The organism is Marinomonas sp. NPDC078689 (assembly GCF_044542435.1).
Classification (GTDB): domain Bacteria; phylum Pseudomonadota; class Gammaproteobacteria; order Pseudomonadales; family Marinomonadaceae; genus Marinomonas; species Marinomonas arenicola.
On the sequence record NZ_JBITUJ010000002.1, the window covers coordinates 461372 to 519042 of the forward strand.

Annotated in this window: 46 protein-coding genes, 1 tRNA gene and 1 riboswitch (2 of these 48 running past the window's edge); of the genes, 13 read left to right on the forward strand and 34 right to left on the reverse strand. The window is 46.6% G+C overall.

All coding sequences use genetic code 11. The features are described from left to right. The 12 genes from ACIGBN_RS05255 to ACIGBN_RS05310 all read right to left on the reverse strand — a co-directional run. A protein-coding gene (locus tag ACIGBN_RS05255; RefSeq protein WP_396664036.1) for a haloacid dehalogenase type II crosses the window boundary here: on the reverse strand, window positions 1-56 show its start. 637 nt of this gene lie to the left of the window's left edge; the window shows 56 of its 693 coding nt (coding positions 1-56); the start codon lies at window positions 54-56; its stop codon lies beyond the left edge, outside the window. A gap of 280 nt (window positions 57-336) precedes the next feature. After that, window positions 337-2175 (reverse strand): allophanate hydrolase, encoded by a 1839-nt coding sequence (gene atzF / locus ACIGBN_RS05260; protein ID WP_396664038.1) that lies wholly within the window; start codon window positions 2173-2175, stop codon window positions 337-339. Continuing rightward, window positions 2172-5816, reverse strand: a complete 3645-nt coding sequence (gene uca, locus ACIGBN_RS05265; protein ID WP_396664040.1) for an urea carboxylase — start codon at window positions 5814-5816, stop codon at window positions 2172-2174. Before uca ends, atzF begins: the two co-directional genes overlap by 4 nt. A 116-nt stretch (window positions 5817-5932) precedes the next feature. Continuing rightward, the gene (locus ACIGBN_RS05270; RefSeq protein WP_396664042.1) at window positions 5933-6574 is read right to left on the reverse strand and encodes an urea amidolyase associated protein UAAP2; all 642 of its coding nucleotides are present in this window, start codon (window positions 6572-6574) and stop codon (window positions 5933-5935) included. Between the two features lie 3 nt (window positions 6575-6577). After that, on the reverse strand, window positions 6578-7318 hold the full coding sequence (locus ACIGBN_RS05275) for an urea amidolyase associated protein UAAP1 (RefSeq protein ID WP_396664044.1): 741 nt from the start codon (window positions 7316-7318) through the stop codon (window positions 6578-6580). Beyond that, window positions 7315-8160 (reverse strand): ABC transporter ATP-binding protein, encoded by an 846-nt coding sequence (locus ACIGBN_RS05280; RefSeq protein WP_396664046.1) that lies wholly within the window; start codon window positions 8158-8160, stop codon window positions 7315-7317. The genes ACIGBN_RS05275 and ACIGBN_RS05280 overlap by 4 nt, the downstream gene beginning before the upstream one ends. Next, a complete protein-coding gene (locus ACIGBN_RS05285; protein WP_115897254.1) occupies window positions 8157-8975 on the reverse strand; it encodes an ABC transporter permease in 819 nt (272 codons plus the stop codon). The genes ACIGBN_RS05280 and ACIGBN_RS05285 overlap by 4 nt, the downstream gene beginning before the upstream one ends. 89 nt (window positions 8976-9064) lie before the next feature. Then, window positions 9065-10117 (reverse strand): putative urea ABC transporter substrate-binding protein, encoded by a 1053-nt coding sequence (locus tag ACIGBN_RS05290; protein WP_396664048.1) that lies wholly within the window; start codon window positions 10115-10117, stop codon window positions 9065-9067. Window positions 10118-10179: 62 nt separating this feature from the next. Then, a riboswitch (guanidine-I (ykkC/yxkD leader) is annotated at window positions 10180-10287 on the reverse strand. Window positions 10288-10671: 384 nt separating this feature from the next. Further along, window positions 10672-11853 carry a 3-phosphoserine/phosphohydroxythreonine transaminase gene (gene serC / locus ACIGBN_RS05295; protein WP_396664050.1) on the reverse strand — a complete coding sequence of 394 codons (1182 nt, stop codon included), beginning with the start codon at window positions 11851-11853 and terminating at the stop codon, window positions 10672-10674. Window positions 11854-12125: 272 nt separating this feature from the next. Further along, window positions 12126-13193 (reverse strand): N-acetylmuramoyl-L-alanine amidase-like domain-containing protein, encoded by a 1068-nt coding sequence (locus ACIGBN_RS05300; RefSeq protein WP_396664052.1) that lies wholly within the window; start codon window positions 13191-13193, stop codon window positions 12126-12128. Window positions 13194-13431: 238 nt separating this feature from the next. Then, window positions 13432-14259, reverse strand: coding sequence for a 5'-nucleotidase, lipoprotein e(P4) family (locus ACIGBN_RS05305; protein WP_396664054.1), 828 nt, complete (start codon window positions 14257-14259; stop codon window positions 13432-13434). A 233-nt stretch (window positions 14260-14492) separates the two neighbouring features. Continuing rightward, a complete protein-coding gene (locus ACIGBN_RS05310; RefSeq protein ID WP_396664056.1) occupies window positions 14493-14849 on the reverse strand; it encodes a Fis family transcriptional regulator in 357 nt (118 codons plus the stop codon). A gap of 333 nt (window positions 14850-15182) precedes the next feature. Here ACIGBN_RS05310 and ACIGBN_RS05315 point away from each other — a divergent pair, with 333 nt between their 5' ends. Further along, window positions 15183-16790, forward strand: coding sequence for an NAD(P)/FAD-dependent oxidoreductase (locus ACIGBN_RS05315; RefSeq protein ID WP_133002930.1), 1608 nt, complete (start codon window positions 15183-15185; stop codon window positions 16788-16790). Between the two features lie 203 nt (window positions 16791-16993). Here ACIGBN_RS05315 and ACIGBN_RS05320 read toward each other — a convergent pair whose 3' ends face one another. Together ACIGBN_RS05320 and ACIGBN_RS05325 are read right to left on the reverse strand one after the other, a co-directional pair. Then, window positions 16994-17677, reverse strand: a complete 684-nt coding sequence (locus tag ACIGBN_RS05320) for an SPOR domain-containing protein (protein WP_133002929.1) — start codon at window positions 17675-17677, stop codon at window positions 16994-16996. A gap of 40 nt (window positions 17678-17717) precedes the next feature. Further along, window positions 17718-18149, reverse strand: a complete 432-nt coding sequence (locus ACIGBN_RS05325; RefSeq protein WP_243711998.1) for a YqaA family protein — start codon at window positions 18147-18149, stop codon at window positions 17718-17720. Window positions 18150-18398: 249 nt separating this feature from the next. Here ACIGBN_RS05325 and ACIGBN_RS05330 point away from each other — a divergent pair, with 249 nt between their 5' ends. The 4 genes from ACIGBN_RS05330 to glgX all read left to right on the forward strand — a co-directional run bounded on the left by ACIGBN_RS05330 (window position 18399) and on the right by glgX (window position 27833). Beyond that, a complete protein-coding gene (locus tag ACIGBN_RS05330) occupies window positions 18399-20018 on the forward strand; it encodes a methyl-accepting chemotaxis protein (protein WP_396664058.1) in 1620 nt (539 codons plus the stop codon). Between the two features lie 327 nt (window positions 20019-20345). Then, window positions 20346-23483: a glycoside hydrolase family 15 protein gene (locus ACIGBN_RS05335; RefSeq protein ID WP_396664060.1), complete on the forward strand. Its 3138-nt coding sequence runs from the start codon at window positions 20346-20348 to the stop codon at window positions 23481-23483. 19 nt (window positions 23484-23502) lie between these two features. Further along, window positions 23503-25710, forward strand: a complete 2208-nt coding sequence (gene glgB / locus ACIGBN_RS05340; RefSeq protein WP_396664062.1) for a 1,4-alpha-glucan branching protein GlgB — start codon at window positions 23503-23505, stop codon at window positions 25708-25710. 98 nt (window positions 25711-25808) lie between these two features. After that, window positions 25809-27833: a glycogen debranching protein GlgX gene (gene glgX, locus ACIGBN_RS05345; RefSeq protein ID WP_396664064.1), complete on the forward strand. Its 2025-nt coding sequence runs from the start codon at window positions 25809-25811 to the stop codon at window positions 27831-27833. Between the two features lie 36 nt (window positions 27834-27869). Here the strand turns inward: glgX and ACIGBN_RS05350 are convergent, their stop codons facing one another. Continuing rightward, window positions 27870-29429 (reverse strand): methyl-accepting chemotaxis protein, encoded by a 1560-nt coding sequence (locus ACIGBN_RS05350; RefSeq protein WP_396664066.1) that lies wholly within the window; start codon window positions 29427-29429, stop codon window positions 27870-27872. A gap of 400 nt (window positions 29430-29829) precedes the next feature. On the opposite strand from ACIGBN_RS05350, the gene ACIGBN_RS05355 reads away from it, so the two are divergent. Together ACIGBN_RS05355 and ACIGBN_RS05360 are read left to right on the forward strand one after the other, a co-directional pair. Further along, window positions 29830-30480, forward strand: coding sequence for a 2OG-Fe dioxygenase family protein (locus ACIGBN_RS05355; protein ID WP_133002922.1), 651 nt, complete (start codon window positions 29830-29832; stop codon window positions 30478-30480). A 41-nt stretch (window positions 30481-30521) separates the two neighbouring features. Then, a complete protein-coding gene (locus tag ACIGBN_RS05360; RefSeq protein ID WP_396664068.1) occupies window positions 30522-31757 on the forward strand; it encodes a cysteine desulfurase-like protein in 1236 nt (411 codons plus the stop codon). 58 nt (window positions 31758-31815) lie between these two features. Here ACIGBN_RS05360 and ACIGBN_RS05365 read toward each other — a convergent pair whose 3' ends face one another. Both ACIGBN_RS05365 and ACIGBN_RS05370 read right to left on the reverse strand, forming a co-directional pair. Further along, window positions 31816-32319: a GNAT family N-acetyltransferase gene (locus ACIGBN_RS05365; protein ID WP_396664070.1), complete on the reverse strand. Its 504-nt coding sequence runs from the start codon at window positions 32317-32319 to the stop codon at window positions 31816-31818. A 47-nt stretch (window positions 32320-32366) separates the two neighbouring features. Beyond that, entirely contained in the window at window positions 32367-34100 is a 1734-nt protein-coding gene (locus ACIGBN_RS05370; protein WP_396664072.1) for an aconitase X, read from the reverse strand. Between the two features lie 307 nt (window positions 34101-34407). Here ACIGBN_RS05370 and pssA point away from each other — a divergent pair, with 307 nt between their 5' ends. The 4 genes from pssA to ACIGBN_RS05390 all read left to right on the forward strand — a co-directional run bounded on the left by pssA (window position 34408) and on the right by ACIGBN_RS05390 (window position 39056). Next, entirely contained in the window at window positions 34408-35745 is a 1338-nt protein-coding gene (gene pssA / locus ACIGBN_RS05375) for a CDP-diacylglycerol--serine O-phosphatidyltransferase (RefSeq protein WP_396664074.1), read from the forward strand. Window positions 35746-36022: 277 nt separating this feature from the next. Next, window positions 36023-37198: an ABC transporter substrate-binding protein gene (locus tag ACIGBN_RS05380; protein WP_396664076.1), complete on the forward strand. Its 1176-nt coding sequence runs from the start codon at window positions 36023-36025 to the stop codon at window positions 37196-37198. After that, complete coding sequence (locus ACIGBN_RS05385) at window positions 37198-38310, forward strand: iron chelate uptake ABC transporter family permease subunit (protein WP_396664078.1); 1113 nt, start codon at window positions 37198-37200, stop codon at window positions 38308-38310. The genes ACIGBN_RS05380 and ACIGBN_RS05385 overlap by 1 nt, the downstream gene beginning before the upstream one ends. Then, the gene (locus ACIGBN_RS05390) at window positions 38310-39056 is read left to right on the forward strand and encodes an ABC transporter ATP-binding protein (protein WP_341564064.1); all 747 of its coding nucleotides are present in this window, start codon (window positions 38310-38312) and stop codon (window positions 39054-39056) included. The genes ACIGBN_RS05385 and ACIGBN_RS05390 overlap by 1 nt, the downstream gene beginning before the upstream one ends. Window positions 39057-39498: 442 nt before the next feature. Here the strand turns inward: ACIGBN_RS05390 and ACIGBN_RS05395 are convergent, their stop codons facing one another. From ACIGBN_RS05395 to ihfB, 10 genes are all read right to left on the reverse strand, one after another. After that, entirely contained in the window at window positions 39499-40002 is a 504-nt protein-coding gene (locus ACIGBN_RS05395; protein WP_396664080.1) for a GNAT family N-acetyltransferase, read from the reverse strand. Beyond that, the gene (locus ACIGBN_RS05400; protein WP_396664082.1) at window positions 39956-40276 is read right to left on the reverse strand and encodes a DUF1778 domain-containing protein; all 321 of its coding nucleotides are present in this window, start codon (window positions 40274-40276) and stop codon (window positions 39956-39958) included. Before ACIGBN_RS05400 ends, ACIGBN_RS05395 begins: the two co-directional genes overlap by 47 nt. A gap of 1378 nt (window positions 40277-41654) precedes the next feature. Next, window positions 41655-41731 (reverse strand) — tRNA-Val (locus ACIGBN_RS05405). Window positions 41732-41831: 100 nt separating this feature from the next. Next, window positions 41832-42014: a hypothetical protein gene (locus ACIGBN_RS05410; RefSeq protein WP_133002912.1), complete on the reverse strand. Its 183-nt coding sequence runs from the start codon at window positions 42012-42014 to the stop codon at window positions 41832-41834. A 50-nt stretch (window positions 42015-42064) separates the two neighbouring features. Then, complete coding sequence (gene uvrB, locus ACIGBN_RS05415) at window positions 42065-44095, reverse strand: excinuclease ABC subunit UvrB (RefSeq protein ID WP_133002911.1); 2031 nt, start codon at window positions 44093-44095, stop codon at window positions 42065-42067. A 252-nt stretch (window positions 44096-44347) separates the two neighbouring features. Continuing rightward, window positions 44348-44659, reverse strand: a complete 312-nt coding sequence (locus ACIGBN_RS05420; RefSeq protein WP_133002910.1) for a helix-hairpin-helix domain-containing protein — start codon at window positions 44657-44659, stop codon at window positions 44348-44350. Between the two features lie 196 nt (window positions 44660-44855). Continuing rightward, complete coding sequence (gene pyrF / locus ACIGBN_RS05425; RefSeq protein ID WP_133002909.1) at window positions 44856-45563, reverse strand: orotidine-5'-phosphate decarboxylase; 708 nt, start codon at window positions 45561-45563, stop codon at window positions 44856-44858. Between the two features lie 111 nt (window positions 45564-45674). After that, a complete protein-coding gene (lapB, locus tag ACIGBN_RS05430) occupies window positions 45675-46853 on the reverse strand; it encodes a lipopolysaccharide assembly protein LapB (RefSeq protein ID WP_133002908.1) in 1179 nt (392 codons plus the stop codon). A 5-nt stretch (window positions 46854-46858) separates the two neighbouring features. Further along, window positions 46859-47182, reverse strand: a complete 324-nt coding sequence (locus ACIGBN_RS05435; RefSeq protein ID WP_133002907.1) for a lipopolysaccharide assembly LapA domain-containing protein — start codon at window positions 47180-47182, stop codon at window positions 46859-46861. A gap of 73 nt (window positions 47183-47255) precedes the next feature. Further along, on the reverse strand, window positions 47256-47579 hold the full coding sequence (gene ihfB / locus ACIGBN_RS05440) for an integration host factor subunit beta (protein WP_279433443.1): 324 nt from the start codon (window positions 47577-47579) through the stop codon (window positions 47256-47258). Window positions 47580-47770: 191 nt separating this feature from the next. On the opposite strand from ihfB, the gene ppa reads away from it, so the two are divergent. After that, window positions 47771-48301: an inorganic diphosphatase gene (gene ppa, locus ACIGBN_RS05445; RefSeq protein ID WP_133002905.1), complete on the forward strand. Its 531-nt coding sequence runs from the start codon at window positions 47771-47773 to the stop codon at window positions 48299-48301. A gap of 123 nt (window positions 48302-48424) precedes the next feature. Here ppa and trxB read toward each other — a convergent pair whose 3' ends face one another. Beyond that, window positions 48425-49378 carry a thioredoxin-disulfide reductase gene (trxB, locus tag ACIGBN_RS05450; protein WP_133002904.1) on the reverse strand — a complete coding sequence of 318 codons (954 nt, stop codon included), beginning with the start codon at window positions 49376-49378 and terminating at the stop codon, window positions 48425-48427. Window positions 49379-49535: 157 nt separating this feature from the next. Next, window positions 49536-50288, reverse strand: a complete 753-nt coding sequence (locus ACIGBN_RS05455; RefSeq protein ID WP_396664087.1) for a HesA/MoeB/ThiF family protein — start codon at window positions 50286-50288, stop codon at window positions 49536-49538. An 86-nt stretch (window positions 50289-50374) separates the two neighbouring features. On the opposite strand from ACIGBN_RS05455, the gene ACIGBN_RS05460 reads away from it, so the two are divergent. Further along, complete coding sequence (locus tag ACIGBN_RS05460; RefSeq protein WP_396664089.1) at window positions 50375-51673, forward strand: inosine/guanosine kinase; 1299 nt, start codon at window positions 50375-50377, stop codon at window positions 51671-51673. 82 nt (window positions 51674-51755) lie between these two features. Here the strand turns inward: ACIGBN_RS05460 and ACIGBN_RS05465 are convergent, their stop codons facing one another. The 5 genes from ACIGBN_RS05465 to recB form a co-directional block, all read right to left on the reverse strand. Beyond that, complete coding sequence (locus ACIGBN_RS05465; RefSeq protein ID WP_396664091.1) at window positions 51756-52262, reverse strand: chemotaxis protein CheW; 507 nt, start codon at window positions 52260-52262, stop codon at window positions 51756-51758. Window positions 52263-52355: 93 nt separating this feature from the next. Next, complete coding sequence (locus ACIGBN_RS05470) at window positions 52356-53222, reverse strand: Tim44 domain-containing protein (RefSeq protein WP_133002901.1); 867 nt, start codon at window positions 53220-53222, stop codon at window positions 52356-52358. Between the two features lie 13 nt (window positions 53223-53235). Further along, window positions 53236-54243, reverse strand: a complete 1008-nt coding sequence (locus ACIGBN_RS05475) for a tryptophan--tRNA ligase (RefSeq protein ID WP_133002900.1) — start codon at window positions 54241-54243, stop codon at window positions 53236-53238. A gap of 156 nt (window positions 54244-54399) precedes the next feature. Beyond that, window positions 54400-56298: an exodeoxyribonuclease V subunit alpha gene (gene recD / locus ACIGBN_RS05480; RefSeq protein WP_396664094.1), complete on the reverse strand. Its 1899-nt coding sequence runs from the start codon at window positions 56296-56298 to the stop codon at window positions 54400-54402. After that, window positions 56285-57671, reverse strand: the end of a protein-coding gene (recB, locus tag ACIGBN_RS05485) for an exodeoxyribonuclease V subunit beta (protein WP_396664096.1). 2303 nt of this gene lie beyond the right edge of the window; the window shows 1387 of its 3690 coding nt (coding positions 2304-3690); its start codon lies off the right edge, out of view; the stop codon is at window positions 56285-56287. Before recB ends, recD begins: the two co-directional genes overlap by 14 nt.

Here is a 57671-nt window from a genome sequence, read left to right on the forward strand (position 1 = left end):
GCCGTTAGGTTGAGCACAGTTTCATTGATATCGAACAATATTGTCTTTTGTTTCATAGCAGTGTCTCGTTTTTCATTGTAATAAAAACAGCCAATTCAGAATGTAACACCACCTTAACGTGGATGGCTTAGCCGTCCGTTTAAAGTACGAAACATACCATTTATCAAGACTGAATATGTGCTAACACAGTGCTAAAAAACGTCAAACATTGCCACAATACTCATCTCTAGGAGCCTATTAGCGAATTTCTATAAAAAAAAGCCCCTTTTCAAAAAGGGGCTCTGGAAACCTTATTTCCTAAACGATTTTCAACTCTGAAAGAGAAGCATACTTTTTCTAATTCAATGACGCTAAATAGCCACACCAACCGTTAAATTGAGTAATATCCTCAGCATCATCAAGACCATAAGGTTCGCAAATAAACCCCGACACTTGGCGGCCATCCATTAAGGTGACTTTACCGATACCAAGCGGCGCTGGGATACCCGCCACAAAGCTGCCAAAGTTTTCGCTGGGAACGGACCAGACTTCCACTTCTATGGCTTGCCCGTTGTGTTTATCTAATACCAACCCCGGTCGTAGGGGCGGCCCACCAGCCAATAAATGCATACGATACATGGCCGCCGTGGTGGTTTTTTCAACCAAACTGGCACCGCGTTCCGTCAATTGCCAATTCAGTGGCTGACCGGACAAATGCGCCCCACACACCATCACCTCCACCCTAGTCGTACTCTTTACAGGAAACGCATTAGTTGGCGTTGCCATGCTTTCCAAGGCCCCTTTTTTCAAAGACATGGCTTGCTGTATCCGATTGGCAATCGACATCAGCATACGATCACTAAAGGTGGGTCCAACCAATGTGATACCAAATGGCATGCCGGCTTCTGTCAAGGTGGTGGGCACCGCTATAGAAGCCAAATCAATCAAGTTCATGAAGTTGGTGTAATACCCCAATTCACTGTTGTGCTTGATTGGCTCGGCCAACATTTCTGCTACCGTAAAATGGCGGCCTGCAGTGGGGGTCAGTAAACAATCTAGGTTCGCCATTTGCGCTAAACAGCTTTGTTTCAACGCATTAATACGATATTGCGCTTTGAATAAATTCGTCGCGGGCGGCTTGCCTCCTGGGGCAATGATGTCACGCACCACAGGAAAAATAGCGTCCGGGTTGTCATCGATCAGCGGCTGTGTGGCAATATAACGCTCCGCTACCCAAGGCCCTTCATAGAGCAATTGGGCTATTTCATCAAACGGCGCATAGTCTATTTCTTGGAATACAAAGCCTTCCGCACTGAGCTTCTCTAAGGTCGCCATATAGGCTTTTTCATAGCCTTTATCGCCAAAGAACTTCAGCTGATGCTGGGCAATCACCCCAACGGTTAAGGCACCTGTACGCAACCCATATTGGCGCGCCTGATTATCATATGGGTTCTCTCGACTGTATCCGTCGTGAATATCAAAACCTTCACTCGCCGCTAAGGCAATATTCGCATCGTCTGTGTTGTAGGCAAATATCGTGATGCAATCCAGACTACGACAAGCTGGCACTAACCCCGTGGCTGACAACAAACCAATCGTGGGTTTCACCCCAACTAAATTATTAAAGCAAGCGGGTACTCGCCCCGACCCTGCGGTGTCTGTGCCCAAACTAAAGCTGGCCAATCCCAACGCAACAGACACGGCTGAGCCTGAGCTTGAACCACCACTGATATAGTCATAATCAAACGCATTATGACAGGCTCCAAATGGCGACCGAGTGCCATTGAGCCCTGTAGCAAACTGGTCCAAGTTGGTTTTCCCCACCGGAATGGCACCGGCATCGATCAACTGCTGTACAACCTTCGCAGAAGACTCAGGAACATAACGAAAAGCGTCACACCCAGCCGTTGTCGGAATGCCTGCTAGATCAATATTGTCTTTGATGGCAAACGGAATCCCCCATAAAGGGTGAGTCGCCAAATCCTTGTCTTTTAATCCATCAAGCCATCTTGATTGCTCGGATTGCGTTAATAAATGAATCCAAATATTGTGATCCGCATACTCGGCCGCGCGTTCACGAATACCCGCCATCACACTTTCAGGTGTCGTGGTACCCGCCTGATAAGCAGCACGTAAAGCCGAAAATCCCATATCAAGAGGCTCGCTTGCCGTGCTCGTCGTCATATTAATACTCATGCTTCTTCCTCCAAAACAACAATAGCTTGTCCAGCATTAACACGGCTGCCGTCTGTTAATAACAAATCAGACACCACGCCAGCACTGGATGCATAGATAGGGATTTCCATTTTCATCGATTCAAGAATAACCAATAAGTGGCCAGCTTCTACCTTTTGCCCTACTTCAACTTGAGTCTGCCAAACACTGCCTGAAACTGGGCTATCGATCACAATGGCGTCTTCACTCCAAGTCACCTCTGTTTCAATGGCTTGCGCTTCATCGGTGTCATAATGGAATTGTCCATTGGCGTGCCAATTGGCCAGCTCTTCTTCAAACGCCTGATTTCGGCCTTCTTTAAAGGCATCAATGCTCTGTTCATTCTCACCAATAAAGGCTTCGTACTCAGATAAAGAAAAGGTACTTTCTTCAATACGCAGCGGGTAATTGTCATGGGGGAAATCTTTACGGATTTGCTCCAACTCCTCATGGCTGACTTCGTAAAAACGAATCTGATCAAAGAACCTCAGTAGCCAAGGTTTAGTAAAGGCGCTGGTCAAACGATAGCGGTTCCACATCTGCAAGGTACGACCAACAAACTGATACCCCCCCGGCCCTTCCATGCCATACACACACAAGTAAGAACCACCGATACCGACTGAGTTCTCTGCGGTCCAGGTACGAGCTGGGTTGTATTTTGTCGTTACCAATCGATGGCGAGGGTCTACTGGTGTGGCAACCGGCGCCCCTAGGTAGACATCGCCTAATCCCATGACCAAATAACTGGCGCTAAACAGAATCTCTTTAACATCGGCAATGCTTTCAAGGCCGTTAATACGACGAATAAACTCTAAATTACTCGGACACCAAGGCGCATTAGAACGCACCGATTGAGCGTATTTATCAATGGCTTCTTGGCAAGCTCTGTCATCCCAAGACAAGGGTAAATAGATCGTTCTAGAAGGCACCGTCAGTTCCGCTAAATTCTCACTTAACGCCAATTCTGCGGCTTCTAGATGATCCAGTAACGGCTGATGATGTAACACTTGACTGTCATAATGAATTTGCAAAGAACGAATACCCGGAGTTAATTCGCGTATCCCAGCAAGGCTGTTTTTCTCTAGCCACTGCATCAGCGCATGAGCCCGAAAGCGCAAACGGATATCCAATATTTGCTCACCGTACTCGACCAATAAAAAGTGATCGCCCGCGGCACGGTAAACAATTTCATCTTTGAAGCGATCCGCAGATAATGTTTTTAAGATCGGCGATCCCTCTAGATGTGGTGCAGCACATGGCGCAATAGACTGTTCGTATGAGGTGAGCTCCGCCAAACTGGTATTTTGCGCACGCTCTAATGCACTTGCATCGTCTAAGCTAACGCTAACAAAACGTATTTTATCGCCGGCGCGCAGCTGACCAAGCTTCCATAAGTCAGCACTAATCACGGTCGCAGGACAAACAAAACCACCAAGAGATGGCCCATCTGGGCCTAAAATAACCGGCATATCCCCAGTAAAATCAACACTACCAAAGGCATAGGCATTGTCATGGATATTGGATGGATGAAGACCCGCTTCACCGCCATTATCACGCGCCCATTTAGGCTTAGGGCCGATCAAACGAACGCCGGTTCGGCTGGAGTTATAATGCACTTCCCAGGCCGTTCCAAAAAACATTTCTATGTCTTCTGGGGTGAAAAAGTCCGGCGAACCATGGGGGCCATAAATGACGCGCAACTCATGCTCATTGGTTAGCTCTGGTAGTAAGCCTGCTGGCAGTAATGGGGTCGGCTCTGCTGCCTCTGTTTTTTCAGTTAACGGCTTAGCTAAGGTGTGAAGTACATCTCCGGTTTGCAGTGCCCGACCATTGTGACCACCAAATTGACCGAGCGTGAAAGTGGATTTTGAGCCCAAATAATCAGGGCAATCAAAGCCACCTGAAACCGCAAGGTAAGCGCGGGCACCGGCTTCTTTAATACGTCCAAAGGTCAGTGTCTGACCTTTCTTGATGGCTAAAACCTGATTATTTAGAACCGCTTCACCGTCCAGTTTTACCTCAATATTGGCGCCTGAAATCACCACCAAGGTCGCGAAGCTAAACAGCAAACTCGGCCCTTGAAGCGTTATCTCCATCGCCGCGGCGTCCAGTGGATTCCCCAATAAGCGATTGGCCAAACGAAAGTGATAATTATCAAACGGGCCAGAAGGAGGAACGCCCACATTCCAATGGTGCTGACGACCAGGGAAATCTTGTAAGGTGGTTTGCGTACCGCCACTTAAGACATCAATTCGTGCCGGTTGATAGACAAATTCATTCAGGTAGCGGGTGCTTACTTCACCGCGCAATAAGACCGGGTCCGTCACTAAAATTTTAAGGTAATCCAAATTGGTTTCTGTGCCATACAAAACACATTCTTCTAACGTGCTATGGAGCTTTGCAAACGCCTTATCACGCGTCTCTTGATGCACAATCACCTTGGCTAACATAGGATCAAAATACGGCGAGACTTGTATTCCTGTCTCTATCCAGTGGTCAATTCGAACCTCTGAACTGGTCGCCTGCTCGACCACTGGCCAGCTCACTTGGCTTAATAGGCCAGCACATGGTTGAAAGTCTTTATAAGGGTCTTCGGCATAGATACGCACTTGCACCGCATGGCCATTGGCTTGTAGCTTGTTACGCTTGTCTTCAAGCGCCAATGGTTCGCCGGCGGCCAGTCGCACCATCCATTCCACCAGATCAACGCCATACACCATTTCTGTGACGCCGTGCTCTACTTGTAGCCGAGTGTTCACTTCTAAAAAGTAAAACTGATCCGTGTCCATGTCATAAATAAATTCAACCGTTCCGGCATTACGGTACTTCACAGAAGACAGCAACAACTCTGCGGTTTTGTGCAACTGACTGCGCACTTCATCCGTCAAGTTCGGGGCCGGACATTCCTCTACTACCTTTTGATTACGACGCTGACTAGAGCAATCACGTTCGCCCAACGCCAAAGCACCGCCCTTGCCATCAGCAAAAACCTGCACCTCAATATGACGCGCTCGGGCAATAAATTTCTCGATAAACACACTGTCGTCGGCAAAATTATTTGCTCCTAGACGACGTACTGACTCGAAATTATCTCGTAAACTGTTTTCATCATGGCACAGGTGCATGCCGATACCACCGCCACCAGCGGTACTTTTTAACATCACAGGGTAGCCAATTTGGTTGGCCGTCTGACAGGCAGTATCAAGGTCAGCCAGTAAATCAGAACCTGGAGAAAGCGGAACATTGGCTTGCTTGGCCAGTTCGCGAGCACGGTGTTTTAAGCCAAATTCAATCATTTGCTCTGCTGTAGGTCCAATAAACGCAATGCCTTCGGCTTCGCAGCGGCGCACAAAATTGGCGTTCTCACTAAGAAACCCATAGCCTGGGTGAATCGCTTTGGCGCCGCTTTGTTTGGCTATATGAAGAATTTTCTCCATATCTAAATAGGTGTCAGCGGCACTGCCTTCGCCCAATGAAAAGGCTTCATCGGCACGTTTTACATGAAGACTTTTCGCATCCGACTCAGCGTACACAGCCACAGACTGGATGCCCATTTTTTGTAAGGTACGAATAATGCGTGTCGCAATGGCGCCACGGTTGGCGATTAATACTTTGTTAAACATGGTTCAACCTTGCCGGGCCGTCCCGGAATGAACTACATCAGTGGTCGTCCACTGAGCGGTTAAAGTTATCTAGCGTGTTCTTTTGTAGAATGAATTTTTATATCCATTAGCAATCGCTAGGGATGCCATACCAGCAAATCAACTGGGGTTGGGTTATAACCGTTACAAGGATTATTCAGCTGAGGACAATTCGAAATTAAAATAATAAGGTCCATTTTAGCCACCATCTCTACGTATTTACCGGGCGCTGAAATACCGTCTTCGAAGGTTAGGCCACCTTCTTGGGTGACAGGAACATTCATGAAAAAGTTAATATTGTGGCTGATGTCACGTTTCGACAGACCGTATTCAGGGTGTTCAGCAATGGCTAACATCCAACTGTCACGACACGCATGCATGCAACGCTTTTCTAGGTCATAACGCACGGTATTACTTTCTGTAGCACAAGCACCGCCGAGTGTGTCATGGCGTCCACAGGTGTCTGCCACTATGTCTAACATGACATTATTTTCATTCGACCGAATCGCCGAACCCGCGGTTAAATAGACATTGCCTTGTTCACGAATGGTATCTGTTGCGCTATAGCGTTCAGCTGGTTTGTTGGCGTTATAAAACAAAGTATCCGCCGCCTGATTGCCTTCTAAATCCACAATTCGAAACTTACTGCCCGCCTTTACTGTGCCAATAAAGTAGTCACCCGCATCAATATGAAACGCCTCATCTGCACTGTCTGTCGTGAATACACTTTCTTTAATCATGGGTTACGCCTCCATAGCGTCTGTTGTATTGGCTGGGGCTCCCAGGTAATACAGTTCATTATTGGCAAAGCCGCGTTGGTTTTCAGGTCGAGACATCTTGCAGAAATCATCGTCGGCAACAGGCTGGGCTTTTTCTAGCAGGATTGAGATAGGCTTTTTCGGGTAACTGGCAGCATTGCTTAGCGGGTGTGGACAGGTATGCAGTATCACCAGAGTGTCCATTTCGAAGCGTAAAGTGACACTTGAACCAGCCGGACTGTTTCCTTCCACTAACGACATACTGCCTTCAGCATCTGTACTTACCCGACTAAATAAATTCAAGTTTGCCGCATGATCAGCCTGAGTCAGACCGTATTTGGCCATTTCAACCAGCATGGCATCATGGCCATTTTGCATCCATTCATTGTGATCGCTCTGGTAATCTCGAACGCCCCATTTGCTGGCAATATGGGAAGCATGACTGTTACCACATACGGTTTCATGCCAACCAACTGAGTCCTCAATAATTGAGGCGAAAATACGCCCCATATCAGAATACAAACAGTGGCCTTTGGTCAGTCTGAACGTATGCTGACCTTTTAATGTATCTGGCGCGTTATAACGCTCTAATAGGTTTTCAGGGTTATAAAACACCATTCCAAGATTCCCATCACCGGCGATATCCGTCAGGGTCATTTGCATACCCCGACGTACTTTTAGTGACCAATGGCTTGCAGCAGGAATAAGGGTTTCATACTTGTTCATAATGTGTTCTCCGTGGTGTCATCAGTCGTACCCATTGAAGGATCAAAAATAGGTCGAATACGCTGATCAATTTCTTCATACAGTGGGGCGGGAGCATGACCTACGGGTAAGTCATAGGTGATTGAAGCGCCATAAGCATTGGGCGCATGTGGGTCATGGCGTAATTTATCGAATACCCATAGACGAGTGCCTAAATGAAAGCCTTCTTTCAAATCATGGGTAACCATAAAAATGGTCAACTTATGCTTTTGCCATAGGTCCAACACTAGGGCATGCATGTCGGCACGAATGCCTGGATCAAGCGCACCAAAAGGCTCATCTAAAAGCAAAATTCGGGGTTTACAGATAATGGCTTGCGCTATCGCTAAACGCTGTTTCATGCCACCTGACAATTCATGAGGATAGCGATTCAGGGCGTGGCTTAAGCCCACCTGCTGCAAGATATCGCTGGCTTCTTGCTTCGCTAAGGCTTTCTCCTTACCAAATAAGTAACCGCTGATGGAGCGCTTCTCAAAACCTTTTGCCGCAACCACATTTTCCAGTACCGTCATATGCGGGAAGACAGAATATTGCTGAAACACTATGCCACGATCTGAGCCAGGCTCATTCGGTACCGGTTTACCATCCAGCAAGAGCTCACCGTCAGTGGCGGTTTCAATGCCCAATAGCATTTTCAAAAAGGTGCTTTTTCCGCACCCAGAAGCGCCAACCAAGGTTACAAACTCACCTTCTTTTACGTCGATGTCGATACGCTCTAGGATCACATCTTGGCCATAGCGCTTACCCAGTTTTTTCGCTTGTATCATGGTTTTTGCAGCTTGCTTTGCTTCTAATTGACTCATGAGCGCGCCTCCAAACTCCAAGGAAAGAGTCGTCGGTTTAAACGACCCAATAAGTAATCCACCAAGAAAGCCAGCAAGGTGATCCAAGCCACATAGGGCAAAATCACATCCATAGAGAGGTAGCGACGCACTAGGAAGATTCGATACCCTAAGCCATCGGTAGAGGAAATCGCTTCAGCGGCAATCAAGAACAACCACCCAGCTCCCAAAGACAAACGCACAGCATCAATCAATTTCGGCAGTATCTGAGGCAACAACACACGGATGAGTATTTGACTGGTACTGGCCCCTAATGTTTGTGCTTTCACCAATTGCTCAGAGGGTATTTCTTGTACTCTGCGCTGAATATCGCGGGCAATAAAAGGGGTTATACCGATAGCAATAAGGGTTATTTTTGAGGTTTCACCCAAGCCTACGGCGATGAACAAGATTGGCAATAACGCCAATGGCGGCACCAGGGAGATGACCGTCAGTAACGGCGATAAACTCGCAGTTAACAAAGGCAAAGCGCCTGTCATCAGGCCTAGAAATAGACCTATCGAAGCGGCGATAAGCACACCTGATCCTAACCGCATTAGACTGCTTAAAGTGTCTTGCCAGAAGACATAGTCTCCAGTGCGACGACTTGGGGTAAATGCCATGCGATACATGGCCTCCCCCATGCTACTAAAAGAGGGCAATATCTTATCGCTTGGGTTAATTGCCAAGCGCGCATCAGAGCTGATCATGTAAAGCACGATCAGCAAAGCAAAAGGCAGTAAACCTAATAAGATTGCGTTGCTTCGGCTTGGGGTATAGTTGATAAGTTTCTTCATAATTTGATCCCAGGACGACGTTTCACCGCTGTGGGCTTACTTCCTTGTAAGCCCATTAACCGCATATATGTCGTTGGTTTTTAGATGCGTTACAGAGTGCCGTCTGCCGCCATTTGCATATAGGTAGGATCAAAACGAAGTTTGATATTGTTCTCGTCTCCGTAAACACCCGATGGCATTTGAATACCCACAACCCCTGCATCTGGGGCGCCATCGCCAAGTAGACCGTGTTCAAATGAGAACTCGGCCACATGCTTCATAGTGGCAAACAATTCTTTACTATTGGTTAACTCGAGGGCACTTTGAGGGGTATAAAACATGTGCGTTTTGGCTAATTGAGCATCGTAGCCGGCAAGATCGGTTTCGGCCGCATTCGCCATATCAGTACGAATGCTTTTGGCGTTCGCGCTGTCACCTTGCATTAATCCCATAATCTCATACCAAGCACCCACTAGGGCTTTACCAAAATCAGGGTTCTCTTTTAAGGTCTCGGTATTGACTATCATGGTGTCTAAAATCTCACCTGGGATTTTAGAAGAATCAAAGACGTTGTGAGTATTAGGCATGTTCAGTATTTCACTGACAATCGGATTCCAAGTCACCACAGAGGTCACATCTTTGGTGCTGGCAATAGAGGCCATATCGGCATCTGAGGTATTGATCACGCTGACGTCTTTTTCACTCATATCAACCGAGTCTAAAGCCCGTGCTAACAAGTAATGAGACACACTAAATTGCACTAGGTTAACATTCTGTCCCTTGATGTCTTTTAGGTCCGTTTTGTTCTTTAGGATAACGGCGTCGTTGCCATCTGAATAATCGCCGACGATCAAGACCGTGCTGTCAACACCACTAGCGGCAGGAATGGTAAGCGCATCCATTTGCGCCATGGTACAGCCATCAAATTGACCTGCTGTGTATTGGTTCATAGATTCGACATAGTCATTCATTTGCACAACGTCGATATCAATACCGTATTTATCACCCCATTTTTTGATGATGTCAGATTGTTGAGCGTACGCCCAAGGCATCCAACCAGCATAAATAGACCAACACACCTTAAAGTGATCTTGTGCTAATGCATTAGCGGATAATAGGAGGGAGCAAAGCAGAATGGTTACTTTTTTCGCAGAGTGTTTCATTGAATTCACCTTTTCAGTTTGTTTAGTTACACATGGAGTACCCTTGGCAATATCGCCATGTGGTCTCCCGGGCTTTTATCCCTCCGTGTAACCTTGAAACATTCAAGGTCGAAAGCTCTCGGACCAGTCATTTCGATAAAACCGAAACCGGAACCCTAGCTCTCTATTTAATCAAATTGTGATGCTCGACTTTCCAAGGGTACGAACATAACCAATGTAAAAGCACACACTGTGCCAAAAAATTTAATGTAATGTTTTAAATGGTTTTTTTATCAAAATTCAGGCGAAAACCTTACTAAACAGAAAGCAGCAGATGATCATTCGCACCAAATAAAACCACCCAGTGCATTGCATGGCATAGAAACGGTGCGTAAAAAAAGGAAGTCTAATACAGGCTGACACACTCGATTGTATCGGCTGCTATTCAACGCTTCCCCCGAAGGCATAAAGCATCAAGGCGCCTCTTCCCCCACTTCTTTCTATTGGTATAGAAAGCAAGAGTGAAGAAAGAAGCGCCTCCATCAGACGATTAACCTGAAAAACATACTTTGTACTTAACCGTAATTACGAGCAAATTTACGCATAAAGTCAGCCAGTTTTTGGGCCTCTTCAACGGTCACGCCGTTGTATAAGCTGGCTCTTAGGTAGTCGCCCACCCCAAACGGCGTTAAGGTGCGTAATCCAACCATGCCCTTTTCCCAACTGGCGATCAGAAAAGCATTGGTTGCCTCTTCATCACCGCCTTTAATATTAAAAGGCACATTCATTCGACTGCGTAACGCTTTGTTTTCTATCGGTGTGCCATAGAAGCCGTTTGAACTGTCAATCACATCATAAATCGCTGCCGCTTTGGCGATAGAGCGTAATTCTATTTCATACACACCACCTTGGGCTTCGATCCAATCCATAACAAAGCCGACCACTTCAATGTTAAAGGTCGCTGGGGTATTCCATAAGTTTCCAGCCTCGCTGTTGGTGGTGTAATTAAACACGCCAGGACAAAGTGGCGAGGCTTTACCCTCCCCTAGCAAGTCTTTGCGAATCACCGTCATGGTTAACCCTGGATGACCTATGTTCTTGGAAGCACAGGCAAACAACACGCCCACACCGCAACCATGCCAATCAATTGGCTTGGTAGAAAAATCTGAACTGGCGTCCACCACCAAAGGAATGTGTTTGCGTGAAGCTGGCAATGTAGGCAAACGATGCAACTCAATACCGTTAACCGTTTCATTGGAGCACAGGTAAACATATTTACTGTTAGGGTCGATGTTTTCCTCAGTCAATTCAGGAAAGCCAATATAGGCACCCGTTTTAGGGTCTCGCCCATCAATGGACTGAACATGACAATAGCGCTTGGCCTCTTCAGCACCCCGTGCAGACCAAGTACCGTTCACCACATAAGTCGCCACATCGGTTGGCTGATAACAAAGGTTTAATGGCAGGGCTGCAAACTGCCCATGGCCACCACCATGAGTAAAAAGCACTTCATAATCATCCGGTATTTCCATCACTTCTCTGGCTTTCGTCACCGCGTGATCCAGTATCTCTAAAAACTCAGGAGCACGGTGCGACAAGGCCAGCGAGGTCAATCCAGGTTGATTAAATAAACCGGCAATCCTCTCTTCCACAGCCTTTGGCAAAGACGTAGGACCTGGACTAAAGTTAATCACTTCGCTGTGAGGCGCCGTCGAGTTAAGCGAACCAAGAAGCGCTGGATGGCTATCTGTATTCATGCAATTTCACCTTTCACAAACAAGTCATAATCGACGTCTTAGCAAGGCGTCAATCCTAGATATGGCAGCATCGCCGAAATAAAAGCAGCAGGCTTTCAGAAAAGAAGCAAGGAAACAGTGACGCTTCACTTCCCTCTATCGGCAATCAGAGTACGACCATGCCTATTGATTGCTTAGTACCAACATCAACTTTCGTTGGCACCAAAAAGAAGAAGATTTAGAGCGCCGTTAACAGGCTCAAAGAAGGCAAAAAAGAACACATAAAGAAGCGACTAAAACGTCGGGAACTGGACGTTAAAGCCTTTTAGGGAAGAGCTTTCTAAGTAGCGAGAGAAGTAATCGACAAAATCCTGATCAACCACTTCTTTCTTTATTAAGCTGGCGTTTCGAATGTACAAGCGGCCATTTTTTTGGATGGCGATGGCCTGATGAGTGATGTTCATATTGGTGCCGATCCACTGTTTTACCGAATAGTCAGGTCGCACCATGCTAATGACACTGCCAGTGGGGATACGATTTAATAAATCGTAATTGATCGTTGAATTAGCCAAATGTTGCTGGATCATCAACTCACGCAAGGCGGATTTTTTGGCTTTCGCGCTAAGCGCTGTGTTTGCTTGTAATTGCTCCCGTTGATGCGCTTGCTGGGCTAACTCATCACTCGACAATTGTTTTTTCTGAAACACCGCCGTCAGAGGAACATAAGGGGTCGTTACTGCTTCAGGCGCAAACTTTTCACCCTCTTTTCGTAACGCCGAAAGACGCTTTTGTTTCGCCTCGGGAGACAATTCAAGCCCTTGGATTCGGCTCATCGACATGCGCTGATACCAGGCTTTCTTATCAATAACCGTGTGCGCAAACTTAGTCGTCGCGCCGCCAATTTCCTGTGTCAGATCGGTTAACATCCAGCGGTTATTAGGCAGCCAATCGGCGCTTGGGAAATGATTACGAGTAACAAATGAGACTTGCCCATTTTTATAGCGGATTTTTTCTAGATTGGGCAAAAACTCATCCACAGATTGAGACAGTGCGCCAGCCAATACCGCTTCTACATAGGTTGTGCAATCAAACACATCAAAACGGCTTAACGGGTCTTGATCGTAACGCCCTTGCGCACCTTCCCCTAAATTGCCATCCACATAGGGCGCGCCAAGCAACACCTGACTGAGGCGCGCAATTTTTTGTGCCGTCGGTATGGCCGCTGCCGCATTACTTTCTATGACATGGTTAAACTCAGTCTGACGGTTTTGAGGCGTCAAACCAGCATGACTTTGCGCGCTCACCGAGGCCGCTACCAAAAGTAGCCAGCCACAACCGATGTTAATACTTCGCTTTTTCAACAAACTCTCACCAACATAGAATGGAATCCATTAAGCCTATCGTAAAACGCAGCCGATGAAAGCAGGCTTTACATTTTTCTGGCAATCGGAAGCCTCAATTGACGCCCCCTATCTTGACCATAAAACTCGCCCACAAGAGGGGGCATCTGTCATGGTTTAGGCAATAAAAAAGCCGATCAAATGATCCGCTTTTTGGTGTTCTTCTCTTTTGGCTTCTGATTACAAAACGCCTAGTGGTTTATTGCTTTGGCTGCCAAGGATCAAGATGTGCTTTGCGCATTTTGTCTTTCTCGGCGGCCGATGCCCCCCAGTTGCCATCGTAAACCTTTCCTTCCCAGTCACCATAGGTCGGGTTAGGAAGCATAATAAATTTCGTACCAAACAAGGCTTTATTTTTTTCTACTGCCGCGTAACTTTCCGTTAAGCTTTTGGTTTTAAAGGCGCTAGAAAAATCATTAAGATTATCGCCCATAAACAAAGCAATGTCGTATTTCTCTGCCACTTTAAGACGACGTGCTTCTTTATCACTGGTGGTGGTTCTAAGCATCAAATGGGCATCGTCCACATCCGGAAAACCCAATTCCGCGAGGTTTTTACGCGTACCTTCCAAACCCACCATTTTACGGTTGGTAATATAGAAAACCTCCGCGCCCTTGTTCGCCGCATAGTTCAAAAACTCAACCGCACCAGGTAGCGCCTTGGCTTCAGCGGCGTTCATCCATTCGCCCCATGTTTTGCCTGAATAACCTTCATTTCTGCCCACCAACCAAGCTTCATACGGGCTGTTATCTATAATGGTTTCATCGGCATCCACCACAATGGCGATTTTTTTATCGCCGTTGTGGGTACTCGCGAAATGATCAAAACGCATTTGCGCTAAATTAAAAGCCTGATAAGACAAAGCCTTAAATTCAGCAGAGGCCTGCATCCATAAGTTGGCCATGACCAACTGTTCATTTAAATTCTGGGTAGTATAAGGCGTCTCATCGGCCCAAGCCGGTAAGGACACACTCCCCGCCAACAAAGCCGTCGACACCACCAATGTACGTAATTTAGCAGAAAACATCTTCTCACTCCCTTAAGTGAATAGCCTAAAAAAAGATTTATACAGTAAACCAACAGAGCCTTTCTAACGCGTCATTAGCCGTTATCATTACAAGATTTTAACCAGAAGGTCAAAAAAAACATCTCCTGCTATTGGCCTTGCCCAAACATGTGTCGCATCCGCAGACGAAGCACGATTAAGTGCCTGATGGTTAACATCAACAGAGGCCCCTTGTGGTGAAATACAGCAAGGAATTAATGAAGTTCAAGCCCTTTCAAACGTAGGTTCCAGCGCCCTTTATGGCTTCTTTCACAAGCCTCTTCCGAGTCAAAACTCACAGACTGACGGCTGTTTTTAATGACGAGATTCGCCCCTTTTAATTCATCTTCAATACACTGATAAAAGAGCACGTCACCCTGTGTCGATAATAACTCAGCCACGTCGGCTTCTTTCTCAAACACACAAACAATCTTAAGCGACTGTGGGTAGCGATTAAAATCCACCACATGCGTCAGCCACACAAAGCCCTCTACCTCACCGAGTAGATGATCACAAACCTTGGTGAGCGCTTCTCTTAGTGCCTTGTCTAGTTTCTTATCCGACTTTTTCATTTACCACCCAATCAAGGCATTTGCCGACTTGAAAATATGCATTTAAATCAACTAATTAATTTTATATCTTAGCCACTATTCTATTACTCACCTCTCCGAAAGAACAGTTACGCTCGCGAGGAAAACCCTCTTTATGCGCCTGTTTGGTGCCTCTTTCAGTCAATGCTTAAGCGGCGACACAGCCATCAATGAAAGACAAAGAGGTGTGTTTTGTTGATCGACGTTATAATGACATTCTATTGCGTTATTCGGACCAGATTTTTCTCTTAAAATGGCTTATTATTCGCACTCCGGCTCACCATGGCCTCACTCATTCAAGACCTATTTTTTTCTATGATTAGACTTTCGAATATCCAGCTACCTTTGGATCATAATGACACCGCTATAGAACAAGCCATCTTGTCCACATTGGGCATCACAGCAGATCAACTTGTTCGCTTCTCTATTTTTCGCCGCGGCTATGACGCCAGAAAGAAAGCTTCTATTCTTTTGATCTATACCCTAGATGTGGAAACTCGGATTGACCAAGCCTTGCTGACTCAATTTGCAGACCATCAACAAATCAAAGAGACACCAGACCTTAATTACCATCCAGTTGCTCAAGCGCCTGCCACCCTCACTGAACGTCCTATCGTGATTGGCTTTGGCCCTTGTGGATTACTAGCAGGCTTAGTGCTCGCTCAAATGGGTTATAAACCTATTATCTTAGAGCGCGGTAAAGAAGTTCGCGAGCGCACCAAAGACACCTTTGGTTTTTGGCGCAAAAAAATCCTTAACACCGAATCCAACGTGCAATTTGGTGAAGGCGGCGCAGGCACCTTTTCAGACGGTAAGCTTTATAGCCAAGTAAAAGACCCAAAACAGTACAGCCGAAAAGTACTCAATGAATTTGTCGCCGCTGGCGCCCCAGACGAGATCCTTTATGTCAGTAAACCGCATATTGGTACCTTTAAACTGGTCGCCATGGTTGAGAAAATGCGCGCTCAAATTATTGAGTTAGGCGGCGAAATTCGCTTCAGCGCTCGAGTCGATGACATTCATATCGAAGACAACCAAATCACTGGTGTCACACTCGCCGATGGCGAACGCCTCAATGCCAAACACATTGCGCTGGCAATTGGTCACAGTGCTCGTGACACCTTTGAAATGCTTCATGAAAAAGGTGTTTACATTGAAGCCAAACCTTTCTCTGTTGGGTTTCGAATCGAGCATGAACAAAGTGCCATCGATAAAGCCCGTTTTGGCCCTAATGCGGGCAACGAAATTCTGGGTGCGGCGGATTACAAGTTGGTTCATCACTGTAAAAATGGCCGTTCTGTTTACAGTTTTTGTATGTGTCCAGGCGGCACTGTCGTTGCGGCCACGTCAGAAGAGAACCGCGTTGTTACCAATGGTATGAGTCAGTACTCGCGTAATGAACGTAACGCCAACAGCGCTGTGGTTGTGGGTATTGACCCATCTGATTACCCAGGTGGGCCACTGGCTGGCATAGAGTTCCAACGCAAATTAGAAAGCCATGCGTTTGTCATGGGCGGCAGCAACTACGATGCCCCCGCTCAAACCGTCGGAGCGTTTTTGAAAAACCAAACACCAGAGGAACTGGGCACTGTCGAGCCTTCGTTTAAACCTGGCATCAAGCTTACCAACCTAGCCGACGCCTTGCCTGATTTTTGCATCGAAGCCATTCGCGAAGCGATTCCTGCCTTCAATAAAAAAATCAACGGCTTTGCCTTTGAAGATGCTTTATTAACCGGGGTAGAAACCCGTACTTCTGCACCGATCAACATCAAGCGAGATGACAGTTTCCAAAGCATTAGTACCAAAGGTCTGTATCCAGCCGGAGAAGGCGCAGGGTACGCCGGTGGCATTATGTCTGCCGCCATTGATGGCATTAAAATCGCCGAAGCGATGGCGTTGAGCATCAATCAAGCGGAAAAATAATCGCGTTTCACGTCACTCCAGAAGCGCCCGCTTCTGGAGATCGTTTTGCTGCTATCCATCTGTATCCAACACATAAGCCTAATTGATAGACATAAAAAAACGCGCTTTAGAAACCATCCAAGAAAGTTGGATTTATTTCTAAACAGCGCGTTTTTTATACGACAACGATTATTTCAACAGGTTATCGATACTGTACTAAGTCATTACAAAGGCTGCCCATCGTATTTACTAACCAAACAATCTTGGCCTTTTTGCTTCAGCATATTACAAAAATCGACACTATAAGCACGGTCCAAGAATGGCCCTACTTTTAGCTGATACATGGTGCGTCCATTGATGGATTTCTCATTCACATGAGGCACTAAATTAACATAAGTATCAGGAGATCCGTTGCTCAATACCTGCCAACCACGAGCGGCTTCACCACGACTGCCATAAGCGGCCAACTGAACACCGTAGCTTTTATCTTGGGAATGAGAGGCTGATTGAACCGCAACCGGTGTCACGACATTTTGTTGCGTGTTGTTGTAGTTTGGCTGAACCGGAGCTGGCGCCGTGTTCACCGCAGGTGCGGCCGTAACAGCAGGTGCAACGTTGGCAACCGCCATTGGCGCGCCATCCGCAGTATCCATATCATTTGATGCCGCTGGCGAAACAATAGACTGACCAGTATTGCCTGCGTTAGATTTCTTAAGTTCGGCAATTTCCGCTTCTAATTGATCAACACGATCAAGCTTCGTTTGCATGTCTTGCAACTCAGTATCGTGTGTCTTCACTTTGTCTTGAAGGTCTTGATAAGTCATAAAGGTATTTTTACCTTCAAACACAGAACAAGCACTGAGCGACAAAGCCACAGACACCAACAAGAGTTTTTTTATTATACCCATTTATCCAATCCTCCGTGTACAGCAATAAAATAGAGCTCAGCTAACCGTTAAGTAACCAGCTTTGTCCCCATAACAGTAATGCGTATCTTGACGCCTTACCAACAAAAACGAAAGGTAAAAAATACCTTATTGGCGTATGAAATACACCTGCAATCAAGGAAATAGCATCACCAATGATGGGTAACCACGTAAATAACAGGGTCCAGCTTCCATATCGATTAAAAAAACGCTCTGCTCTTACGCGATTTTTAACGCTCACCGGAAACCACTTGCTGCCCTCATAACGAACAAGGTAACGCCCTAAATACCAATTTGTCAGTGCCCCTAATGTATTTCCCGTACTGGCCCAAAACCATAACCAAACCACCGCTAAGCTAGCGTCACTGGCGTAATAGAGCAACAGCCCTTCGGAGCCTAGCGGCAACACAGTCGCGGATAAGAATGACACTGTAAAAACAATAAGATAATTCAACAAAGACTCTAAATGCCATCATCAAGGAAAGTCGTTAAGTCTACCTTGTTTCTCGCTAAAAAAGAGCCTTCTTAAAATGCGGTATTACAAAACCAGCAAAGCGGTTTTCTAAATCTCTGTTTTGAAAAGCTCAAAAAGATGCGCAAAGCCCGACTGATTCCTTTTTCTGTGATCTAGATCAATGTTTTAGATTCGAGTTATGCGCATCGCGACCGTAGAATAAGGAAGATATTTTCTAGGGAAAAGCCTATGTTAAACCGGATTAATAACATCAAAATACGTTATAAGCTATGGGCAATTATCGGTCTTATGTCGATCGGCACAACGGCCTTGATTCTCGTGTCATTAGGCACTCTTTTCCAAAGTAGCATTCACGATAGAGAAAGCCATACACAAGATGTACTGAGTATTGCGCACTCTATTATTTTGCCGATTTATCAGGCTCAACAAGCCGAAAAAATAACCGCACAGCAAGCCAGAGAACGGGCAATGCTCGCCCTATCTCACATTCGCTACGGGGATCAACAAGGCCTCTGGGTTCTCGACCACAACCATGCACAGCTGATCGCCGCCGATAATTATGCCGGTAAATCTGCGCCTAGCTCCCTTATCTCTGCCTTTTCGAATGCTCAGCCGACCCTAAGCAAAGACAAGCGTTCTGTGCGAACTTTTCGCTTTGACTATCAAGGAAGTGATAAGCAAACCCACCGAGTGATCGCCAGCGCCTATGTTTATGCCCCATGGCAACTCACCTTGGTGGCGACTGAGTCAATGGACACCGTATGGGAAATGTTCCTCAACGCCATTATCAATTACGCCATTTTAGTGGGCGTGCTTACCGTGGTCGTCGGCGGCACAGCGCTCTACATCATTCACTTAGTGACGGCGCGCATCACCAGCCTGTGTAACACCATGAGCGCGGTGAAAAAATCGGGCGATTTAACACGCCGTGTGGAATTTAATGGTCATGATGAAATGGGCGAAATGGCCGCCGCCTTCAACAGCATGATGGGCGACTTTCAATCCATTGTCGGCAAGGTCAGCAACTCCAGTGAAACGCTAGATAACATTGTCGGCCAAACCAATCATTCCACACAAAAAACCGTTTCCAGCGTAACGGTACAGCTCAATGATACCGAGCAAGCAGCGTCACTTATGCAAGATGTTCTCATGGCGGTAGAAGCCACCTTAGCCATGGCAGAACAAGCCAGCCAAACAGCCCAACAACTAGGCCAGCACTCAAAACAAGGCTTAGGGGTCATGGACAAAGCACAGCAAGAGATCCAACAGCTTTCTTCAGAAGTGGGCAATGCGACTAAGCAAGTGCATCAACTAAGAGCCGATGTGACCAACATCAATGAACGCTTAAGTATTATTTCGGAAGTCGCCGATCAAACCAATTTATTGGCGCTCAATGCGGCGATAGAAGCGGCAAGAGCGGGCGAGCAAGGTCGTGGCTTTGCCGTGGTCGCAGACGAAGTGCGACAATTGGCACAGCGCTCTCAATTGGCCGCCACCGAAATCGGCACACTCATCGACGAGCTGACCCAGCAAACGCTGGTTTCAGTGCGGGTCATGGAAACAGCGCAAAATACCGCCAATGAAGGGGCCGAAAAAACCGCAGAAGCGAGTCAGGCATTTACCGACATCGCCAACGGCGTATTATCCATCTCTGATCTCAACAGCCAGATAACAGAAGCCGCCAACCGTCAGCACCATTCGTCTAACACGGTGAACGCCACGTTAGAAAAAATTGCGCAAGTGTGCGAAACCACCACCGTAAATTCTCACGACATTCAAACGTCTGTGGAAAATTTACAAGAATGCGCGACACAATTACGTGGTTTGGTGAAACAGTTTCGTATCTAGGTCGTAAAGCGCTCTGTTTGCTTGTTATTAGAGCCACAGAGCGCTTTGCCAAGCCAAATTGGGCACTAATCTTGCTTTGTTTTTATCAACCTAAGCAACTGAACTGAGAGCAAAACCCTGATTAATTCACGGCCATCCTCAATCAGGGTAACAACATAGAAGAATAGAGAAGAAGTTATTTTACTACTTTATCTTCATCGCCAGTCACCATATGCTTAGAGAAGAGAAAGGACGGTCCTGTTTCTTTCAGACCTCCATTATTGTTTCACGCCATGCATTACACACCATGGCAGTTTTAAAGCGTTTTCGCTTCCGAGGCATCGACATATGGCGTTTGATACACAAGAAAAGCTGGATTCTCTTTACCAACACATTCAAGCGGTCATCCTTACTCGACAACACCCAGTGACTGGCTTATTTCCGGCCAGCACCAGCATTAACAATCACGGCAACTACACGGATGCGTGGGTACGAGATAATGTCTACAGTATTCAAGCAGTGTGGGCATTACACCTCGCCTATAAGCGGGCTTCAAACCCCGATAAACGCGCCCATGAATTAGAACACGCCTGCATTAAAATGATGCGCGGTTTGCTGTTCGCAATGATGCGCCAATCCCACAAAGTAGAAGCCTTTAAACACAGCCTTGACCCCAAGGACGCATTACACGCCAAGTACGATACCAAGACAGGGTTAGAAGCCGTCGCGGACGACGCTTGGGGACACTTGCAAATTGATGCCACCAGCTTTTACCTACTGATGTTGGCACAAATGACCAAAGCGGGCAGCAAGATCATCTTCTCTCGCGATGAAGCCAATTTTATTCAAAACCTTATTTACTACATCTCTCGCACTTATCGCACACCAGATTATGGCATTTGGGAGCGAGGCAATAAGGTCAACAATGGCAAAGCCGAAATTAACGCCAGCTCCGTTGGCATGGCAAAAGCCGCGATGGAAGCCCTAGACGGTTTAAACCTCTTTGGCGAAGACGGACCAGAATGGTCAGTGATCCATTCGTTTGCCGACGCGGTCGCGCGTGCTGGGTCTGTTTTACAATCGTTGCTGCCAAAAGAGTCTCGCTCTAAAGAAGTCGATAGCGCACTGCTCAGCATCATCAGTTTCCCCGCGTTTGCCGTCAACGATGAAAAACTGGCAAGGCGCACACGACAAGAGATCCTCGATAAACTTGGCGGTGAATACGGCTGTAAACGTTTTCTATTGGACGGTCACCAGTCTGTTCTAGAAGACCAAAGCCGCATTTATTACGAGTACAATGAGTTGATCAATTTCGAGCACATTGAATCGGAATGGCCGCTTTTCTTTACCTATTTATACATTGACCGATTGTTTGCTCGTGACTGGGAAAGCGCTAACTTTTACCGCTATAAACTCGAAGGATTGATGATCGAAAAAGACGGGCAAATGCTGCTTCCTGAGCTGTATTATGTGCCAGAAGAAAACATCCTAGCGGAAAAAGAAAACCCAGGTTCCCAAGCGCGCGTACCGAATGACAACCTTCCTCTCGTGTGGGCTCAGAGCTTGTATTTGGTTGGAAAAATGCTCGATGACGAGCTTATTAAAACCGATGATCTCGACCCCTTAGGGCTGCATAAAATCCAGTACCGCCCAAATAAAGTCACAACCTCTATGGTGATTTTGGCACAGAACAACGCCGTCAAAGAAAAACTACTCACGGCTGGCTGTTTATGCCAAACGGTAGAAGAAATCGCGCCATTAAAAGCCATTAGTGCCAAGCAATTGGTCGAGACCTATCAACACCTTGGCGTGTCATCAAGCTTAGGGTTAACTGGCCGCCCTGATCGCGCATTGAACAGCTTAGCGACCTCTCAGCCTTTCCATATTAATGAGGATAACTACCTTTGTTTGTCGTGGATTCAGAACGAAGACAAAGACTACCGAAAAATTGACCCTGCCTTATTCCAAACACACATTCGCAATGAACTCAGCATTATTGCACAACACTGGTATTACCCAGCGAATGCGGTTTTTACCATTCTCATTGATGATGCTCTGAGTGAAATGCTGGGCGCTGATGAATTATTTGAGTTTATTCGTCAGCTGCAAAATCGAGAACTAGAAGAGTTTCGAGTCATCCCACAATCGGCGAAAAACGCGTTCAAATCTGGGAGTCGTAGAACCATTACCATCACCTCCCCTGAACGCTACGAGCTTGGCACCACCTTGCCCGTTCATCAAGCGCCTTGGCAACTTGCGACACAACCGCAGGACTACGACAGCAGTAAGATGCACACCATAGACACAGAGCAATTATTGACTCGCTTAAACGAGCGCCCTTCTCTTGAGGAAGCCATTGATTGCTTGATTGAACTCGGTGCTAGGCGCGCGTTGATGAATACCGTACCTGACTCAACCCCTGCGGTCACCGCTTACAAAGTGCTGAAATCTGTGTACACCCAAGCGCTCTTAAGCGGCAACTGGAAAGCGTCTCGCTTGTTATTTTCTTTGATGCTGAAACCATCTACGGATCTGGCAACCTATATCGCAGACATTACGGTGCGTCAGCGACTATTGGTGCTTGGCGAAAACCCAGAAGACGAAACCAACATCTCCTTGCCGTTGCATCAAGATGACATTTTGGCTTTACTAAAATCCACCTCATCTTCTTCTCTTAGCATGGTGCTTAGCTATGAGCTGATCGCCATTGCCGGTACGCTGATTAAAGTGAATCCAGACTATTTCGCCGGCGTAAGAACCCTACGAATCCACAGTTTGGCGATGCTTTGTGCGCGCCACTTTGACCCAGAAGAGAGTGCACCTGTCTTTGAAACCCTGTCCCATGTGTCGCCGAACGAACTCTATAATGTGCTCACCGACGTTCTGCAACAAAAACACATTGAATTCACTCAAGTTGCTAATAATGTCCGCTACCACCACAATGTGGATGCCAATGATATGAAAATGAAGGATGTGGATTGGTTTGACTGGCGAGAAGAGCAAGGAATGATCACTAAACTGCCCGAGTCGATGTTACAGCAATTATGGGAAAGTCTGCATCATGTGGACTCCATTGTGTTTGGCGATGTTCAGAGCAACACCACGCTCGATTGCAAACAAACACTCAGTTCCATGACTCCGGGTGAAGATACTTTTGCGGTGCTCATCGAGTCATTAACCTTCGACATTCACCCTAGCTGGTATAAGAGTTTAATTTTTGAAGGCCTGTACGCCTACATTCAATTTTGCCAACAACATAAAAACTGTCGATTTGAACACGAAATCAATTTGCCTGTTTTGGTCTCTCATGCAGCGCTCGATCATGCCAAACAGTACCGAGTGGACCACCCTAAAGACAATTTAGCAGAAGCAGCCTTAGATGAATTCGCGCAATTGACACTCAGTAAGGTTAATCAATATTTACGCTGGGCGGTCAGCAAACTACACAGCCGTCAACACCAAATACAATCTGATAAAAAACACTAAACCCTGGTTGGAGAAGTGAATGGATCTGCTTAAAAATGTTCTTATTAATGATGTTTTGAACGCGCGTTGTGCCGACCCATTTGGTTGCTTAGGCTTACATCAAGAAGACAATAAAAAAGGACTTTCTCTCACTGTGTGGCGCCCAGGCGCCACCGCAATCAGTGTGTTAGAAATCAGTAATGATACGGTATTGGGTGAGATGTCCCTAGTAAGCCAAGAAGGCTTGTTTTATTTGCACCTACCAAAGCAGAAAACACACTTTCATTACCGACTCCAAGTGGCCTATGGCGATGATGTGTTCACCATCGTCGACCCATACCAATTTGCCAGTACCACGTTTTCAGACCCAGAACACCATCAAGCCTGTCTGTACAAAAACCAAGGGGCTATCCAGCTTGGCGCCGAGATAAACACCACACTGACGATCAATGGCACCCGCTTTGCCGTCTATGCTCCAGCGGCTCGTTCGGTCTCTGTGGTGGGCGATTTTAATGGCTGGGATGGCAGCGCTCATCCGATGTCCAGCAGCGGCGATGGCATCTGGCGTTTGTTCGTGCCTGATGTCAATCATGGGGTACGTTACAAGTATGAGATTCGCGCCAACAATGGTGACTTATTGCCCCATCGTACAGACCCCTACGCACAACGCATTGAGCAATACCCGTCGTTCGCCAGTGTGACCTGCTTCGACCACAAACATCAGTGGCAAGACAGCGCATGGACCACTCGTCCGGTTGAAGACATCTATGAAAAACCAATGAGCATCTATGAGCTGCACCTGGGCTCATGGCGTCGTAAAGCAGACAATAAGCCACTTACCTACTTAGAACTGATTGATGAATTAGTGCCTTACGTCGAAACAATGGGCTACACCCATGTGGAGCTACTGCCCATTACCGAATACCCATTTGATGGGTCTTGGGGCTATCAACCGGTTGGCTTGTATGCGGTAACCTCTCGCTTTGGCACAGCGGAAGAATTCAAAGCCTTGGTGGATGCACTGCACCAAGCAAACATCAGCGTCATCATGGATTGGGTACCGGCGCATTTCCCTGACGATAGCCACGGGTTAGCCAACTTTGATGGATCAAAACAGTACGAATACCCAGACCCGAAAAAAGGCTGGCACCCTGAGTGGAATTCTCTGATTTACGATTTTGGGAAAGAGCATGTGGTGAACTACTTAATCAGTAACGCTGTGTACTGGTTAGAAGAGTTCCACATCGATGGCTTACGTGTCGATGCCGTCGCCTCCATGCTGTATCTGGATTACTCCCGTGAAGAGGGCGAATGGATACCGAATAAAGACGGCGGCAATCACAACTATGAAGCGATTGCGTTTTTGCGCCGCTTAAACGAAACCGTCTACCTCAATCACCCTCGCTGCTTCACTGTGGCAGAAGAATCCACCGCCTTCCCTGGCGTCTCTAAACCCACCTATATGGACGGCCTTGGCTTTGGCTTTAAATGGAATATGGGGTGGATGAATGACTCGCTTGAGTACATCAAAAAAGACTCAGTACACCGCAAGTATCATCAAGGTGAGCTGACCTTTAGCATGGTATACGCCTACGATGAGCAATTTGTATTGCCGCTTTCTCACGATGAAGTGGTGCATGGTAAAGGCTCTATGATAGAGAAAATGCCCGGCGATCCATGGCAGAAATTCGCTAACTTGCGAGTGTTTACCGCCTATATGTATTTCCACCCGGGTAAGAAACTGAACTTTATGGGCAATGAGTTTGCACAAGGTCGAGAATGGAGTCATGAACGTTCATTGGATTGGCATCTTCTTGATATTAATTACCATCAAGGGCAGCAAGCGCTTAGCCAAGATCTCAACCACTTGTATAAAAATGAGTCTGCGTTGCACCTGGATCATTCAGGCCTTGGCTTTGAGTGGATCAGCTATGACGACAGTGCCAACAGTATTTTGGTCTTTGTGCGCAAAGCGAAAAACAACGCCGAACACGGTGTTGTGATCACCAACTTTACGCCAGTTCCACAAGGCAGTTACCGCATTGGTGTGCCTGAGTCTGGCCGCTATCAAGTGGCGTTTAACACCGACGAAAGCAAATACCAAGGCAGTGATTACCTGCATTATGAAGGCTTAACCAGCGATCATATATACACAACAGAAGCGGTTTCTAGTCATGGTAAGGCACACAGTATCGTGGTGAAAGTGCCGCCACTTTCTGCGGTCTTTCTAAAATGGCTCGCCTCTTAATTGATCGGGCTTTTGCAATTCAAAGTGCGCACTATCTAATGAACACAGCGTAGTGACTCGCCCGTTTATAACGGGCGTTTCTTCATCAAGGAGACGTTATGGACACCTATACCGTTAACCACGGTCAGCCTTTTCCATTAGGGGCAAGTGTGACAGACAAAGGCGTTAATTTTGCCGTTACTTCAGAAGACGCCACAGAACTATTGCTTTGCCTTTTTGATGAGCAAGATAATGAGATTGAGCGCCTGCCCTTTATTGCCAAAGAACGGGGAATTTGGCATATGGAAGTGTTGGGGATAACCGAGAATCAGCGTTATGGACTGCGTGCCAAGGGACCTTTCGACCCAAGCCAGCAGCAACTCTTTAATGAGCACAAATTACTGATCGATCCCTACGCGAAAGCACTGAGTGAAAAACTTGTCTGGCATGCCGATCAAGCAGCGCTCACGGTAGAAGGCGACCCTCACCTTACAGATTCCGCCTACTGTGTGCCTAAGTCGATAGTCAAAACCGTTGCGCCAACTTCGCAACGCCCAGCGCGCGTTAACGTAGAGCCTCCACACCGAGCCATTTATGAATTGCATGTGAAAGGTTTTAGTCAGCAACTGCCTATCGATGAAGCATTAAAAGGCACCTATTTAGGCGTCATTTCAGACCCAGGCATCGCCCACCTTCGCGCCTTAGGCATTACCACGATTCAACTCATGCCCTGCTTTAGTTTTGCCAATGAAAGACACTTACAAGAACTCAATCTGAAAAATTACTGGGGCTATAATCCCATTAGCTTTTTCGCAGTAGAAACCTCTTATGCGCACCAAGACGCCATCGCAGAATTCCAAGCCATGGTAGACGGCTTACGTCATGCGGGTTTTGAGGTCATCCTCGATGTGGTGTATAACCACACCGCCGAAAGTGAGTTAAACCAATCCAGTGTTTGCTATCGCGGTCTGGATAACGCCCATTACTACCGTCATGCAGACGGTGAGTATTTGAATTACACAGGTTGCGGCAACTGCTTTGATACGTATCACTCCGCCTCCATTCGTCTCATCTGTGACAGCATGCGTTATTGGGTAGAGGTCATGGGAGTGGACGGTTTCCGCTTTGATCTTGGGGTCGACATGGGTCGAACAGACCACGACTTTTCCCCTAAAGCGCCCTTGTTACAGGCCATTTTACAAGACCCTATTTTAAGCAACAGCTGCTTAGTCATGGAGCCTTGGGACATAGGCCCAGACGGCTATCAGGTCGGACAATTTCCGCGCGGCTTTTTAGAATGCAACGATCAATACCGTGACACTATTCGACGCTTTTGGCGCGGTGACGAAGGGCTTACCCCTGTTTTCGCCACCCGCTTGATGGGGTCCCGGGATTACTTCCACAAAGGCCGACGCAGCGCCCTGCACTCGGTGAACTATATTACCTATCACGACGGTTACACACTGAATGATCTGGTGTCTTATCACCGCCGTCATAACCTGGCCAATATGGAAAACAACCGTGACGGTCATGGCGACAATATCAGTCAAAATTTCGGTCAGGAAGGGCCAACAGACAACGCCGACATACAAAGTAAACGCCTCAACCAGCAACTTTGTTTTATCGCCACCTTGCTGCTCAGCCAAGGAACGCCTCACTTTCTAGGGGGAGACGAACTGTCTCATAGTCAACAAGGCAACAATAACGCCTACTGTCAGGACAATGAGATAACCTGGTTATCATGGCAAGAAAGCAGCGCTAGAAACGCCTTGCAAGAGGCCATTTCTAGCCTAATGACGATTCGTAAAGCCTACCCTATATTAGCGGAGGTCTACCTTGAGGATGACCCGCTTTATCAGCACCTTGAACCCGATCACATAGAATGGCTCAATCAGTTCAGCCAACCCATGTCTGAACACGACTGGGCAGAAAGCGAACGGGATTATTTGGCTTTAACCCTGACCTCTGCTGATTTATCAAATCGACTTTGGTTGGTCTTCTATCGAGAAGACCATCCGCTCAATGTGCCGCTACCCAGCAATGCAAGCACACTCGATGTGCTTTACCAAACCCCTGGAATGAGCATTGAGAAGGACGCACTTGTTTGTGAGTATAGAGGCGTACTGCTGGCCAAACTGGTTTAGCCACCTCGACATCAAACAGCGACGGCAAGCGCCCGCTTATAAAGCGGGCGTAAAGCCGACTCGAAAACCTCCCCAATGCTGACCATTGACATAAATAGGCACCGACAAATCATGGAGAATCTCGCCCGTGTCGCGCTTATACGTTTGCAATAAAAAGCTTTCTTGGTGGGCACCACAACGACGACCTGTCGGATCATCAAAAATACGACGACTTCGGTTATTCGCCAAATCCGTATCATAGTCTCCGGTCAGCGGCTGATTGAACTTGTTATTGTGGGTCGGAAAATAACCGTTCACATCCACTGCCCCGGCGAAAATTACCTCACTGTGTTGTTCGAGTACCTTTTCTTGATACTGAGGAAAAGTACGATCGGTAAAGTCGTTATAAGGGGTGCTGAACTTTTGTGGGCGCGTGTTTTCAATGGCTTGATATTGTTTAGAAAACACATCACTTTGTGACAATTCGCTCTCTGCAATCGCGGTTTCAAACAGCTGCCCTATGTGTTTAGCGGTGGCTTTCGCCGTGGCCACTAACTCAGAAAAGAACAACGATTGATCGACTTTATCCAACTCTCTGAACACCACTTCAGCACCTGAGCTCAACCCAGAAGCTTCGCCAGATAACTCTTCACTGCGCCCATTAATACTATGCAGAGCCTCGCTGATACGAGAAATAGACTCATTAATCTGCAGACTTGTTGCGCCCAAACTTTCTCCAGTATTTTCTACCTCAGAAAGCACAAGTGACGCATTTTGCACCTCACTTGTTAGCGCCATAAAACGCTCTGTTTCCCCTAACAGCGTCTCAGCAAGCGATTCACTCAAGGTTTTCAATGCCGCCATTTCAGTATTAGTAAGTTGGCTGTTCTCTCTAACGTCTATCAATAAGGTGGATATTTGCTCAGTGGCGTCTGCTGTTTTCCCTGCAAGCGCACGCACTTCGTCTGCGACCACCGCAAAGCCTCGGCCTTGCTCGCCCGCTCTGGCGGCTTCAATCGCCGCGTTTAACGCCAATAAATTGGTTTGCTCAGACACCCCTTTGATGACATTGGTAATGCTATCTATGGCGTCTGCACTTTGTGTTAATTGGCTTAACTGCTCACTGGCGGCCTGTACTTTTTGCGTTAGCTCGCTGATTTGCTCAGCGCTTTTTTGCAGGGCGGATTGAGCAACTTGACTGGAGCTGGCCGTGTCGCTCATGGTGTGGGCAACCTGAGTCAAATTCTTGGATAAATTCACACTGGTATCAGACAAGGCTTGTGCCGCCTGGGAGATTTGCGAGCTGTCGTCGCTCGTAAAGCGAATGTCTTTATTAAGCGTATCGACAAAATAGGACACTTCAGCCGCCCCCATTGCCATTTTCGAAGTGGCACGCGTTACGCTTTGGCTCACCTGAGCATAGTCGATTGCCGGCGTGTCTTTGCGCTCTATTAATGCCTTCTGCGGACGCGATCGCAGCAAGATGGAAGACAGCAAAGCAAGCGCGCAAACAGCACCACCGACCAAGCTGTATAGCAGAGGTATTGCGGTTTGAAAATACCCAACCACAAACAAAATAAAGAGAGCACATAGGCTCCCAAACTGCGCATAAGCCATAATTCTTCCCTACCGTTTTTATTATTAGAATATTGTCTTATCCTAACCCTAGATAGGCATAAAGTCTGAAGTCTACTACTAAAGTAGTAGGTTATTTAACAACACCAACGGCTCGCCCTGAGCACTTGAGGACTCCTCTCTTCTCACACCGCCTATCTGCTTGCTAAAAATCATCATTTCAACAAACCGTCCCCAAACAACAAGAAGACTATTTTATTCTCATATCTAATTATTAATAAATTAAATAACCTCTAATCGGTGAAAATAGCACATAAAAAGCAAAACTTTTTTGATCATGAATGGCTACACTAGACATAAGCTCACAAGGCGAATAACTCATCAAAACAACAAAAATGCCATTGCGCATGATCTGCCAATGCGCGGAATTGAGGATTGAATTATGCTTACTGACAAGACTACGCTAGACAATTTTTACCTTGAACTTGGCCAACTGACGCCAGACAGTGTCAATCACCTCACGTCGTCATTTAGCAACTTGCCAGCGAGCCCTTACGCTGATGGCGCGTTTCGACTACGCCGTTACTCGCGCTTTGTAATGAACAACCACCGTCTATCCCGCCTTTCTGCGCAAGCCTTTGTACAAGATGAGAGCATTAATCACTTTCAAGGTAATGTGGTTCGTGTTTATCCGGAAATTGAAGATCAAACATTTGAAGACCCAGCTTTTGTTGAGCTGTTTGATCACTTTCAAAAAATGGCGAATGTCCAAGACGACACGCCGATTGAGGTCCATCAGATGCGTATTTTTGCCGATCATAAAAGAGCGGAAGTCGCACCAGAAGGGGTTCACCAAGACGGTTTTGATCGCATCGGCATCTATGTCATGCAGCGCCATAATATCCAAGGTGGCAACATCAATATCCATCTTGATAAGAAAAGCCCTGCCATGATTAGCCACGACTTTGACCAAGGCGAGTTTGTGGTACTAAACGACCGCAAGTTTTTTCACAGCGCTCATCCGATTAAACCCGTCGATGGTGACTTTGGTTATATGGACCTTTTTGTTCTGACAGCAAATCTCGTTCATTAATACGACAACACCTTTGAACGCACCTCATCATGGAGAAAAAAATGCATCATCTAGACCAATGCCGCGCTTTATTTCCGGCGCTAAATTACCAACATAACGGTCAATCCGCCATTTTCTTAGATGGTCCTGGTGGCTCCCAAGTCAGTCTCGGTGTGCTGAACGCCATGCAAGAATATCTTGGCCATTTTAACGCCAATTTAGGGGGTGCGTATTTCTCAAGCAAAGAAACAGAAAAGGTGATGCATCAAGCTCGCTTGGCCGCCAAAGATTTGTACAACGCAAGCAGCGAACAAGAGATTATTTTTGGTGCAAATGCCACCAGCATCAACTTTCACATGAGTCGTGCCATTGCCAGAGAATGGCAAGCGGGCGATGAAATCATTGTCACGAACCTAGACCATTACTCGAATGTGTCGCCGTGGGTTTTATTGGCTGAAGAAAAAGGCGTGCTTGTTCATTATGTGCAGGTTAACGAAACCGATTGCACCCTGGATCTGGCTCATTTAGAAAGCCTGCTGAACAGCAAAACACGCCTTGTTGCGTTCACTTGCGCCTCTAACGTGACCGGGTCTATCGTGCCGCTTAACGAGGTCATGACGTTAATCAAAACACACACAAACGCCATCACCTATTTAGATGCAGTGCATTATGCTCCGCACCACGCCATTGACGTACAAGCGTTGGATTGCGACTTTCTAGTGTCATCGGCCTACAAGTATTTTGGGCCACATTTAGGGGTCTTGTATGCCAAAGCAAGTACCCTCTCTCAACTCACGCCTTATAAAGTGGCACCGGCTAAAAACATTGACCCTAATCGCTGGGAAACAGGCACTCAAAACTACGAAGCAATGGCGGGTTACCTTGCTTGCATCGATTATTTGGCGTCGTTAGGTGAGCAAGAGGGTGACCGACGAGCGCGCTTATTGTCTGCTTTTGAACAAATCAAAAAGCACGAAGAAGCCCTAAGTCAAACACTTATCCAAGAGCTAACGAAAATCCCCAGTCTAACGCTATACGGGATTGAATCATTAGATCGTTTATCGGCGCGTACCCCGACCATTGCCTTTCGAATAAAAGGCATTGAACCCCGTGCCGTGTCTGAATTTTTTGGTGAGCAGGCGATTTGCCTTTGGGATGGCAATTTTTATGCGCAAGGTCTGTATGATCAATTGGACATTACCGACAAGGGCGGCGTGGTTCGCGTAGGTTGCTTGCATTACAACACCCAAGAAGAAGTGCTGATATTCTGCCAAAAACTGCAAACGTTAGTCGGCTAATCTAGACCATTTAAGCTTGGCATCAAACGCGTCATGACTCAGCGTTTGATGCCATCATTTAGTCATTTTGCTCTAGTATCAACTGCCAATAACCAACACTGATCCACTGCTGGAATTTAAAGCCTACCTCAGCAAATTCACCTACTTTTTCAAAGCCCAATGCCTCATGCAGCGCTATGCTTGCTTCATTTGGCAGCGCAATCACGCCCAAGACACTTTTAATGTCTTTTTTATGCAGCAAGGCTAATAAAGCTTCGTATAAGATGGTTCCGTAGCCTTGCCCTTGCACTTCTGGCATAAGGTAAACCGTCGCTTCCACGGTAAACCGATAAGCACTGCGATTGTGCCAGGGTGACGCATAGGCATAGCCCAACACCTCCCCTTCTTCGTTTTCCAGCACCAGCCATGGCAGGTCACGCTGAATCACTTTTTCAACCCGTGAGTGCATCTCGTCTGGGGTAGCGCACTCCTCTTCAAAAGTTACTTGGGTATTTTCGACATAGAAATTATAAATCGCCGTAATTTGCTCAACATCAGAGAATTTAACTTTCCGAATTTCCATCATGCCTCCAAAAAACCACTCAAATAAAATGCCATTTAAACGTTAAATCATAGACTATCGTGGGACGCCACTAGCCACTGTGGCAACGCAAACACTTGCTGACTGGTCAGTGCGGCTTGCACACACTCTTCTAAACTGCCAAAACGCACGCCACACCCTGAAATACCAGGCCCATAATGTGCGTACTTAGCGGAATTTGTCATCATGGTGTGCTCTTCTGTCGGCAAAATGGGCTTATCTATCATGCACCAGCAGGTATCTGTGATCCACTCCACACCAAACTCCGTCAAGGTAGAGACATGGGCTTGCGCGTGCTCATAAATGACTCGACTGCACGTGATCACCAGACGCGTCTCTGGCGCTTTTTCTTTGCCTAACACCAAGCCAGCTAAGCGCTCAATTTCACTGAGTGAAAAATGCGGATTGCCCAAACACACCATCGCAATGCGCTCCGCGTCAGTAGAATTCAATGACCGCCAAATCTTGGCCAACTCAGTGCCATCGACCGCCATTACTGGCGCTTCTTGCGAAGCAATGACAGCGTCGAGCGTCACAGCCTCTGGTGTCACACCTACGATATGAAACATGGGCGCCGATGACGTGGTCGCAAACGCAGCCCCCAAGGCTTTTAAATCATCAAGCGTCACCCCCGCCGTTGCTAAACCGACAACCGCAGGAATACGACCATGACTGTGCTTGCCAAGCCAGTAGCCTAGCAAAGGGTAAAAAGCTTCATCGGCCTGCGCAGGCTTCTCTACCTTTACCACATAGCGGGCTTTTCGTTCGCTCTCTAGATGACAACCAATGTATGGCGCTCGCCCCGTAATGGCCATGCAAATGTCTAAATAATCTGGGTATTTTAACGATCGAGCACCCAACACACTGTTGGCAAACACCACCGCATTGGATTCTGCCCAAGCAATTTGCGCCCCTTGCTGTGGCGCGCCTTCCAATAAATACGGCGCACAGGTATAAGTCGCCGAGCACCCCATGTTCAAATAGGCATCAGCGAGATCATTGGCCGCTTTGGCAAACTCCGTAGGTACGGCTTGTTGTTGCCAACGCTGACGATCCACTGAAATTGAGTTTAACGATGTTGGTACCGAAACCTTTGCGCCCCATTCCACCAAGGTTTGAGCAAAGCGCAGCCCGGCTTCCCCCGTGTAAATGCACCCGTCTATGTGGGCTTGAGAAATATCCAATAAACACGGCGCTCCTTGCAGCTCTGCCATGCGGGTAATAATCCGCATAGCGGCTTGATGCGCCTTGCCATGCTCACCCTGCAAACACGCGAGGTCGAACTCAGACAATCGAAGTGAAGAGGGTCGAGCAGGATTATCAACTTCGGGCAGAGTCTCACTGGCGCTCCATTGGTCGCCCGATACAGACAGCCAAGTCACTTGTTCTAGCGCATTAAAGTCCGCACTGGAAAGCGCGATAACAGGAATAGAGCAAGCAAACATTTCTTCTGCCACCAAGACGCCCAAGGTCAAAATGTCTTCTGGCTGATTAATAATAATGGCGGAAGGCGCTAAGCCTTTTAACATCAGCTCCATCAGCACGCCGCTGCCGGTACAAGACCCACGCCCGCATGGAATGGCTAAAACATTGCCAGCTAAGCGTTGACCAGATAACGGATGATGACGATCTATGACCTCACTGGTGTGTGGGTCCACGCCTCCCCAAAGGCTTAAGCCTTCATGAGAAAACAGCACATTACCATCCCCTTTCCCATGGATAAGCACTCGTTGCGCGCGTTTTATAACGTCATCAGGTAACATTTCGTGTCCTTTCTTTTAGTGACCTTATGACCAATCTAGCGATTATCCGTTTTCTATACAAGACACATCACAAGGAATTAGCCCATCTGTCATAAAGACACTCTCACACTCTCCTACCTACTCTCTTGTGACGTCTTAACAGACTCAATAGGTGTCTTTTTTAGCCCCCGAAAAGCCTTCTCTTTTGCTTAAAAAATAAGTACGTTTGAAAATTAAAAGTAAAGCAAACCCTTATTTTATGGGCAAAAATTTACGGTTTTGTTATAGTTATTCGTTAGCACAATATAAAAGGTAGCCTACCGGTATCATGCCAATTAGATCTTCATTTGATTCATTGCCCACTTTTTCGCTTCATCCCGATCAGTTTCAAATACTGCATTCTGCCCAGTGTTTTCGTGAGCAGTTACTTGATGCCATTAAAAACGCCAAACAGCGCATTTATTTAACCGCTCTTTATCTGGAAAATGATGAAGCAGGACGCGAAGTCTTGTCCGCTGTTTATCAAGCGAAGCAGCAGAATCCAAACCTTGATATTGCAATCTGTGTCGATTGGCATCGAGCGCAACGTGGTCTTATCGGCGCCGATAAAAGCACAGGCAATGCGGCTTTCTATCAAGAGTATGCAAAGCGCTATGAACATAAAATCTCAGTGTATGGGATTCCGGTACGCAACCGAGAAGTCTTTGGGGTGCTGCACTTAAAAGGTTTCATTATTGATGACACTGTCATTTACAGTGGCGCCAGCTTAAATAACATCTACCTGCATTACCAAGAACGCTACCGTTTTGACCGCTATCATGTGATCGAGAACGCTTCTTTGGCAAACAGCATGACGGACTTTATCCGTCAAAAAATGATCGACCACCCTGCTGTGCACGATCTCTCTCAAACAACCCTGCCGACCACCAAAGAACTCAGAGCGACCATTAAACGCTTTCGTTTGTCCTTATCAAAAGCGAGCTACTCAGTCGCTCATGAAGCCATAGAAAAAGGTCAGGTGGCCATCACACCACTGCTGGGTGTCGGTAAACGAAACAACAAGCTAAACCAGACCATCGTCCAATTACTGGCTTATGCACAGCAAGAGATTTACCTCTGTACGCCGTATTTTAATCCTCCAAAAACCGTCATTAGAGAAGTAAAAAGAGCGATCAAACGCGGTGTAAAAGTGCATGTTATTATTGGCGATAAAACGGCGAACGACTTTTACATTTCGCCAGAGCAACCTTTTAAAGTCATTGGCGGGCTGCCTTACCTTTATGAAATAACGCTGCGTCGTTTCGCCCGTGCCAATGAGAGTTACATCCAATCTGGCGATCTTTCCATTCACCTCTGGAAGCACGACACCAACAGCTACCATCTAAAAGGCATTTGGATCGATCGACAAGCCATGCTGCTCACAGGCAACAACATCAACCCAAGAGCCTGGACATTAGATCTTGAAAACGGTCTTTTTATTCAAGACCCTGAAGGTCTACTAGAAGAAAAATTCAGTGCCGAATTCGATAATATACTGACCCACACAAAACGGGTTGAAAGCTACCGCCAGCTTGAAAGCATTCGACACTACCCTACTAGGGTAAAGCGATTACTAAGACGGGTTATTCGCACCAGAGCCGACCGTCTGCTAAAACGCATTTTGTAATACACGAAGAAAACAAAAAAGGAGCCAATAGGCTCCTTTTTTGTTTTTGCTCACGTTACAAGCCAACAATCGCTTTCTGCGATACCTCTTTTACGAATACATGATCACCTTTGCCTGCCCGTCATAAAACAAGCCAGCCATACAGCACGTCTATAGAAGACATTTTGCTCTTCAATAAACTTATACCTGTTTACATAAAGTTACATTGAAGATGCTAATGAAATTCATTATCATAGACACCACTTCCAACCACGGTCATTCTTAAGGTGATACTTTCATGGGACAATCCAGCTGCACGCGACGCGTATTCAACACTCTTATCACAAGCCTCTGCGCGATTACCTCTCACATCGCACTGGCTGACACCTTTCCAGTCACAGTTACCGATGTCGCAGGCCGCACTATTACCATCAATAGCCAACCAGAAAATATCGCACTTTCCACTGGTCGATTAATGCCATTGCTTGAAATTATGTATCAGAAAGATGCCATCAAACACCTTGTTGTTTGGCGTGATGACATGCGCCTATCCGCTCCAAGCATGTATTCCAACTACACCAAAGTGTATCCTGAACTTAAAAACCTAATGAAAATAGGCAAGATTCAAACCAGCGAATTCGACACTGAACGTTTTATCAATATGACCCACAAACCTGATTTGTTTGTCGTCGACCTAGCCAACATCAAAATAGCAGAAGAAAAAGGCCTGCTTAAAAAGTTAGACAAAGCAGGCATTAAAGTACTCGCGGTCGATTTCCGAGAACATCCGATTAAAAACACGCTACAGTCTGTCACAAGCCTTGCCACCGCTTTAGGGCGAAAAGAACAAGGCCAGCACTTTGCTGATTACTACCAAGAACACATCAAAGCCATTACCGACACTATTGCCTCTTTGCCAGAAAGCGAAAAACACAAAAAAGTCTTTATAGAGCGTGCGGCTGGTTATAACACATCATGCTGCCGGACTTTTGCTACGGGCAACATGGGGGCTTATATCCCTTATCTAGGTGCGACGAATATCGCCGAAAAGCCATTAAAAGGTGCTGTTACTGGCCAAATGTCGGCAGAAAGCATCATAGTAGATCAACCTGATGTGTACATCATGCAATCGACCGGATGGATTGATAAAGACGGTAATGCCACCGCTGGCATCCCTTTAGGGTACGGCCCTGTCCACAAGGATGGCATCAAAAAAGCGACCAGCGAATTAATGAACAGGCCTTTTCTCAAAGCCACCAAGGCGTATCAAAATCACGATGTTTATTCGATCTACATGCCTTTTTACAACTCACCTTATAACCTAGTCGCCATTGAATACTTTGCGAAATGGCTTCACCCTGAGCAATTTAAAGACCTTGATCCTGAGCACACGTTTGAAGAAATGAATTTACGCTTTGGGCATCGTAAAGTGGCCGGCATATTCGGGCAGAACAACACTGAGGCCATGCAATAATGAGTGACATGGGTTTCGCTTCAGACGCCATAGAACACACCAACGAGTTGGCGCAAAAAACACACAATGCAGAGTTAAGTTCTGCACTCGCGCTGCATCACTTACGCCTGAAAAGGAAAAAACTGGCCCTTTGTGTGTTTTTCTTATTAAGCATTGTGGGGCTCATTGCAGACATTCTTATCGGCTCCCATGGGCTCACTTTCACACAAGTGATTCACGGCATTTTCTTCCCAAGCTCCAGCGACATTGCCAGTCGAACGATCATTTGGGACATTCGCATGCCGATGTCTCTAATGGCGCCATTCGTGGGCGGCGCCCTCGCCATTGCTGGCGCTCAGATGCAAACCACATTAAACAACCCATTGGCTGATCCCTACACCTTTGGCGTTTCGGCGGCGGCTGGCTTTGGCGCGTCTCTGGTCATCACAAACATTATTGCTGTGCCATTTATTCCTCAGCAATATCAAGTGGCGGCGATGGCCTTCGTCATGTGTTTGTTAACCACCTTTATGATTGCCGGCATTTCGTCCATCAAACGCATATCCATTGAAGGCGTGATGTTGTTTGGGGTGGCTATCATGTTCGCCTACGAAGGCTTGTTGACCATGATGCAATACATTGCGACCGAGACACAGCTGCAAACCTTAGTGTTTTGGCACCTGGGCTCATTAGATCGTGGAAACTGGGACAAAATCGCGATCTTAGCCATTTTGTTGCCCATCGTTTTGGCCATCATGATGAAGGACTCATGGAAACTGTCATCCTTAAAAGTCGGCATAGAACGAGCAGAATCCATGGGCATCAATGTTAAGCGCCTGCGCATTAAAACACTGCTGCTGGTGTCATTAATCACCTCGTTGTCCGTCGCGTTTGTTGGCGCCATTGGCTTTGTTGGTCTAGTCGCTCCGCACATTGCGCGCATGGTTTTAGGTGAAGATCAGCGCTTTTTCTTGCCCGCTTCTTTCTTACTCGGCGCGGTATTGCTTGAGCTTGCTTCCATTGCCAGTAAATCAATTATGCCGGGCATCATATTGCCATTAACCGTGATGATGTCGATGGTGGGCATTCCCTTCTTTATCTTCTTGATCATCAAAAAAGGAGGAAAATTCTAATGACGCTTAAAATCAACCGTCTGTGTGTTTCCTTTGGCAACAACGTCATTTTAAACAACATGAGCATCCCAGAAATCTACCCTGGGGAGATGGTCTCGTTAATTGGCAAAAATGGCGCGGGCAAATCAACCGTACTCAAACAAATCACCAAACGCATTCGCCTTGATACTCAGTCGGTTTTGTTCGCAGGAAAGCCATTGGCGCTGGACGACATCGGCTATCTGCCACAAGACCATCGTGTCGCCGCCAATATCACGGTACTTGAGCTGCTGATCACAACGATGCACGTTGGCTCAAATTCGCTTTTCACGAAAGCCAACAGCGCAGAAAAGGTGCTCGCCTTATTGGAAAGTATCGGCATTATGTCGCTGGCGAATAAAATCTGCGCGGAGCTTTCTGGCGGTGAAAGCCAAATGGTAGGGCTCGCGCAAGCCGTGATAAACACGCCGAAAGTATTGGTGTTAGACGAACCCACCGCCGCCCTCGACATGCACAACCAGTTCAAGCTGCTAGAGTTCGTTAAATGCTACACAAAACACAATAACGCCTGCGCCATCATGGTTATGCACGACCTGAACTTAGCCATCCAGTATTCTCACAAAGTCGCAGCACTGCACAACGGCGAGTTATTTGCCTATGGCGAACCGAGACATATTATTGACCAGCAACTCATACAAGACATCTTCAACGTCAATTCACAAATCATCCAACTGGATGACTACCCCATCATTGCCGCCAGACTGTGATTACCTAATGGAACTTATCAGGAAACTTATCAAGAACTTATCAGGACACCCATGCTAAGAACCCCGGAAACGGAAAAGGAACTTATCAGGACACCCATGCTAAGAACCCCGGAAATGCTGGCTTCTTGGAGTGCCTCTCCTGTTAGCAGTGTTGGGGTAAATGTCAGGTCAAAGCCCTTTTTCAGAAGCTTTTGTGCCTACAAGAGGTTTGTGGGGCAAAAAGGGGTTCGGCTCTCGATAATTAGGGTCAGAGTTAAATTAAACTCAAACCACTTCACTTGCAACAACCGTACACCGATAGCCTGCTTTGCTGTCGCCTCGTGCGGTGACTTTGTCGATGGGCCAATTGCCTTTCATTTCGGGCGGGAAGATGTCGTTTTGGGTGGCTATTGATAAGGAATAATTAAGACAGCAATCCGTAATGGATTGCTGTCTTAATAGGTTATTGTCGATCTTTGAAGAAAGCTGCAATGGAGTCGATCGGCATCCAAAGTTTAGAGGTGTGTTCTTCCCTTTGAAGGAAGATGAAGCCGCGATTCTGGTAAAATGTAACGAGGTCATCGTCTTTGGCGTCTACGAACAGTCCAACGACGCCCATGTTCTCATTTATTAGCAGTGTACGCCGCATTGCATCGACTACCATGATTTTGGCGATGCCCTGCCCTTGGTAACCTTTATCCACCCCCATTCTGGCTAATGTCACGCCGGGCAATGGGTTAGGGTATTTCTTGTACATTCTATGAGGTACAGGAACTTTGACCTCAATATTGCTGAGCGAGTAGAAGCCCGCGATGTCTGTTTCATCGCTCCCCTCCAGAACAAACGTCCTAGATAGGTTTCGTTTTGCTGCACTGTTCGCAGACTCTTTTAGAAATTTGTTAATTCGCTCATTGCCACAATCAAAGCGTTTTCGATTGTGGCTTTCTTTCAAAGGTGACAGTGCCATTTTCATAACCCTTTAGCGCTTTATAAGCGTCATCAAGATGTTGAATCTCTGGCGGATTGTCTAATGCTTCAAAAAATCGGTTAGCTCCTTCCATAGACAACATTAGCAGTCTATTTCGTTCTACCACTTCTTTTGCCTTATCTAAGGCTGCATCAATCATAAACTGAGACATTGAGGCACCGGATAACTCCGCCGCATTAGTAATGATCTCTTGAACATCTTTTGGGGCTCTGGCAACGAGCCGCACATTTTCTTGTACATGAGATATAGTCATAGCATTCTCCTTGGCCTACTTATAATTCGGCCAAAATTTTTGTATTTTTCTCTGTTTCGTATTAACTCCGTTAATTGTTAAGTTACTGCTTTCACATTTTGATTTTTCATTTTTTTACCCCTTGTAAGTTGAAGAAAAGCAGAAAAAAAACACTGCTTGGTGCCATTATGACACCACACTCACACCAGTGTCAACGTGTTGCCAAAATGGCACCATTCAAACCACTTCACTCGCCACTACGGTACACCTATACCCTGCTTTGCTGTCGCCTTGTGCAGTGACTTTGTCGATGGACCAGTTGCCTTTCATTTCGGGTGGGAAAGTGTCGTTTAGGGTGAGGATACCTTCGGCGACGAGGTTTGGGTTGCCTGGTAAATCTAGGGAAACTTATGGAACTTATCAGGAAATTTATCAGGACACCCAGAAATTTATCAGGACACCCATGCTAAGAACCGCGAAAACACTGACTTCTTGGAGTACCTGTTCTGTTACCAACATCTACGTAAGACAAAGCCCACGATTGTGGGCTTCTATTTTTGCTAGTCATTAATCTTTATCTGAACTCAATTTTTTAGCTAGCTCTACCATTAACTCAAGCTCCGCCAATGTGTTTGCTTCTATTTCTTTGTCACCAATTTTTAGCTTTAGCTTTCTTCCAAATCGACTTGCAATCCAAGAAGGAACTTATCAGGACACCCATGCTAAGAACCGCGGAAACACTGGCTTCTTGGAGTGCCTGTCCTGTTAACAGTGTTACTTATCAGGACACCCAAACTTATCAGGACACCCATGCTAAGAACCCCGGAAATGCTGGCCTCTTGAGGTGCCTGTCCTGTTAACACTCTGTCCTGCTTGGAGTGCCTCTCCTGTTAACAATACCGGGCGGCATGTCAGGTCAAAGCCCTTTTTTCAGAAGCTTTTGTGCATACAAGAGGTTTGTGGGGCAAAAAAGGGGTTCGACCCTTTAGTCAGCAGCAACTTATCAGTCCACCCATGCTAAGAACCGCGAAAACACTGACTTCTTGGAGTGCCTTCCTGTTAACAGCTGCAGTTAACAGTGCAAGAGGTTTGTGGGGCAAAAAGGGGTTCGGCTCTTGATTCAGTAAGCGGAGCAGTTTATTGGAGGGAGGTTTGTGGCTTGTAGATACAAAAGCAACTTATCAGGACACCCATGCTAAGAACCGCGAAAACACTGACTTCTTGGAGTGCCTGTCCTGTTAACAGCTGCTGTTAACAGTGCAAGAGGTTTGTGGGGCAAAAAGGGGGTCGGCTCTTGATTAAGTAAGCGGAGCAGTTTATTGGGGGAGGTTTATTGCTTGTAGATACAAAAAAGCCTCGATGTCATGAGCAATCACAATATCGAGGCTTTCTTAGAATTTGGTAGGGCTAGGCAGATTCGAACTGCCGACCTCATCCATGTCAAGGATGCGCTCTAACCAACTGAGCTATAGTCCTAAAAGTGCTGGCTATTATACGCAGGAGTTTGGCTTTGACAAGCCTTTGACGCATTTTTTTGAAGTGTTTGTTTTATCGAGAGAAAAGCCCATCTCTGTGATCAAACAGGGATCAGCAATTCGTGCCCAACCACCTCATCAATTAGATGATAAGGTACCTTGTATTCCTTACCCCGAAACTTCACTGTGGCGAATTCATAACACATCGAAATCACGGTACAGTTTACGATGACACCATTATCAATCACTCGAACAATGTTGTAATTACGAAGCGTAATAGCCATAGTATCCTCTTGTTTCTTATCTTAAGTGTCAGGTATTTTGCCTGCTTATCTTAGGCTTCACCGACATCCTTTAGTTTTCTCTGTAACTGGTGTATCTGGTCACGGTAGCCCGCCGCCAGTTCAAATTTCAAACTCTCAGAGGCAATGACCATTTCTTTTTGTAGTTGTATCATGGCTTTACGCACTTGCGCTACGTCTTCCATGCTCTCTACTTGATAGTCTTTCGCGGTTTCTGCCACTTTCTTCGCTTGCTTGCCTCGACCTTTGCCCGCGCCAGGGTTATAAGCGCCTTCTAGAATGTCTTCGACGGATTTCGTGATACCGGTCGGTGTGATGCCATGCTCTTCATTATAGGCTTCCTGTGTGGCTCGACGGCGAGTGGTTTCACTCATCGCGCGCTCCATAGAACCTGTGATTCGATCCGCGTACAAAATGGCACGACCGTTAACGTTACGAGCAGCACGACCAATAGTCTGAATCAGCGAGCGCTCTGAACGCAAAAAGCCTTCTTTGTCGGCGTCCAAAATTGCCACCAAGCTGACTTCTGGTATGTCCAAACCTTCTCGTAACAAGTTGATCCCGACAAGCACATCAAACTCTCCCAAGCGCAAATCACGAATAATCTCTACCCGCTCGACGGTATCTATATCCGAGTGCAAATAACGCACCCGTACACCGTGATCGTTTAGATAATCGGTTAAATCTTCAGACATGCGCTTGGTTAAAGTAGTCACCAACACCCGCTCACCAATAGGAGCACGCTTATTAATTTCAGACAGTAAATCGTCCACCTGTGTTGCCACAGGGCGCACTTCTAATATGGGGTCAACCAATCCAGTAGGACGCACAATTTGCTCAACCACCCAATCTTGGTGCTCTTCTTCGTATTTGCCAGGCGTCGCCGAAACAAAGATGGTTTGAGGTTTAATCTGCTCCCACTCTTCAAAGCGCATCGGTCGGTTATCTAATGCAGACGGCAAACGAAAGCCGTATTCAACCAGATTTTCTTTACGCGAGCGGTCGCCTTTGTACATAGCGCCAATTTGCGGCACGGTCACGTGAGATTCATCGATTATTAATAACGCGTTAGCTGGCAAATAATCAAACAGCGTTGGCGGCGGCGATCCCTCTTCTCGACCCGACAAATAACGTGAGTAGTTCTCGATACCTGAACAATAACCAAGCTCTTGCATCATTTCTAAATCATAACGAGTACGCTGTTCTAAGCGTTGTAATTCGACCAATTTATTGAGCGATTTAAGCTGTTCTAATCGCTCATCTAACTCAACCTTGATGCGTTCAATCGCCGCTACCACGGTTTCTTTTGGCGTCACATAGTGAGTCTTAGGGTAAATCGTGACGCGAGGCACTTTTCGAATGGTTTTGTTCGTCAGCGGGTCGATCATGGACAAGTTTTCGACTTCATCGTCGAACAGCTCGATACGAATCGCAGTGTCTTCAGAATCCGCAGGAAACACCTCAATCACATCGCCGCGCACGCGAAAGTTACCGCGCTCTAACACCAAATCATTGCGGCTGTATTGCAACTCAGCCAAACGGCGCAGCACGGCGCGCTGATCAATCCGATCGCCTCGATCCAAATGCAGCATCATTTTTAGGTAAGACTGAGGGTCACCCAAACCATAAATAGCGGACACAGTCGCTACAATAATAACGTCTTCCCGCTCTAATAAGGCTTTGGTCGCTGACAAGCGCATTTGCTCTATGTGCTCGTTGACTGAGGCGTCTTTCTCGATGAAGGTGTCCGACGCCGCCACATAAGCTTCTGGCTGATAATAGTCGTAATAGGAGACGAAATATTCGACCGCATTATTGGGGAAAAACTCTTTGAATTCGCCGTACAGTTGAGCCGCTAGCGTCTTGTTGTGAGCCATGACAATAGTAGGACGTTTCACTTGAGAGATAACGTTTGCCACTGTGTAGGTTTTACCAGACCCTGTCACACCAAGCAGTGTTTGATGCGCTAAACCCGCTTCCACACCCTGTACGAGTTTTTCAATCGCTTTAGGCTGGTCGCCCGCTGGAGCATATGAAGAAACAACTTGAAATTCTTGTGACACGATTTTCTACCTAATGGAGTGACAAACAACGCCATAGAGTAGCAAATTTTTGGCTTCAAATCTGATTATAGTGAGAAAATGCAGAGAAAATAGCGGCGCGCCAAATATCACAAAAAAGGCCACTATTCCTCTAAACAAGCAGCAAAAAGCCAAGTTAATCTAGGACCCACTTGGCTTTAACATGCTCATTTTAATCGCTGGCAATTAAACGCGCCACTTTGCCACACAAGGCACAGTGTTTATCGGCTCGCGCTATTCTTTGGCGTCTACCATTGGCGGCTCGACAATCTGAATAAAAGCTTTGTTTCGCTCAACCAAAGCGTCTCCCAGGCCTTTTACTTCTGTTAATTGATCAAGGCTTTTGAAAGGGCCATTTTCACTTCGATAAGCAACAATAGCGTGTGCCTTTTTGTCACCCACACCAGACATAACCGCAGCGATTTGATCCGCCGTTGCCGTATTAATATCCAGCGGTTGAGCCGCAAAAAGAGCCAATGGAGAGAGCACCAACATCACAAGAACGCAGCGCAAGAAAGTACGAACGTATTGAATTGAAGTCATCATAAAATCCTTTTTAATGAATGAAGCATGGCATCCTGCCATTAAAAAACCGTGACCTACTCTTGATGAATAAGAACGGTCTATTTTGATCAATAAGAACGGCATGTTGTTATTTACAAAAATAAATCGTCTTTATCAAAAAGAACAAATCACGGTTTTAGAGTAAGAGCTTTTAAGCGTTTTCGCAAGTAAACAGCGGCTAAGCGAAAACACCCAGCTCTTTATTTACTTGTGTCAAGACAGCGACTGGGTCTGCTGCTTGCGTAATAGGACGACCCATTACCAAATAATGACTGCCTGCCGCCATTGCTTCAGACGGTGTCATAATGCGCTTTTGATCGCCTTGTGCAGAGCCCGCTGGGCGTATGCCTGGCGTTACTAGCACAAAGTCTTTACCCAATTCAGAAGACAACATAGACGACTCTTGCGCCGAACAGACTACGCCGTCCATACCAGAAGACTGAGCCAAGGTAGCAAGACGTTTTACATGCTGTTCTGGGGTCAAATCGATCCCTACTTCAGCCAGGTCCGATTGATCCATGCTGGTTAATACCGTTACGGCGATCAACAAGGTTTTATTATCAGCGCGCTGCGCCAATGCATTCGCTGAGGCTTCCATCATACGACGACCACCAGACGCATGTACATTCACCATCCACACTCCGGCATCCGCCGCAACACTCACAGCGTTCGCTACGGTATTTGGAATATCATGGAATTTCAGATCTAAGAAAACGTCAAAATTTAATTTATGAAGCGCCTCTAAGATGGCAGGACCTGCGGTAGTAAATAACTCTTTACCCACTTTCACTCGGCATTGACTAGGGTCAAGTCGTTTCGCCATCTCAATGGATTGCGCCATGGTTGGGTAATCTAGGGCAACCACTATAGGGGATTGGCAGCTCATTCAAGGTCCTCTTTTTTCTATATTAACTTGCTCAGCCATTGCCGTTGATGGCAATAGCAGCAATAGGTTTGATCACTAAGGGTATTCTACTATTTTTTACGTGGGAAAAGGCTACTCGCCTTCCAGACCATGAATCGGTTTTACCACACCCCAGTTTTTGCAGCTTGGGCATTGCCAATGCAGTTGATACCCAGAAAAACCGCACTGACGGCACTGGAACTGAGGTTTTACCTGAGCCAACTGATCAATCAATTCGTACAAAACTTCAAGATGTTGCTGATTCTGTCCACGAGAGTCTTTCATTTGCAGGTTAATCAGCTCTCGAAAACCCTTTAATGTCGGGTGCGAACGTAGCTGTTCAACCAAAAACATCTCGGCGTATTCTTTATCGTCTTCCATGTAATGCTGAGCCAGCGCCAAAATCAACGCTGCCGATGGCTTCTTCTGATTTTGCTCTTGCAAAAACTTAATAAAACCACTGCCACCCCAAACTCGCTGATAACAATCTTTTAATTGCGGGATGATAATGGAAATGAATTCTGGGTCTTGCTCCGCGACCTGCTTCAGCTCTTTGATCGCATCGCGATAACGCCGTTGGCTGCTCAGCACATTCGCGGCACCCACACTGGCACGCACGCAGCTGGAGTCGACACCTAGCGCCTGCTTATAATGCTGAAAGGCCTCTTTCCACAGCTCTTTTTTCGAGAAGATTTCAGCCATCTCACAGTGAAAGTGCGCTAAGCGTTTGATTTCTTTCTTCGTGGGGGAATCTTTAATCAGCTCACTGCTAATTTGAATGGCCTTGTCCCAGCTTTGCTCAAACTCATAGAGGTCGACCAGCAAGGTTAGAATTTTCGAATGAAATTCGCTTTTCTTAGACGCGGTTGCCATATTGAGCAACAAACGACTTGCTCGGTCTAATAGGCCCGCCGACATGAAATCGCTGGCCAATTCAAGCTGCACCATGCGCATTTCACGCTGTGTGATTTCTGGACGGGCAAGTAAGTTTTGATGAACGTTGATGGCTTTTTGAATTTCGCCTTTTTTGCGAAACAAATTACCTAACGTTAAATGGATATCAAAAGTATCGGAATTGACTTCTAGGGAATCAACAAAGGCATCAATGGCCTCAGAATGCTGATCATTAAGTAGGTGATTGAGGCCGCGAAAATAGTCTGGCGGCACGCTTTTCTTCTCGCGCTTAGACTTTTTAGCTGGGTTTTTCCGCCCCATTGCCCAGCCTAAAAAAAGCGCAGCAAAAAGAACAATAAACAACCCGACTTCGGTCAACGCCGTTACTCCTTCCCTACTGACAGTTCTTGAGCAAGAGACGCTTTGCGTAAAGTCTCTACCTCATGCTGTACTTTTTCGAGGCGCTTGTTAAGCACTCGAACTTGACGCTCAGAACGAAAATACGTAACAGAGCTCACAATCAGAGCCACGCAGGCACCAATAGTAAAAGAGAGAAGTGTGTATAAAGCGACACTCAATTCAGGTCCTTGCCAAAAAACCAAATCAAGATGGATAAGCTGGGGGTTTTTGATGGCGAAAAACACACCAACGGCAAGGAAAAAGACAATCAGAATTGTAAAAACAACTCTTTTCAGCCATTTAAGCATAAAACAACCCACCAAATTAGAATGGCAACATTATGCCGTGATAGCTAACAAATTTCGAGGCATAAGACGTAAATTAGTTAAGTTCGTTTATCTCGGCATCCGGTAGATTCACCAATTCGCGCAATTCTTTTCCAGGTTTGAAGTGCGGAACGTACTTTGCCGACAGCTCAACAGACTCACCTGTTTTCGGGTTGCGACCCACTCTCGGTGCACGGTAATGCAATGAGAAACTGCCAAAACCTCTGATCTCTATACGCTCACCATTCGACAGAGCATCAGACATATGATCAAGCATTGTCTTAATAGCTTCCTCAACATCCTTCACTGGCAAGTGAGATTGCTGATCAATTAGCAGTTCTATCAGCTCAGATTTTGTCATTCTCGTCTCCGCGACTATATTTTGATCACACTGTAAGACTAGCTAAATCTAGAAAGAAAGCAATAAGTTATAAAGCTTTCGGTCGAATTTAAAGCATTTTTTCTAAAATTTTTGTAAATAAACACAAGTCGATTGCCTCGATAACTGGCGTAGACCTTAGCGAGCTTTTATAATGTCGTCCATATTTAACACCATTGGAAGATAAAACAATGAGCTATAGTAAAATTCCTGCCGGCAAAGACCTACCAAATGACATCAATGTCATCATCGAAATTCCAGCGCAAGCGAGCCCTGTGAAATACGAAGTAGACAAAGACATGGACGCGCTTGTTGTTGACCGCTTCATGACAGCCCCTATGTTCTACCCTGCTAACTACGGCTACGTAAATAACACTTTGGCTGATGACGGCGACCCAGTTGACGTTCTTGTTATCACACCTTATCCAGTAGTCGCAGGTTCTGTTATTCGCTGTCGTCCAGTAGGCGTGTTAAACATGTCTGACGAAGCTGGCATGGACGCAAAATTGGTTGCTGTTCCTCACGAGAAACTGAGCAAAGAATACGGCCACATCCAAGATGTGAACGACATCCCACAATTGCTACGTGATCAAATCGAACACTTCTTCGAAAACTACAAAACGCTTGAAAAAGGCAAATGGGTAAAAGTAGAAGGTTGGGCAAGCGCTGAAGAAGCGAAGAAAGCCCTAGTTGAAGGCGTAGAAGCTTACAACGCTCAGTAATTCACTGTGAGTAACGAGAGACGATTCGCCTCTCAATCACCTTGTTACTGATCTAAAAAAACCGATCCTAGGATCGGTTTTTTTGTGTTCTCAATTCAGTAACCCGCTATTCTAAATAGCCAATTATTCTAGAGAGTCTAGGAAACGTTCGGCATCCAGCGCGGCCATACAACCTGTTCCGGCTGACGTAATGGCTTGACGATAAATGTGATCACTCACATCGCCCGCTGCAAATACACCCTCGATACTGGTTTGTGTGGCATTGCCTTGTGAGCCTGTTTGCACTTTAAGGTAGCCGTCTTTCATCTCTAGCTGACCTTGGAAGATGTCTGTGTTCGGCTTATGACCAATCGCAACAAAGACACCAGCAACCGCTAGATCTTTCTTCTCACCGGTTTGGCTGTTCTTGATACGCACGCCCGTTACGCCGTTGGCATCACCTAGAACTTCATCCAATTCTGAGTACCATTCGATTTTCACATTGCCGTTTTTCGCTTTTTCTAGCAATTTATCCGACAAGATTTTTTCAGAGCGGAATTTATCTCGACGGTGAATCACGGTCACTGTTTTCGCAATGTTCGCTAAATATAGAGCTTCTTCAACAGCGGTATTACCACCACCGATCACAGCAACGTCTTGGTTACGGTAAAAGAAACCATCACAGGTCGCACAAGCAGAAACCCCTTGGCCCATGAATTTGGTTTCACTTTCAAGACCAAGGTACTGAGCGCTGGCACCCGTTGAAATAATCAGCGCATCACAGGTATAAACACCGTCATCGCCTTCTAAACGGAATGGACGGTTATTCAAATCTACTTTGTTAACATGATCAAAAATGATTTCAGTCTCAAAACGCTCAGCGTGCTTACGCATGCGTTCCATTAGTTCAGGACCTTGCACACCTTGATCATCACCTGGCCAGTTGTCTACGTCTGTGGTGGTCGTAAGCTGACCGCCCATTTGCATACCAGTAATCATTACAGGGTTTAAGTTAGCACGAGCCGCATAGACAGCGGCGGTATAACCTGCGGGACCGGATCCCAAAATCATTAATTTAGCGTGTTTCACATCGCTCATGTAATTTGCTCCTGTAAATAAGTGGTTTCTGACGTTTTTTTGCCAGATAAAATTCTTGAGGCGAATTCTAACGAATCTGCGCCAAAATGCTTAGCGAAAAATATTAATAACTAAAATAGGGACCTTCTATGGCTTTTCAAGCGCGGCGTTTTCCCACCTAGGCCGTTTGGCTACCGCAAAATGCGCATTCTGGGTCTTGGGTTACACGCATTTCACGCCACCGCCCTTCCATGCCATCAAATAACTTCAGCAAGCCATGCTCTACTCGGCCGCAACCGCTGGCGATCTTGAGTGCGTCCAATGCCTGCAACACCCCCAAAGAACCCACCACAGGCCCTATCACGCCACTTTCACTGCAACTTAACTGATTGTCAGACATAGAAGGATAAAGGCATTCATAACAAGGAGATGCGTTCTGATCATAGAGAAAGCTAATCAATTGCCCTTCCCAACGAATCGCCGCGGCGCTCACTAACGGTGTCTTTGCATTGAAGCACGCACGGTGGATACTTTGACGAGCTTGATAATTGTCTGTGCAATCCAATACCACACTCGCTTTGGCCACAGCCTGAGACAACGGATACCCTGCTAAATGCTCCGTGATGGCTTGAATACGACTTTCTGAGTTTTTTGCGAGCAATTCCACCTTTGCCGCCTGAGCTTTGTTGCTCCCAAGGTGGCCTTCGTTATAAAGCACTTGTCGCGGTAAATTACTGAGCTCTAGATGGTCGCCATCTGCTAGTATTAATTCACCCACACCAGCACTTGCTAAATAGGTGGCAGCAATATTACCCAAGCCTCCCATGCCGATGACCAAAACCGTCGCACTCGATAAGGCAAGCTGCCCCTCAATATCAAAGTTAGGCAGTAAAAGTTGTCGACTGTATCGATCTAGCTGTGATTCGTTCATTTTTCTCTTACATTTATTTTAGATAACTGCCCGAATGGTCAATGTTTTGATAAAATAAAACCATTAACTTATCAGCGGACAAAAGTATGAAATTCCCAGGTAGACGTAAAATCAAACACTATTTTCCAGTTTCTGAAGCAAAGCCTATTTTGCCTACCTCTGAAGTTCGCCCTGATAAAGACACCTATATTGTCGGGCTAGACGAAACCATTGTCGATGTTATTGCCAATATCTCTGACGATTTTTTAACGACCTTTAACATTCAAAAGGGGTTATCCAATCTGGTCGATGTGGATACCGCATCAGCGATCTACAAAGAGCTGACCGCTCAGCAGAGTATTTCTGATCATTTTGCTGGCGGTACGATCGGCAACACCATTCACAATTATTCGGTTTTAGCCGATGACAAATCCGTACTACTCGGCGTAATGTCTGCCAACATCGCACTGGGCTCCCCTGCTTATCACTACATTTGCCACACCAGCAGCAAGGTCGATATGAACCACTTGCAAGGAGTAAATGGTGACATTGGCCGTGGCATCACCCTTATCACTCCAGATGGCGAGCGCACCTTTGCGATTGCACCTGGCGATATGGACGAACTAAGCCATGAACATATTCCGGAAGACATTATTGCTGGCGCGGCGGCCTTTGTGAGCTGCGCCTATCCACTACGTCACCAAGGAAAACCCATTAAACAAGCGATGCTGAGCGCCATGGCATACGCCAACAAGCATCACATTCCAACGGTGTTAACGCTTGGTACAAAGCACCTCGTCGACGACCATCGCGATGAGCTGCTTGAGCTGATCAAACGTGATGTCAATGTGTTGGCAATGAACGAGCTGGAAGCGGAAGCACTCACTGGCTTCTCAGACCCGTTGCAAGCCGCCGATGCGATTCTCGACTACGTAGACATGGTTCTGCTCACTGCAGGCCCTGACGGTTTGTATTTGTGTGGCCATACAGAAAACACGCTAAAACGAGAAACCACCAACCCGATAAAATCCGCCGATGTTGCAGATTTCAATCGCTGGGAATTCAGCCGTCCAATGATGCGCCAAGCCTGTAAAAACCCGATTAAGGTATTTTCTCACATTGACCCTTACATGGGTGGCCCTGAGAAAATCCGTAATACCAATGGTGCTGGGGATGGCGCCTTATCGGCGTTACTGCACGACATTTCAGCCAACCATTTTCATCGTGAGGCGCAACCCAACTCCAGCAAACACGCGGCACCTTTCCTTGCCTACTCATCTTTTGCCCAGATTTGTAAATACGCAAACCGTGTGAGTTATGAGATTCTGGCGCAAAGCGCACCTCGTCTTTCCCGCGGCCTACCCGAAAGAGAAGACAGCTTAGAAGAAGCCTACTGGGATCGCTAAACAAGAAAAGCAGACACAAAAAAACCATGCTCAGCATGGTTTTTTTTGGCTCATATTTCGAGCTTAATCGTGATCTATTCGCTTACATGGCTTCGATGCCAAGCGCTTCATTGCGCTCAAACATGCGATCAAGTTCCAGCAAAATAACCAACTCATCGTCTTTTTGGTAAACACCTTGGATAAACTTCAGTGCTTCGTCATTACCGACGCTTGGGCTCTGCTCAATTTCACCTTGGTAGAGGTAAAACACTTCTTGAACAGCGTCCACTAATAGACCAATTTGCTCTCCATCATGCTCAATAATGATGATACGAGTATCATCCGTAATCGTGCATTCTGGCAAACCGAAACGGACACGCGTATCCACTACAGTAACCACATTACCACGTAGATTCACTATGCCTAACACATAAGAAGGCGCACCAGGCACTGGAGCTATTTCACTGTAGCGAAGCACTTCTTTGATTTGTAAAACATTAATGCCGTAAGTTTCATCGATCAATTTAAAGGTAAGATATTGTAGCAATTCACCTTTTTTGCTTTCCGCTAAGGCTTTTCCAGATTCTTTCATAGGCGCCAATTCTGACATGACTTACATCCATATTCGATTTTATTAAAACAATAACGCGAAGCCATCTTATCAATGACTCCGCGTTAAACCTAGCTCAGAGAGACTCGACTATTAACTGTCTTGTTCAATACCAACAATCGTCCAGTTGCCTTTCTCATCCGACATGTTCTTTTCCAAATGCCAAACTTCATTGGTATCAGAAGTCTGATCACCTTCTTTGATCCAGCCTGAGAATTTTAGCGAGATGGACGCAATAGAGCCAATAAACTCACCACGTACAAGCTCAACCATCAATGAAATCACTTCAGTACGAGGCATATTCTCACCATGCTTCGCTCTTTCTTCTTGAAGCATGACAAAAAGGTCTGCACTGACGTAGCTGCGAATTTCATCAAAGTCGTTATTGTCCCATGCTTTTTGCAAAGCGATGTAATGGTTTTTCGCTTCCGCAACAAACGCTTGTTCATTAAAGCCCGGTGGCAGTTGAAACTCTGGCTGACCACCAAAACCTGGCACGCCAGACATAGGCGATGGCGTAAACTGATCACGCGTCGAAGTCGGTGTTTCACGGTTCATAGTGGTACCGTAACCAGCGGCTTGAGCCTGTGCTGCACGACGTTTTGGCGCGATGAAAAACTTATAGATCAAGAAGCCAATCACAGCGAATAATAAAATGTCGCCGAATGAAATGCCGTCAAATGCGCCACTGCCCATCAAGGCAGCAAAAATACCACCTGCCAACAAACCACCCAGTAAACCGCCGCCTAGGCCGCCAAGAAAACCACTTTTCTTAGGCGCTGTGGTATTCGTCGCTTTAGGGATAGTAGATGTGTTGCTGCTTTTAGATTTAGAAAAAGAAAAACTTTTCCCGAAGCTCTTACCGCCGCCAAATTTTTTCGCTTGAACGTCAGCACTAAAACCACCAACCCCCATCGCTAAAACAAACGCCATTAACATGGCATATACAGTCGATTTCACAAAACTCTCCAATTTATTTGAAATTTACAAGACCCACGGCATTGCGAAGGTCTGAAATGAATCCACGCACACGAGCTCGTGCTTTTTCTGCACCAGCTTGAAGGATTTCTTCAACCTGAGCAGGATTCGCCATCAGTTCTAGATATTTTTCACGAGGCTCAGCTAGTTGACCATTGATCAACTCAAAAAGTTCCTTCTTCGCTTGGCCCCAAGCAATACCATCTGCAAATTTCTGACGCATTTCAGCGGTTTGTTCCGGTGTGGCAAACGCTTTATAGATATCAAACACAGTAGAGTCGTTTGGATCTTTCGCTTCGCCTGGCTCTAATAAGTTGGTTTTGATTTTATTAATGCCTTTTTGAAGCTTTTTCTCAGTATCAAAAAGAGGAATCGTGTTGTTGTAACTCTTACTCATTTTGCGGCCGTCTAAGCCTTTCAAAATCGAACCTTCTTCACCAACAACCGCTTCAGGTAAGGTAAAGTGCTGGCCGAACAAGTGGTTAAAACGGCCTGCGATATCACGCGCCATTTCAATGTGCTGAATTTGGTCACGACCCACAGGCACTTTATTGGCATTAAACGCCAAAATATCCGCCGCCATTAACACTGGGTAGCAGAACAAGCCCATGGTGATGCCAAAATCAGGGTCTTGGCTATCGGCAAGGTTGGCGTCTACTGCCCCTTTGTAGGCGTGCGCTCGGTTCATCAAACCTTTTGAAGTAACACAAGTCAGTAGCCAGTTCAGTTCAGCAATTTCTGGAATATCGGATTGACGGTAAAATGTCGCTTTGTCTGTGTCCAAGCCACACGCTAGCCAGGTCGCGGCAATCTCTTGGCGAGATTGTTGAACACGTGCTGGATCTTGGCATTTGATCAAAGCATGGTAATCCGCCATAAAAAAGTAAGCATCCGTGTTGTCTTGACGGCTTGCTTCAATTGCAGGACGAATAGCACCCACGTAGTTGCCTAAGTGTGGTGTACCTGAAGTTGTAATACCGGTTAAAACAATTTCTTTTGCCATTACTGCTACTACTCTCTTTCTACTGTATTTAGTGTCGAAATTTACGCTTACCCTACCATAAAAGAATCACAGCAAGAATCTTACAAAAGCCTTATATTGCCTTTCTAACGTATTGGACAATGAAGTTTTCTATTAATGGTGCCAAATATTCTATTATCAAGCGCTTAGCCAAAGTTCATCCGGCAAACCTGAGTTACGCTGAATCCGAGATTGAGCGGCCGCAGTCACCAAATGCGCGGCGCCCCACAGGGTAAAATCCTGCTTCGCCCGAGTGATTCCTGTGTAGATCAACTCTCGCGTTAACACAGGCGATGGCGTCAATGGCAACAACAAGGCAACACGCTCGAACTCCGAGCCTTGTGATTTATGAACCGTCATCGCAAACACCACTTCAAACGCACTCAAACGACTTGGTAACAAGCCCGTAAAAGAACCATCCGGCAGCATAAACCAGACTCGTAAACGCTGAGATTCATCCGGCATGCATAAGCCAATATCACCATTAAACAACCCTAGGCTGGCGTCATTGCGCGTCAGCATGACGGCTTTTCCTGGGTACCAAACATGCGGATCTTTGACTCGCCCACGCTGATAAAAATACAACTCAAGCTGTTTATTCACTTGCTCAACGCCGAATTCACCCTGACGCACAGCGGTCAGGATTTGATAACGAGAAAAAGCGGCATAAAGCGACACTATGTCCTTTTGCTGCCGTACTGCGTCCCAGTAGTCATCATAGCCCTTGGCTAAGGTCGCGATGTCCGGCTTGGTTTGCTGTTCGGTGGGCACCTGCCAATGCACATCGCGAGGATTATTTTGCAGTTGATAAATGGCATCTTGGGCATTGCCTGCGTTCATGGCTTTGGCTAAATGCCCTATCCCACTGTTCGCGTCAAAACGATAACTGGTGCGCAATAGGGTCAATGAGCGACTGATCAGCGGCGCTTCAGGGTTCGCAAACTGACTCACGTTTTCGCCCGTTAAGCGGGTCAAGCGCTGCGCCCAATCCGCCTGAAAATAGGCACTTTCAATGCCTAACGACAAATCCCCCAACACACTGCCCGCTTCCACCGAGGCCAACTGATCTTTATCGCCCAGTAAAATAAGCCGCGCGTGCGGTGGCAAGGCGTCAATCAGCTTCGCCATCATAGGCAAATCCACCATGGACACTTCATCCACCAGCAACACATCCAAATGCAGCGGATTGTCTCTATTGTGCTTAAAACGACTGCGGCCGAAGTCACTGCCGAGCAAGCGATGCAGTGTGCTTGCTTGTTCGGGAATGGCCGCTTTAATGTCTTCTTCTAGAGGCAACGAACGTTTGGCATTTGCAATCGACTCAGTCAAACGTGCTGCCGCTTTTCCGGTAGGCGCCGCCAGCTCTATTCTTAATACCTTGCCTTGCGCCGCCGATTGCGACACCAACAAAGCCAGAAGTTTGGTAACTGTGGTGGTTTTCCCTGTACCTGGACCACCACTAATCACAGAAAATGGCAGACTGGCCGCATTAGCGACCGCGACTTTTTGCCAATCTACCGTGTCTGATTTGTTAGGAAACAATCGATCAATAATCGCCGCGTCAGGCTCAAAAGGCGTCGCGCCAGCATGGTGTTTAAGATAAGAAAGCACTTGCTGCTCGTATTGAAAATAACGATACAAATACAAGCGAGTGCCGCTTAATACCATCGGTTTTTCCGTCAATGGCAGCACTAGGCTCACCAACTGACTTTGCTTTAGCGCATCGCACCAGTCTGCAACCGAATGCACACCGCTCGCGGCCAATGCCGCTTTTAATTCCGCAACAGCCAAGCCTTCTGGTGGCTTTTTCCAAAGTGACACCAAGTCGATGCAAATATGCCCAGCCCCCAAATACGCACTGCACAAAGCCCCCGCGATATGCACCGCATCATTTGACTCGTTCACGTGGTGCGCCAACTGTTCGATCCACTGGCGGTCAATCGCCCGCAACACCCCTTGCTCTTGCCATGCCATTAAAGGGGGATTGGAGGTTGGCTCTGCCTGCGCTAATAAATCCAATTGATTAGAAAAGTCCAAGCTGCCCTTCCTCCTGCGATAGTTCACCGGCAAACAATTGATCCAGTGCTTCAACATGCGCCTTAGACAAGCGCGAATTAAAGATACCGGTCTTTTGCCCTGGCGTCATACCCCGTAAAAATAAATACACCACACCGCCAACGTGGGTGTCGTAGTCATAATTTGGCAGGCGCTGTTTCAGCAAACGATGCAATGCCAAGGTATAAAGTTGATACTGTAAATCGTATCTGTGGTCCGCAATCGCGTGCTCAATCGCATCGTTTTGATAGTCCGTGAAATCATCACCTAAATGGTTCGACTTATAATCCAGCACGTAATAACGTCCTTGCCACTCGAAAAGCAAATCGATAAAGCCTTTGAGCATTCCCTTTAACGGGCGATCTTGAATACTTGGCGCCGACCGAGAAACCCTATCATGCTCACGAGCAATGCGATCTAGCTGCAGAGCGTTCATGCCATTCACCGGCATAAAGAATTCCAGCTCCTTGCGACACGCCGACACAGGAAGATCCCCCAGACACACGCCTTCTATCAATTCAGTATTAACAATGTCGACCAACCAATCGTTCAATACAGAACGCCACTCACCAAACCCTTGGCGCTCATAAAATGCTTCCATATTGGTTTGGTAGCTCAACTTCAACAAGTCTCTAAAACTGGGGTCATTGACGACGTCTTGAATGCCTTTACCTTCAAGCGTGTCATGCAAGAAAGTCCCAGGCTTAGCGCCACGCGGAAAACTAAAGCGGTTCTGCTCTGGTTCTGCCGAAGCATCAACCAGCAAAGAGGCGTCTTCTAGTGCCTCTTCAAGGGGGTCTTGAAGGCGCGTCATTTCATCCAAACCTGGCAGGCTTTCATCGTTTTGTTCCGTGGCTTCCACCACCAAAGAAGAATAACTGCCTACCCACCAATCGCGCTCTATGCGGCCGTTAAAACGCCGTGCTTGAGGTTCACTAAGACGCGTCTCAAGCATTTTAAAACGTGGTAATTCTGGCACGTCACTGGGCAGATCCACCAGACTCATTTTCCCGTCCGGATGACGACCCACTAAGCGCCCAATAGTCGGTACTAATCCCCCTGCCTCAAGGGACTCACCTTCACATAGCAAGGCGCCAACACCGCTCAAATGCACATCACAAATCGCCTCTCGGGATTTGGTCGCTCCCTTGCCAACTTCCATACAACCAATAAAGCAGGCTTCTTTTGAACGTGTTAACGCCACATACGCCAAGCGAATTTCCGCGGCGTACAATTCTTCTTTATGGCGCTCAGATTCTTCTTCGTCTGGGTCGATGGAAATCCACAATTGTTGCTGATCGTCATGATAAAGCGCGGATTTGCCTCGATCTTGAAATGGCGTCAAAGCAAACGGC

Coding starts and splice junctions, on each gene's coding strand:
- atzF (WP_396664038.1), bottom strand. CDS start 2,175: ATGAGTATTAATATGACGACGAGCACGGCAAGCGAGCCTCTTGATATG.
- uca (WP_396664040.1), bottom strand. CDS start 5,816: ATGTTTAACAAAGTATTAATCGCCAACCGTGGCGCCATTGCGACACGC.
- ACIGBN_RS05270 (WP_396664042.1), bottom strand. CDS start 6,574: ATGATTAAAGAAAGTGTATTCACGACAGACAGTGCAGATGAGGCGTTT.
- ACIGBN_RS05275 (WP_396664044.1), bottom strand. CDS start 7,318: ATGAACAAGTATGAAACCCTTATTCCTGCTGCAAGCCATTGGTCACTA.
- ACIGBN_RS05280 (WP_396664046.1), bottom strand. CDS start 8,160: ATGAGTCAATTAGAAGCAAAGCAAGCTGCAAAAACCATGATACAAGCG.
- ACIGBN_RS05285 (WP_115897254.1), bottom strand. CDS start 8,975: ATGAAGAAACTTATCAACTATACCCCAAGCCGAAGCAACGCAATCTTA.
- ACIGBN_RS05290 (WP_396664048.1), bottom strand. CDS start 10,117: ATGAAACACTCTGCGAAAAAAGTAACCATTCTGCTTTGCTCCCTCCTA.
- serC (WP_396664050.1), bottom strand. CDS start 11,853: ATGAATACAGATAGCCATCCAGCGCTTCTTGGTTCGCTTAACTCGACG.
- ACIGBN_RS05305 (WP_396664054.1), bottom strand. CDS start 14,259: ATGTTTTCTGCTAAATTACGTACATTGGTGGTGTCGACGGCTTTGTTG.
- ACIGBN_RS05310 (WP_396664056.1), bottom strand. CDS start 14,849: ATGAAAAAGTCGGATAAGAAACTAGACAAGGCACTAAGAGAAGCGCTC.
- ACIGBN_RS05315 (WP_133002930.1), top strand. CDS start 15,183: ATGATTAGACTTTCGAATATCCAGCTACCTTTGGATCATAATGACACC.
- ACIGBN_RS05320 (WP_133002929.1), bottom strand. CDS start 17,677: ATGGGTATAATAAAAAAACTCTTGTTGGTGTCTGTGGCTTTGTCGCTC.
- ACIGBN_RS05330 (WP_396664058.1), top strand. CDS start 18,399: ATGTTAAACCGGATTAATAACATCAAAATACGTTATAAGCTATGGGCA.
- ACIGBN_RS05335 (WP_396664060.1), top strand. CDS start 20,346: ATGGCGTTTGATACACAAGAAAAGCTGGATTCTCTTTACCAACACATT.
- glgB (WP_396664062.1), top strand. CDS start 23,503: ATGGATCTGCTTAAAAATGTTCTTATTAATGATGTTTTGAACGCGCGT.
- glgX (WP_396664064.1), top strand. CDS start 25,809: ATGGACACCTATACCGTTAACCACGGTCAGCCTTTTCCATTAGGGGCA.
- ACIGBN_RS05350 (WP_396664066.1), bottom strand. CDS start 29,429: ATGGCTTATGCGCAGTTTGGGAGCCTATGTGCTCTCTTTATTTTGTTT.
- ACIGBN_RS05355 (WP_133002922.1), top strand. CDS start 29,830: ATGCTTACTGACAAGACTACGCTAGACAATTTTTACCTTGAACTTGGC.
- ACIGBN_RS05360 (WP_396664068.1), top strand. CDS start 30,522: ATGCATCATCTAGACCAATGCCGCGCTTTATTTCCGGCGCTAAATTAC.
- ACIGBN_RS05365 (WP_396664070.1), bottom strand. CDS start 32,319: ATGGAAATTCGGAAAGTTAAATTCTCTGATGTTGAGCAAATTACGGCG.
- ACIGBN_RS05370 (WP_396664072.1), bottom strand. CDS start 34,100: ATGTTACCTGATGACGTTATAAAACGCGCGCAACGAGTGCTTATCCAT.
- pssA (WP_396664074.1), top strand. CDS start 34,408: ATGCCAATTAGATCTTCATTTGATTCATTGCCCACTTTTTCGCTTCAT.
- ACIGBN_RS05380 (WP_396664076.1), top strand. CDS start 36,023: ATGGGACAATCCAGCTGCACGCGACGCGTATTCAACACTCTTATCACA.
- ACIGBN_RS05385 (WP_396664078.1), top strand. CDS start 37,198: ATGAGTGACATGGGTTTCGCTTCAGACGCCATAGAACACACCAACGAG.
- ACIGBN_RS05390 (WP_341564064.1), top strand. CDS start 38,310: ATGACGCTTAAAATCAACCGTCTGTGTGTTTCCTTTGGCAACAACGTC.
- ACIGBN_RS05395 (WP_396664080.1), bottom strand. CDS start 40,002: ATGGCACTGTCACCTTTGAAAGAAAGCCACAATCGAAAACGCTTTGAT.
- ACIGBN_RS05400 (WP_396664082.1), bottom strand. CDS start 40,276: ATGACTATATCTCATGTACAAGAAAATGTGCGGCTCGTTGCCAGAGCC.
- ACIGBN_RS05410 (WP_133002912.1), bottom strand. CDS start 42,014: ATGGCTATTACGCTTCGTAATTACAACATTGTTCGAGTGATTGATAAT.
- ACIGBN_RS05420 (WP_133002910.1), bottom strand. CDS start 44,659: ATGATGACTTCAATTCAATACGTTCGTACTTTCTTGCGCTGCGTTCTT.
- pyrF (WP_133002909.1), bottom strand. CDS start 45,563: ATGAGCTGCCAATCCCCTATAGTGGTTGCCCTAGATTACCCAACCATG.
- ACIGBN_RS05435 (WP_133002907.1), bottom strand. CDS start 47,182: ATGCTTAAATGGCTGAAAAGAGTTGTTTTTACAATTCTGATTGTCTTT.
- ppa (WP_133002905.1), top strand. CDS start 47,771: ATGAGCTATAGTAAAATTCCTGCCGGCAAAGACCTACCAAATGACATC.
- trxB (WP_133002904.1), bottom strand. CDS start 49,378: ATGAGCGATGTGAAACACGCTAAATTAATGATTTTGGGATCCGGTCCC.
- ACIGBN_RS05455 (WP_396664087.1), bottom strand. CDS start 50,288: ATGAACGAATCACAGCTAGATCGATACAGTCGACAACTTTTACTGCCT.
- ACIGBN_RS05460 (WP_396664089.1), top strand. CDS start 50,375: ATGAAATTCCCAGGTAGACGTAAAATCAAACACTATTTTCCAGTTTCT.
- ACIGBN_RS05465 (WP_396664091.1), bottom strand. CDS start 52,262: ATGTCAGAATTGGCGCCTATGAAAGAATCTGGAAAAGCCTTAGCGGAA.
- ACIGBN_RS05475 (WP_133002900.1), bottom strand. CDS start 54,243: ATGGCAAAAGAAATTGTTTTAACCGGTATTACAACTTCAGGTACACCA.